General features: G+C 71.1%; 43 protein-coding genes. 22 read left to right on the top strand and 21 right to left on the bottom strand.

Annotated elements, in window-relative coordinates; genetic code table 11:
- Positions 1-46 precede the first annotated feature (46 nt).
- Positions 47-3,400, bottom strand: a complete 3,354-nt coding sequence (locus ACWGPE_RS04935) for a beta-N-acetylglucosaminidase domain-containing protein (RefSeq protein WP_231431860.1) — start codon at positions 3,398-3,400, stop codon at positions 47-49.
- Between the two features lie 331 nt (positions 3,401-3,731).
- Positions 3,732-5,657 carry a glycoside hydrolase family 5 protein gene (locus ACWGPE_RS04930; protein WP_231431859.1) on the bottom strand — a complete coding sequence of 642 codons (1,926 nt, stop codon included), beginning with the start codon at positions 5,655-5,657 and terminating at the stop codon, positions 3,732-3,734.
- 195 nt (positions 5,658-5,852) lie between these two features.
- On the opposite strand from ACWGPE_RS04930, the gene ACWGPE_RS04925 reads away from it, so the two are divergent.
- Complete coding sequence (locus ACWGPE_RS04925) at positions 5,853-6,476, top strand: VOC family protein (protein ID WP_231431858.1); 624 nt, start codon at positions 5,853-5,855, stop codon at positions 6,474-6,476.
- Positions 6,477-6,492: 16 nt separating this feature from the next.
- On the opposite strand, the gene ACWGPE_RS04920 is transcribed toward ACWGPE_RS04925, so the two are convergent.
- On the bottom strand, positions 6,493-6,783 hold the full coding sequence (locus ACWGPE_RS04920; RefSeq protein ID WP_231431857.1) for a DUF1905 domain-containing protein: 291 nt from the start codon (positions 6,781-6,783) through the stop codon (positions 6,493-6,495).
- A gap of 24 nt (positions 6,784-6,807) precedes the next feature.
- On the bottom strand, positions 6,808-7,734 hold the full coding sequence (sigJ, locus tag ACWGPE_RS04915; protein WP_275506414.1) for an RNA polymerase sigma factor SigJ: 927 nt from the start codon (positions 7,732-7,734) through the stop codon (positions 6,808-6,810).
- Between the two features lie 132 nt (positions 7,735-7,866).
- On the opposite strand from sigJ, the gene ACWGPE_RS04910 reads away from it, so the two are divergent.
- Complete coding sequence (locus ACWGPE_RS04910) at positions 7,867-8,607, top strand: SDR family oxidoreductase (protein WP_231431855.1); 741 nt, start codon at positions 7,867-7,869, stop codon at positions 8,605-8,607.
- A 9-nt stretch (positions 8,608-8,616) separates the two neighbouring features.
- Positions 8,617-9,543, top strand: coding sequence for an aldo/keto reductase (locus ACWGPE_RS04905; protein ID WP_275506415.1), 927 nt, complete (start codon positions 8,617-8,619; stop codon positions 9,541-9,543).
- 291 nt (positions 9,544-9,834) lie between these two features.
- On the opposite strand, the gene ACWGPE_RS04900 is transcribed toward ACWGPE_RS04905, so the two are convergent.
- The gene (locus ACWGPE_RS04900) at positions 9,835-10,731 is read right to left on the bottom strand and encodes a 3-methyladenine DNA glycosylase (protein ID WP_275506416.1); all 897 of its coding nucleotides are present in this window, start codon (positions 10,729-10,731) and stop codon (positions 9,835-9,837) included.
- Between the two features lie 144 nt (positions 10,732-10,875).
- Here ACWGPE_RS04900 and ACWGPE_RS04895 point away from each other — a divergent pair, with 144 nt between their 5' ends.
- Both ACWGPE_RS04895 and ACWGPE_RS04890 read left to right on the top strand, forming a co-directional pair.
- A complete protein-coding gene (locus ACWGPE_RS04895; protein WP_376930355.1) occupies positions 10,876-12,405 on the top strand; it encodes an ATP-dependent DNA ligase in 1,530 nt (509 codons plus the stop codon).
- Positions 12,406-12,436: 31 nt separating this feature from the next.
- A complete protein-coding gene (locus ACWGPE_RS04890) occupies positions 12,437-14,278 on the top strand; it encodes an SLC13 family permease (protein ID WP_376930356.1) in 1,842 nt (613 codons plus the stop codon).
- A 6-nt stretch (positions 14,279-14,284) separates the two neighbouring features.
- On the opposite strand, the gene ACWGPE_RS04885 is transcribed toward ACWGPE_RS04890, so the two are convergent.
- The 3 genes from ACWGPE_RS04885 to ACWGPE_RS04875 all read right to left on the bottom strand — a co-directional run bounded on the left by ACWGPE_RS04885 (position 14,285) and on the right by ACWGPE_RS04875 (position 16,523).
- Entirely contained in the window at positions 14,285-14,608 is a 324-nt protein-coding gene (locus ACWGPE_RS04885; RefSeq protein WP_231431851.1) for a TfoX/Sxy family protein, read from the bottom strand.
- Between the two features lie 25 nt (positions 14,609-14,633).
- Positions 14,634-15,239 (bottom strand): dihydrofolate reductase family protein, encoded by a 606-nt coding sequence (locus ACWGPE_RS04880; protein WP_452048263.1) that lies wholly within the window; start codon positions 15,237-15,239, stop codon positions 14,634-14,636.
- A 273-nt stretch (positions 15,240-15,512) separates the two neighbouring features.
- Positions 15,513-16,523: a GlxA family transcriptional regulator gene (locus tag ACWGPE_RS04875; RefSeq protein ID WP_452048262.1), complete on the bottom strand. Its 1,011-nt coding sequence runs from the start codon at positions 16,521-16,523 to the stop codon at positions 15,513-15,515.
- A 73-nt stretch (positions 16,524-16,596) separates the two neighbouring features.
- On the opposite strand from ACWGPE_RS04875, the gene ACWGPE_RS04870 reads away from it, so the two are divergent.
- On the top strand, positions 16,597-17,382 hold the full coding sequence (locus ACWGPE_RS04870; RefSeq protein WP_452048261.1) for an MBL fold metallo-hydrolase: 786 nt from the start codon (positions 16,597-16,599) through the stop codon (positions 17,380-17,382).
- Positions 17,383-17,451: 69 nt separating this feature from the next.
- Here the strand turns inward: ACWGPE_RS04870 and ACWGPE_RS04865 are convergent, their stop codons facing one another.
- Complete coding sequence (locus ACWGPE_RS04865) at positions 17,452-18,744, bottom strand: MFS transporter (protein ID WP_452048260.1); 1,293 nt, start codon at positions 18,742-18,744, stop codon at positions 17,452-17,454.
- A 66-nt stretch (positions 18,745-18,810) separates the two neighbouring features.
- Here ACWGPE_RS04865 and ACWGPE_RS04860 point away from each other — a divergent pair, with 66 nt between their 5' ends.
- Entirely contained in the window at positions 18,811-19,389 is a 579-nt protein-coding gene (locus tag ACWGPE_RS04860; protein WP_231431846.1) for a CGNR zinc finger domain-containing protein, read from the top strand.
- Between the two features lie 51 nt (positions 19,390-19,440).
- Positions 19,441-19,866, top strand: coding sequence for a VOC family protein (locus ACWGPE_RS04855; RefSeq protein ID WP_231431845.1), 426 nt, complete (start codon positions 19,441-19,443; stop codon positions 19,864-19,866).
- A gap of 3 nt (positions 19,867-19,869) precedes the next feature.
- Here the strand turns inward: ACWGPE_RS04855 and ACWGPE_RS04850 are convergent, their stop codons facing one another.
- Entirely contained in the window at positions 19,870-20,775 is a 906-nt protein-coding gene (locus ACWGPE_RS04850; protein WP_452048259.1) for an alpha/beta fold hydrolase, read from the bottom strand.
- Between the two features lie 12 nt (positions 20,776-20,787).
- Positions 20,788-21,714, bottom strand: a complete 927-nt coding sequence (locus tag ACWGPE_RS04845) for an alpha/beta fold hydrolase (RefSeq protein WP_452048258.1) — start codon at positions 21,712-21,714, stop codon at positions 20,788-20,790.
- A gap of 77 nt (positions 21,715-21,791) precedes the next feature.
- Here ACWGPE_RS04845 and ACWGPE_RS04840 point away from each other — a divergent pair, with 77 nt between their 5' ends.
- Positions 21,792-22,346, top strand: coding sequence for a TetR/AcrR family transcriptional regulator (locus tag ACWGPE_RS04840; protein ID WP_275506425.1), 555 nt, complete (start codon positions 21,792-21,794; stop codon positions 22,344-22,346).
- Positions 22,347-22,730: 384 nt separating this feature from the next.
- Here the strand turns inward: ACWGPE_RS04840 and ACWGPE_RS04835 are convergent, their stop codons facing one another.
- Positions 22,731-22,952, bottom strand: a complete 222-nt coding sequence (locus tag ACWGPE_RS04835; protein ID WP_452048257.1) for a hypothetical protein — start codon at positions 22,950-22,952, stop codon at positions 22,731-22,733.
- Positions 22,953-22,983: 31 nt separating this feature from the next.
- Complete coding sequence (locus tag ACWGPE_RS04830; protein WP_275506426.1) at positions 22,984-24,882, bottom strand: choice-of-anchor A family protein; 1,899 nt, start codon at positions 24,880-24,882, stop codon at positions 22,984-22,986.
- A gap of 225 nt (positions 24,883-25,107) precedes the next feature.
- On the opposite strand from ACWGPE_RS04830, the gene ACWGPE_RS04825 reads away from it, so the two are divergent.
- Both ACWGPE_RS04825 and ACWGPE_RS04820 read left to right on the top strand, forming a co-directional pair.
- Positions 25,108-25,899, top strand: coding sequence for a siderophore-interacting protein (locus ACWGPE_RS04825; protein WP_275506427.1), 792 nt, complete (start codon positions 25,108-25,110; stop codon positions 25,897-25,899).
- Between the two features lie 33 nt (positions 25,900-25,932).
- Complete coding sequence (locus ACWGPE_RS04820) at positions 25,933-26,460, top strand: hypothetical protein (RefSeq protein ID WP_231431838.1); 528 nt, start codon at positions 25,933-25,935, stop codon at positions 26,458-26,460.
- A gap of 24 nt (positions 26,461-26,484) precedes the next feature.
- Here the strand turns inward: ACWGPE_RS04820 and ACWGPE_RS04815 are convergent, their stop codons facing one another.
- Positions 26,485-27,438 (bottom strand): helix-turn-helix transcriptional regulator, encoded by a 954-nt coding sequence (locus ACWGPE_RS04815; RefSeq protein WP_231431837.1) that lies wholly within the window; start codon positions 27,436-27,438, stop codon positions 26,485-26,487.
- Positions 27,439-27,501: 63 nt separating this feature from the next.
- On the opposite strand from ACWGPE_RS04815, the gene ACWGPE_RS04810 reads away from it, so the two are divergent.
- The gene (locus tag ACWGPE_RS04810; protein ID WP_452048256.1) at positions 27,502-28,668 is read left to right on the top strand and encodes an epoxide hydrolase family protein; all 1,167 of its coding nucleotides are present in this window, start codon (positions 27,502-27,504) and stop codon (positions 28,666-28,668) included.
- 98 nt (positions 28,669-28,766) lie between these two features.
- On the opposite strand, the gene ACWGPE_RS04805 is transcribed toward ACWGPE_RS04810, so the two are convergent.
- Positions 28,767-29,615, bottom strand: a complete 849-nt coding sequence (locus ACWGPE_RS04805) for an alpha/beta hydrolase (RefSeq protein ID WP_275506429.1) — start codon at positions 29,613-29,615, stop codon at positions 28,767-28,769.
- Positions 29,616-29,764: 149 nt separating this feature from the next.
- Here ACWGPE_RS04805 and ACWGPE_RS04800 point away from each other — a divergent pair, with 149 nt between their 5' ends.
- Positions 29,765-30,346 (top strand): TetR/AcrR family transcriptional regulator, encoded by a 582-nt coding sequence (locus ACWGPE_RS04800; protein ID WP_231431833.1) that lies wholly within the window; start codon positions 29,765-29,767, stop codon positions 30,344-30,346.
- A gap of 67 nt (positions 30,347-30,413) precedes the next feature.
- Positions 30,414-31,016: a class I SAM-dependent methyltransferase gene (locus ACWGPE_RS04795; RefSeq protein WP_231431832.1), complete on the top strand. Its 603-nt coding sequence runs from the start codon at positions 30,414-30,416 to the stop codon at positions 31,014-31,016.
- On the opposite strand, the gene ACWGPE_RS04790 is transcribed toward ACWGPE_RS04795, so the two are convergent.
- Positions 30,976-31,743, bottom strand: a complete 768-nt coding sequence (locus ACWGPE_RS04790; RefSeq protein WP_376930369.1) for an EI24 domain-containing protein — start codon at positions 31,741-31,743, stop codon at positions 30,976-30,978. The two genes, ACWGPE_RS04795 and ACWGPE_RS04790, sit on opposite strands and share 41 nt — an antisense overlap.
- Positions 31,744-31,866: 123 nt before the next feature.
- Here ACWGPE_RS04790 and ACWGPE_RS04785 point away from each other — a divergent pair, with 123 nt between their 5' ends.
- Positions 31,867-32,295, top strand: a complete 429-nt coding sequence (locus ACWGPE_RS04785; RefSeq protein WP_452048255.1) for a hypothetical protein — start codon at positions 31,867-31,869, stop codon at positions 32,293-32,295.
- Between the two features lie 13 nt (positions 32,296-32,308).
- Positions 32,309-33,139, top strand: a complete 831-nt coding sequence (locus ACWGPE_RS04780; protein WP_275506432.1) for an alpha/beta fold hydrolase — start codon at positions 32,309-32,311, stop codon at positions 33,137-33,139.
- Here ACWGPE_RS04780 and ACWGPE_RS04775 read toward each other — a convergent pair.
- Positions 33,136-34,212, bottom strand: a complete 1,077-nt coding sequence (locus tag ACWGPE_RS04775; protein ID WP_452048254.1) for a trans-sulfuration enzyme family protein — start codon at positions 34,210-34,212, stop codon at positions 33,136-33,138. The two genes, ACWGPE_RS04780 and ACWGPE_RS04775, sit on opposite strands and share 4 nt — an antisense overlap.
- Positions 34,213-34,221: 9 nt before the next feature.
- Positions 34,222-35,118: a transposase gene (locus ACWGPE_RS04770; RefSeq protein WP_452048253.1), complete on the bottom strand. Its 897-nt coding sequence runs from the start codon at positions 35,116-35,118 to the stop codon at positions 34,222-34,224.
- Positions 35,119-35,173: 55 nt separating this feature from the next.
- Here ACWGPE_RS04770 and ACWGPE_RS04765 point away from each other — a divergent pair, with 55 nt between their 5' ends.
- Positions 35,174-35,869, top strand: a complete 696-nt coding sequence (locus ACWGPE_RS04765; protein WP_452048252.1) for an NAD-dependent deacylase — start codon at positions 35,174-35,176, stop codon at positions 35,867-35,869.
- Positions 35,870-35,932: 63 nt separating this feature from the next.
- Here the strand turns inward: ACWGPE_RS04765 and ACWGPE_RS04760 are convergent, their stop codons facing one another.
- Entirely contained in the window at positions 35,933-36,424 is a 492-nt protein-coding gene (locus ACWGPE_RS04760) for an NUDIX domain-containing protein (RefSeq protein WP_231431825.1), read from the bottom strand.
- A 66-nt stretch (positions 36,425-36,490) separates the two neighbouring features.
- Between ACWGPE_RS04760 and ACWGPE_RS04755 the strand changes: the two genes are divergently transcribed.
- From ACWGPE_RS04755 to ACWGPE_RS04735, 5 genes are all read left to right on the top strand, one after another.
- The gene (locus ACWGPE_RS04755; protein ID WP_231431824.1) at positions 36,491-37,129 is read left to right on the top strand and encodes an NAD(P)H-binding protein; all 639 of its coding nucleotides are present in this window, start codon (positions 36,491-36,493) and stop codon (positions 37,127-37,129) included.
- 226 nt (positions 37,130-37,355) lie between these two features.
- Positions 37,356-38,399, top strand: a complete 1,044-nt coding sequence (locus tag ACWGPE_RS04750) for a GNAT family N-acetyltransferase (RefSeq protein ID WP_275506434.1) — start codon at positions 37,356-37,358, stop codon at positions 38,397-38,399.
- Positions 38,400-38,466: 67 nt separating this feature from the next.
- Positions 38,467-38,697 (top strand): hypothetical protein, encoded by a 231-nt coding sequence (locus ACWGPE_RS04745; RefSeq protein WP_452048251.1) that lies wholly within the window; start codon positions 38,467-38,469, stop codon positions 38,695-38,697.
- A 161-nt stretch (positions 38,698-38,858) separates the two neighbouring features.
- Positions 38,859-39,161, top strand: coding sequence for a DUF1540 domain-containing protein (locus tag ACWGPE_RS04740; RefSeq protein WP_231431821.1), 303 nt, complete (start codon positions 38,859-38,861; stop codon positions 39,159-39,161).
- Between the two features lie 101 nt (positions 39,162-39,262).
- Positions 39,263-39,745 carry a helix-turn-helix domain-containing protein gene (locus ACWGPE_RS04735; protein WP_452048250.1) on the top strand — a complete coding sequence of 161 codons (483 nt, stop codon included), beginning with the start codon at positions 39,263-39,265 and terminating at the stop codon, positions 39,743-39,745.
- Here the strand turns inward: ACWGPE_RS04735 and ACWGPE_RS04730 are convergent.
- Together ACWGPE_RS04730 and ACWGPE_RS04725 are read right to left on the bottom strand one after the other, a co-directional pair.
- Positions 39,727-40,356 carry a ClpP family protease gene (locus ACWGPE_RS04730; protein WP_452048249.1) on the bottom strand — a complete coding sequence of 210 codons (630 nt, stop codon included), beginning with the start codon at positions 40,354-40,356 and terminating at the stop codon, positions 39,727-39,729. The genes ACWGPE_RS04735 and ACWGPE_RS04730 overlap by 19 nt on opposite strands.
- Positions 40,353-40,973, bottom strand: coding sequence for a ClpP family protease (locus tag ACWGPE_RS04725; RefSeq protein WP_452048248.1), 621 nt, complete (start codon positions 40,971-40,973; stop codon positions 40,353-40,355). Before ACWGPE_RS04725 ends, ACWGPE_RS04730 begins: the two co-directional genes overlap by 4 nt.
- Positions 40,974-41,256 lie beyond the last annotated feature (283 nt).

Below are 41,256 nucleotides of genomic sequence, written 5' to 3'. Positions count from 1 at the left end.
GAGCAGGGGCCGGGTCGCGATCGCGACCCGGCCCCTTTCGTCGTTCCTAGCCGAGCGTCCCGACGAACAACTCGTTCAGCCGCAGTCCCGAGCCCGAGGTCCATTGCAGCTTGAACTCGGAGATCTCCCCGAACCTGCTCAGATCGACATTGACATAACCGCCGGTCAGTGTCCCCGCATCGATCCACTCCTGACCGTCAGCCGGCTTGACCTTTAGGTCGACCTCCGATTCTTCGTCCTTGACCAGGATGAGGTTGGTCGCGTCGGGCGTGTTGACGTTGCTGTACGTCAATGCGCCGGCCGTGTCGCCCACGTCGACGGAGGTGAAGAGGTCGAGATCGAGCAGCCTCTCGAGGCCGCCCGGATCACCGGTGAGCACCGTGGTGTCTTCGTCGACAGTCGAATTGACCGCGACGTCCAGCACCTTGAGCCAGTTGCTCTGCACGCCGTCCGTCAGCTTCACGTAGCGAGCCGACTCGCCGCCGAGCTTCACGACGTTGTCGGCCCCGGCCTTGGCGAACGTGACCGGATCACGCCAGTTCGTCCCGTCAGAACTCAACTCGATGCGGCCCGAAGACACGAGGTCCTTCTCCGATCTGATCCACAGGTCGTAGACCGGGATTTCGCGTCCCAGATCGAAGACGAAGTGCCGGTCACCGCCCGCCCCTCGGAGCCAGAAGGACGTGACCGGGTCGCCGTCGACGATGTTCTCGACCTTTCCGGAGTAGACGCTCACGTTGTGCGCGCTCGCCGTGGGGCGGATGGAGCCGCCGAGTGCAACGGAGAGCTCCTGTAGCGCGATGTCCTGCGCGACCGTCGACGTGTTCACCACGCGAATGTACGTCGCTGCGTTGATGCGCGGATCCGACCAGTTCATCGCGGTCCATGCACGTCCGTCGGTCGAGAACTCGGCGCTCAGGAACCTCAGGTCATCGTCGATCCTCAGCGAATGCGCGTTCTTGAGCTTGTTGAAGCGGAAGCCGAAGTACTCTCCCGGCTCCACGGTGAGATCGCCGGAGCCTCGCAGCGCGACGGTCGATCCTTCGAAGGAGAGGGCACGACCCTGCAGACCGGCCACGTTCGTGAAGACCTCGGCAGGGTCTTCCACGTTCACGCGGAACTCCTTGACCGACAACCCGCGATTGGGCGAGCCGGTGACCTCATCCGTGAACTCGTCGGTGGCGCGGTAGCGCAGGAACTGTGCTTCGACGTCGAGTTGCCGAGCGGAGACCGAACTGCTGTCGAAACCGGCCACTTCGAACCAGGTGGCGTTGTCGATCGATGCCTCGAGCACGCCCTGCTTGTAGTAGTTCTTGGCGTCCATGCTGATGAGCACGTTGTCGATGCGCGTCGTTCTGCCGAGATTCACACCGAAGTACGCTCCACGGGACACGAATGCGCCCGATCCGGCCGCTGTGGACAGGTCGCCGTCCAGCATCTTCGGGTAGTCCAAGGTCGTGCTTCCGAAGCCATGCATCTTGGGCGGCAGCGAGAGCGCGTTCATGAGTCGAATCTCGACGAGCGAGAGGATCTCCTCGATGAAGGGAACGAGCTCCTTCTGCGCAATCACCTTCGGCGAAGACGAGACTGCGGCCTTGAGGCCGGCTCGCTGGTCCGAGATGAGGGTCATCGCAGCTCGGATCGACGCCGGATCATCCGGAGTGAGGTCGTCCAGGTCGAGGATTCCCTGAACCGTGGCCCTGCTCACTTGCGCGATCCGTTTGAGCTCGTCGAGCCAAGGCCCCACTTCTCCGGAGATGCCGTTCGATCCGTCGTACGCCTCGAGCGTGTCGATCGCGCTACTGATCTCGTCGAAGGATCGGATCAGGGTCGCGCCTGATTCGTCGACCTCACCGTCGGCAGCGAGCAGTTGTTTGAAGGAGGCCAGCTCCGGCAGCAGATAGGCGGACTCCGGGGTGTCGAACGGATTCAGGCCGGCTGAGGCATGGGCCGAGAAGATCCGCAACGCCCGGGCCGCCGTCGCATCGTCCGGGATGATGCGGGCGAACGAGGCCTGCCAACTCAGGTCTGCATTGTAATCGTCGGTGTTCCACGTGTAGTCCGCGACGCTGAAGAGGGAGACCTTCGATGCCTGGGCCTGATTCATCGGGTTCGCGGCGAAGCCGGAGACGTTCTCCACGCCCGCGTGCAGGCCCTTCGACGGTCCCATATGGACATATCCGGCGCGCCCGAGATCGTTGACCGGGTAGTTCCACCACATGTAGACGGGCCGGTCGATGTATTGCGTCACCCAGTCGATGGCGCTCTGCGAGACCGGCGACACCACGTTGTCGCCGGTCCACATGATCTCCACATCCTTCGGGAAACGGCTGATGCTCTTCAGGTAGTTGATCGTCGCTGGACTGCCGCCGTCTTTTCGGTAGTACTGCGGGCAGAAGATGATGGGGCGGACGTCGCCCTTGGGCTTGATGTACTCGCGATCGATGCGGGTGATGAAGTTCACCAACTGATCGTTGTTCGTCGCGGCGTCATCGAAGAAGATCGCGAACTGTCGGACTCCGATTTCGTAGAGCTGATCGAACTTGTCCTCGAGGGCTCGGACATCCGCATCGGAGCCGAGGTCGATCTTGCCGCCGACGTGTGCCGCCCAGACGAACTGCACGTTGGTTTCACGTCCCGTGTCGACCAACTCCTTCAGTTCAGCAAGCTTCTCGGCGGGATACGGCTCTCGCCAGCGGGCGGCGTGGTAGGGATCATTCTTCGGTCCGTAGAGGTAGGAGTTCATCTTGTGATCGCCACCGAAGACCATGAGGTCCTTCCGATTCTCGTGCGACCAGGGGGTTCCATAGAAGCCCTCGATGAATCCCCGGAACTTGACGTCCGCGTAGTCCTCGATCAGTGTGTCGCGGAGGACCACGCCCGCCTGGCTGAGGATCTGATCGAGGGTGGTCACGCCGTAGAACGCAGCGTCGTTGTCCCTGCCCTCGATGGCGACGACCCGATCGGCGGCATTGATCTCGAGTACGTAGCCGTCGTCGTTGGCAATTGAACGAGCCGGGTCGTACGTCCCGTCGAGGTAGGCGTCATCGGCGCCCTCGTCGTCGTCGATACCCACCAGAACGTCGATGTCGCGCCGCGATGAGTCCGGGCTCGCCGTCGTCACCGCGAAGCCACGCGTCTCGAACAGTGCCTCCGCTTTGGCGGCGGTGTTGGGGCCGACGCCATCGTCGACGACGAGATTGATCGTCGTCTGTTCCGGAATCGCCATGCTTCTCGGCCCAGAGGTGCAGCTGTGGACCTTGGGATACAGGTCGTACTTGCACGGCCGCGTTGCGGACGGCTCCGCGTTCGCAACCCAGGGGGAAAGCAATGACAGCGTCAACGCTGACATCAGCACCGTTCCGAGCATCATTTTGCGGCCTGCTATCGGGCGCATCATCCAGCCTCCTCGACCCAGGGTGTGGGTCGGTGTTGCCTCTGATCCGTCGCGGTGACTCGTCACCGGCGACGAATCCGAGGAGTGTGAAAGTTGTGAACGCGTCGCCGCTGGAGGGCTTCGCGCTGGTGACTTTGTTGACTTAGTAAACTAAGTTGGAGTCGAACCTAGGCGATCGCGAAGTCTCGCGTCAAGCGTCGGCGGCCGATTCGCTCTCGATGCCGGGAACGGCCCGCTGGTCTCACCGGGCACGCGTGGACGCCGGCCGAGCAGCCGGGGCGGAATGAAGGGGCCGGGTCGCGATCGCGACCCGGCCCCGTTCGTCGTCCGCCGATCAGGTCAGCGGCTTGCAGAGCAGCGCGTCGGGCACGCCGCCGTGGTTCCAGTTGTAGGTGAAGGCAACGCCCGCGATGTACTCGGTGTCCTTGCACTGGCCCTTGTAGTTGCCGGGCGCCCAGTCGCTGGCGGTCGAGCCGCCGCCCGCCGGGCGGTTGTCGCCCTGGTCGAACCAGATCAGGCGGCCCTGGCTCGCCGGCAGCGCCGTGGTGCTCGTCGCGCAGGCGAGCTTCCACATCGCGGCCTTCGTACCGGTGCCGGTGCCGAGGCTGTAGCCGACGGCGACCTCGCCCGGGTTGCACTGCAGCTTGCTGTACCCCGGGGCCCAGTCGTTCGTGATGTTGCCCTCGCCGCTCTGCACGCGCGGGTTCGAAGTGGCGATGCCGCCGATGTCGGTGCAGAGGCCCCGGTTGGTGCTCCGCGCGATGCCCTGCAGGCGCTGGCTGTCGGGGCAGGTGCCCTTCCACTGGCCCGGCGACCAGTCGCCCGCCTGCAGCATGCGCAGCGACGACTGACTGTCGACGAAGCTGCCGCTGCCGATCATGTTCCAGCGCGGCGCGGAGGCCACGGGGCCGGTCTTGCCGTTCGCGTTCACGAGCTTCACCCACTGCGGGTATCGCCAGTCGTCGGCGATGCTGAGCTTCGTGCCGTCGGGCTTGTAGGCGAGCAGCGAGTAGCCGTCGGCGAAGTTCCCGGCGGCATCGGCCTGCGTCACGAGCGGCCACGCCGCGAAGTCGCTGTCGTTCGCGATCAGGATGTCGGTGAAGTTCACCCACCAGGCCTTGTCGAGCGCGCCGGTGTCGGCGGCGTGGCCGATGCCGAACTCGCTGAACCACACGGGGGCGGTGTAATGCTGGCCCGCCGTATTGACGTACGCGGCGGCCCGGTTCACCTCGGCCACGAGCTCGCTCTGGGTGAGGTCGCGGTAGCGGGGGTCGTGGGTCTCGCCGAGCCCCGTCGCACCCGTGTGCTTCGGCCCCGTGTAGGCGTAGATGTGCGCCGCGTAGACGAGCTTGTCGGGGTAGGGGAGCGCGTTCGAGAGGTTCGCGACGGGCTTGAGGTGCGGCCGGTCGTGGAAGAAGCCGTCGAGCGGGATGCCCTGCCAGTTGATGCCCTCCATGATGACGAGCACGTCGGGGTTCGCCTGCTGGATGGCGACGCCGGCCTTCTGGAACGCCTGGTAGAGATCGTTGCCGTCGCCCATGCCCCAGTTCGGGTCGTTCCAGACGTCGCGGCGGACCTCGTTGCGGAGGTCCATGCCGACGACGCGCGGGTTGTCCTCGTAGCGCTCGGTCAGCATCACCCAGTCGCTGATCCACTTCTCCGTGGTCTGGCTGCTGTACCACTTCGAGTTGCCGTCGTCGGCGCCGCAGCACCAGCGCGACGTCGTGGTGTGGTTGTTGAGGATCACCGCGAAGCCGTCGGCCGTGAGGGCGTCGACCACCGCGTCGAAGACCTGCAGCGGGGTCTTGCCCTTCAGCGAGGGGTTCGCCGCCACGGCGACGTCGGGCACTGGGGTGGTCATTCCGAGCATCTCGTTCGAGTACGACAGCCGGATGCTGTTGAGCCCGAGTCCGTGGAAGTCGCTCATCAGCGTCGCCATCGGCACGCGGTCGAGCCCCATGGGGATGTCGTAGCTCATGCCGCTGTTGTGGTTGGCCGGGTCGTTCTTGTCACCGCTGCCGTTCCAATGGCCCTGTGCGCCGTCCCAGTTGGCGGACTCGAGCTTGAATCGGTCGCCGTCGGCGTCGACGATGTACCGGCCCCTCGTGCTCAGCGGCGGCGTCCACGACGCCGCGAGCTGCGGCCCGGTGACCTGTGCGATCGGCGTCGACTCGGTCGCCGCATGCGCGGGGACGATGGCCGAGACGGCGAGCGCCGCGGTGACCGCGGCCACTGCGAGTGTCGCGATGCGACGATGCATTCGAACCTCCCTGTTCGCTTCTCCGCGTCGTCACGCTGTCGGGCTGCACTCGCGGCGACGCCTGGCGGTCGCAATGCTATGGGGGTGCCAGCCGCAATGTCAACGTAAACATGTTTGCGTTGCCAGAGCACGTCGGCGCACATCGGTCAGGATTCGAGAAGCGTCGGGGCGGGCCTCGCTCGTAGCGTGATCGACATGTCAACCATCGAATCCATCACCCTCGACGTCGACGACCCCACCGCCGCCGACCGCTTCTACACCGACGCCCTCGGCCTCGACGGACGGGTGCGCACACGGCTCGCCACTGAGCCGTCGACGGGCTTCCGCGGCTACACGCTGTCGCTCGTCGTCGCGCAGCCCGGCAACGTGCAGGCCCTCTTCGACGCCGCCGTCGCCGCCGGCGCCACGGTGCTGAAGCCCGTCGCCAAGTCGCTCTGGGGCGTCGGCGCATCGGTGCAGGCGCCCGACGGCGCGATCTGGAAGTTCGCGACCTCGGCGAAGAAGGACACGGTTCCCGTCGGCCGCGACTTCGATCGGCTCGTCCTGCTGCTCGGCGTCGACGACGTCCCGGCGAGCAAGCGCTTCTACGCCGAGCACGGCTTCGCCGTCGGCAAGAGCTTCGGCAGCTACGTCGACTTCGACACGCCCCGCAGCCCGATCGGCCTCGGCCTCTACAAGCGCCGCGCGCTCGCGAAGGACGCGGGCGTGCCCGAGGAGGGCTCTGGCTCGCACCGCCTCGTGATCGCGAGCGGCGACGGCGCGTACACCGACCCCGACGGCTTCGCCTGGGCGCCGGTCACGGCCCCCGCCGACGCGTGAGTCGTCGCGGTGCGGCTCAGGGCGTTCCGACCCTGAGTCGCACGTCGACGACGTCGCCCACCTCGAGCGACTCGGCGCTGCGCACCCACGCCTTCACGGGCACGATGTAGCCGCCGTCCTTCGGCCACAGCGCGGTCGGCCACTCGCTGTCGCCGATGCGCACGGTCGCCGGCACCATGCCCCAGCCGTAGCTCACGAACGGCGCGATCGCCGCGAGGTCGTCGCACGCTGCGTCGGGCACCGTCACGAAGTGCCACGGGGCGGGACCGCGCCAGAACCACAGCGCACCGCTGAAGTCGAGCTCCATCGGCTCAGGATACGGGTGGCGTGTTCACGCCGGCGCGTTCCACCGCCCGAGCTTCTCGGGGTTGCGCATGACCCAGGCGTTGGTGATCGCGTCGCCGCGCACCTCGATGACGGCGACGGTATCGACGATCCCGTCCTCGCCGAAGGCGAGCGTGAGCCCGTCGGCCGTCTCGTGCAGCGACCACTCGAGCGCCGGACCGCGCTGGGTGAGGGTGCCGGCGATGAATCGGGCCACGCGGTCGGGGCCGAGCACGGGGCGTCGCGTCGCCGAGACGAATCCGCCCCCGTCGGAGTGGAGCACGACGTCGGGGTCGAGCAGCGACAGCAGCGACTCGAGCCGCCCCGTGCCCGCTGCGGCGACGAACGCGCGCACGACCTCGTCGTGGCGCTCGCGGCTGACGACGCCCGCTCGTCGCTCGCGCACGTGCCGGCGGGCGGAGGCGGCGAGCTGCCGGCAGGCCGCGGACGTGCGTCCGACGACCTCCGCGATCTCGGCGAACGGCATCGCGAACACCTCGTGCAGCACGAACGCGACCCGCTCGGCGGGGGTGAGCGACTCGAGCACGACGAGCAGCGCCGTCGAGACCGACTCGTCGAGCATCGCGCGATCGAGCGGGTCGTCGGCGGCCCGCACCGCGAACCGTGCGGCGTCGGCGGTCGGCAACGGCTCCGGGAGCCACTCGCCGACGTAGTGCTCGTGTCGCCGACGTGCCGAGCCGAGCTGGTCGAGGCAGATGCGGCCCACCGTGCGCATCAGCCACGCGCCGGGCCGGTCGACCGAGTCGCGGTCTGCGGGAGGCATCCGGTACCAGCGGGCGAAGCCCTCCTGCACCGCGTCCTCGGCGTCGGCCACCGTGCCGAGCATGCGGTAGGCGAGGCCGACGAGGGCGGGCCGCTCGGCGTCGAGCGCCTCGTCGCGCGCGTCGGTGGGAGCGATGGGCGCATCGGGCATGCCCCCAGCCTCGCACGCGGCGACGCGCCCGGCACCTTGCATTCCGGCGGGCTGCGTCGTCGAGATGGTGAAGGGGCGAACGGATGCCCCGCCCGCCGCCGCATCCGCGGCCCGAATGCAGAGGAGCCCATCATGAAGATCGCCGTTGCCGGGGGAACCGGAACCGTCGGACGCCACGTCGTCGACGTCGCCCGCGAACGCGGGCACGAGGTCGTGGTGCTCACCCGCTCGGCCGGGGTCGACGTGATCTCGGGCGAGGGACTCGCCCGGGCGCTGCAGGGCGTCGACGCGGTCGTCGACACGAGCAACGTGACGACGCTCGACGCGAAGAAGGCCGAGGCGTTCTTCACGACGGGGTCGCGGAACCTGCTCGCCGCAGAGGCCGCGGCCGGCGTGCCCCACCACGTGCTGCTCTCGATCGTTGGCATCGACCGTGCGCCGTACGGGTACTACGCGGCGAAGCTCGCCCAGGAGCGCGTCGTCGAGCAGGGCGACGTGCCCTGGACCATCCAGCGCGCGATGCAGTTCCACGAGTTCGCCGGGCAGATGCTCGAGGGCATGTCGTTCGCGGGCGTCCACCTGGCGCCGAAGGTGCGCACCGCGCCGGTCGCGGCGCGCGAGGTCGGCGAGCGACTCGTCGCGCTCGCTGAGGCCGGCCCCGCCGGGCACGTCGCCGACCTCGCCGGCCCGCGCGAGGAGCGGCTCGAGGAGATGATCCGCAAGCTCGCCAGAGCCCAGGGCCTGAAGGGACCGGTGCTGGCCGTGTCACTGCCCGGCAAGCAGTTCGCCGCGATGCGATCCGGCGTCACGTTGCCCGGTCCGGGCGCCGTGCGTGCGACCCGGACGTTCGACGAGTGGGTGGCCGACCGATAGCCTGCACCAGTGAAGACCATCGATCTCGCCGGCATCGCGGCTCCCAACGTCGTGCTCGGACTCATGCGCATCGAGCAGCTCGGCGACGACGAGGTGCGCACCCTCATCGGCACGGCCCGCGACGCGGGCATCGACTTCTTCGACCATGCCGACATCTACGGCGAGACGCTGCACGCCTGCGAGCGCCGCTTCGCCGAGGCGATGCAGCTGACGCCCGCCGAGCGCGAGCAGGTCACCCTGCAGACGAAGTGCGGCATCGTGAAGGACGGCCCGTACTTCGACTTCTCGTACGAGCACATCATCGAGTCGGTCGAGGGGTCGCTCGAGGCGCTGCAGACCGACTACCTCGACATCCTGCTGCTGCACCGCCCCGACGCCCTGGTCGAGCCCGACGAGGTCGCCCGGGCGTTCGACGAGCTCGAGGCGTCAGGGAAGGTGCGCGCCTTCGGGGTCTCGAACCACACGCCGAGCCAGCTCGAACTGCTGCGCCGCTCGGTGCGGCAGCCGATCGTCGCCAACCAGCTGCAGCTGTCGATCACGCACGCGCCGATCATCGCGCAGGGCATCTCGGCGAACATGCAGGGGTTCTGGCAGTCGACGATGCTCGACGGCGGCATCGTCGACTACTGCCGGATGAACGGCATCACGATCCAGGCGTGGTCTCCACTGCAGGCGGGGTTCTTCAGCGGCGTGTTCCTCGGGTCGGCCGACTACCCCGAGCTCAACTCGGCCATCGACCGGCTCGCCGAGAAGTACGACGTGGCGCCGATCGCGATCGCGACCGCGTGGATCACCCGGCACCCCGCGAACATGCAGGTCGTGCTCGGCACGACCAACCCGTCGCGCGTCGCCGACGCGGCGGCGGGCTCGGCCGTGCCGCTCACGCGCCCTGAGTGGTACGAGCTCTTCCGCGCCGCCGGCTACCAGGTGCCCTGAGCGCTCTCAGGCCGGTCGCCACCGAGGCCGTCCGTACCGACGCCTCGCGATCTGGTGGGCCGTCGCGCTCGCGCGCATCGTCGCGACGGCGCACCGCTCGCCGCGCTCAGCGGATCCGGCGGGGAATCGCGCCGGCGGCTGTGTGGATTTGTGGATGTGCGGACGCCTCGGGCGTGGATTTGTGGATTCATGGACGCCTCGGGTGTGGATTTGTGGACTTGTGGACGCCTCCACGGAAGTGGATCTCCCGCCCAGCCAGATTCAGCCCGATTCAGCCCGATTCAGCCCGATTCAGCGCGATCTCGTCGACGTGCCGGCCGTCGCCGGCGTCGACCTTGCGAACGCGGCATCGAGGATGCTGCGCCGGAGCCCGTTCGCCCGCTCGGCGAACCCGCGCTGCCGACGCACGTACTCGGCCTTGCCGTCGGGCGTCTCGATGCGCACGGGCTCGCCGCCCCACGGCTCCATGTCGTAGGGCGACGCCTGCATGTCGAGATAGCGGATGTCCCTGGCCAGCTCGAACGCGTCGAGCAGCAGCTCGCCGGGCACGAGCGGACCGAGCTTCACGGCCCACTTGTAGACGTCCATGTTGGCGTGCAGGCAGCCGGGCTGTTCGAGCCTCGGCTGCGTCTCGCGGGTCGGCTCGAAGCGGTTGCGCGGCACCGCGTCGGCCGTGAAGAACCGGTAGGCGTCGATGTGGGTGCAGCGCAGCTCGTGCGCTTCGACGACCTCGTCGGTCGCGGCCTGGCCGAGCCGCAGCGGCACGGGGTGGCGGTGCTCGCGCTGGCGGTACACCATCGCCCACTCGTGCAGCCCGAAGCATCCGAACGCGCCCTGGCGTGACGCCGTGAGCCGCAGCATGCGCTCGACGGTCGCGAGCATCGGTCCCTTCTCCGCCTGCATCGCGTCACGGTCGACGACGAGCGATCCGGGGGAGCGGCCGGCGCCGTACCAGCGCCACTCGGCGCGAGGCGTGCCTGCGGCGCCGTCGAGCTCGAGGCCGGGGCCGGGATGCCAGCGGCGCAGCAGGCTCGGCGAGTACGAGTAGTACGTGAAGAGGAAGTCCTCGATGGGGTGCTTCTCGCGCGCCGCCGCGCGGGCGCGATGACCGGTCGTGAGGGCGTCGGCCCGCTCGGCGTGCGCCCCGGCGCGGGCACGCCAGTCGTCGGCGGCGAGCACGGTGGTCATGCTCCAAGGGTACGTTCCCGGCCGGTCGAGGAGCGCGAAGCGCGTATCGAGGCCACCGTCGGCGAGGGCTCGTGGTCTCGATACGCCCCTGCGCGCCCACTCGACCACGGATCGCATGTCGGCGGCGGGTGCGAGACTGGGCGCGTGCTGCTCCAAGAGCTCGTCACCACCGCCGACGCCGTCGCGTCGACCCGGTCGCGCCTCGCGAAGGTCGACGCGCTCGCCGAACTGCTGCGCCGACTCGAACCCGACGAGATCGCGCCCGCCGTGGGCTTCCTCGTCGGCAAGCCGCGACAGGGTCGGGTCGGCGTCGGCTGGCGCGGGCTCGCCGCCGCGGTCGATGCCACGCAGGCGGCAGTCGAGCCGTCGCTCACGGTCGACGAGCTCGACGAGACGCTCGACCGGCTCGCCGCGGCGGGCGGTGCCGGCTCGTCGGGCGACCGTGCTCGCGAACTGGCCGACCTGCTCGGGCGCGCGACCGACCGCGAGCAGCACTTCCTCGGCGGCGTGCTGCTCGGCGAGATGCGCACGGGGGCGCTCGAGGGCGTGCTCACCGATGCGATCGCACGCGCGGCCGACCGGCCGGGCGACGTCGTGCGCCGTGCGGCCATGCTCTCGGGCGACCTCGGCGAGACCGCGCGGCTCGCGCTCACCGGTACGGTCGAACAGCTCGAGGCGGTCGGGCTCGTCGTGGGTCGGCCCGTGCTGCCGATGCTCGCCGCGACCGCATCGACGCCGACCGCCGCGATCGAGCTCACGGGTGAGGCATCCGTCGAGTACAAGCTCGACGGCGCGCGCATCCAGGTGCATCGCGAGGGCGACGACGTGCGGGTCTTCACGCGCAATCTCGCCGACGTCACGCACCGGCTGCCCGAGGTCGTCGAGGTGGTGCGTTCGCTGCCCGTGCGCGACGTGATCCTCGACGGCGAGACGCTCTCGCTCGACGAAGAGGGGGCGCCGCGCCCCTTCCAAGAGACGATGTCGCGGTTCGGCGCCGAGCGCGCCCGCGAGACGGTGCTGCATCCCTGGTTCTTCGACGTGCTGCATGTCGACGGACGCGACCTGCTCGACGAGCCGCTCGCGACGCGGCTCGCCGAGCTCGAGCGCATCGCGCCCGCGCACCGCATCCCCGGAGAGGTGACCGCCGACGCCGAGACGGCCGAGCGGGTCTCGGCCGAGGCGCTCGCAGCGGGGCAGGAGGGGGTCGTCGTCAAGGCGATCGGCTCGACGTATGCCGCCGGGCGGCGCGGGTCGAGCTGGGTCAAGGTCAAGCCGGTGCACACGTACGACCTCGTCGTGCTCGCGTGCGAGTGGGGTTCGGGGCGCCGCACGGGCTGGCTCTCCAACCTGCACCTCGGCGCACTCGATCCCGATGGCGAGTTCGGCGAGCCCGGCGGCTACGTCATGGTCGGCAAGACGTTCAAGGGCCTCACCGACGAGCTGCTGCGTTGGCAGACCGAGCGCTTCCAAGAGATCGAGGTGCGGCGCACCCCGCACACGGTCTGGGTCGAGCCGGTCACCGTCGTCGAGATCGCGATCGACGGCGTGCAGCGGTCGAGCCGCTACCCCGGCGGCATCGCCCTGCGCTTCGCGCGCGTCAAGGGCTATCGCGACGACAAGCGGCCGGCCGATGCCGACACGATCCAGACCCTGCGGGGGCTGCTGCGCGGGTGACGGCCGGTCGCCCGGCCGATACTGTGGCAGCGTGAACTGGCAACTGCTGGTTGTGCTCACCCTGCTCGTCGCGTCGATCGTGATGTTCGCGATCAACCGTCCGCGCATGGACGTCGTCGCGGTGGGTCTCCTCGTCGCCCTTCCGCTCACCGGGGTGCTGACGGTCCCTGAGACGCTGTCTGGGTTCTCCGACCCCAACGTCGTGCTCATCGCCGCGCTCTTCGTGATCGGCGAAGGGCTCTCGCGCACCGGGCTCACCTACCGGCTGGGCGACTGGCTCTCGGCGAGGGCCGGAACGAGCAGTACCCGGCTCATCGTGCTGCTCATGCTGAGCGTCGCGCTGCTGGGCGCCTTCATGAGCTCGACCGGGGTCGTGGCGATCTTCATCCCGGTCGTGCTGAGCATCGCCACGCGACTGCGCATCTCGCCGCGCCAGCTCATGATGCCGCTGAGCTTCGCCGCGCTCATCAGCGGCATGCTGACCCTCATCGCCACCGCGCCGAACCTCGTGATCGACGCCGAGCTCGTGCGTGCGGGCGAAGCGGGGTTCGGGTTCTTCTCGGTCACCCCGTTCGGGCTCGTGGTGCTCGCGCTCGGCATCGGCTACCTGCTGATCGCCCGCCGGTTCCTCGGCGCCGACACGGCCGACGACTCGGCAGCGGACGACCGCACGTACGGTCACCTCATGCGCGACTACCGGCTCGCCGACCGCGATCGGCGAGTGCAGGTCGGGCGCGGGTCGCCGCTCATCGGGCGGAGTCCCACCGAGATCGACCTGCACCGGCACGGCATGCGCGTCATCGCCGTGGAGCGCCGTCGGTGGCTGCAGCGCACGCTCCGCGTCACGGCGACCGGACTGTCGTCACCGGTCGTCAGGGGCGACGTGCTGCTCGTCGACGTCTTCGCACCTCGCGACGACCTCGCCGAGGACCTGCGCCGCCTGCACCTGCGCGTCCTCCCGGTCGACGAGGGGTTCCTCGCCGAGCGATCCCGCGAAGTGGGCCTCGGCGAGGTGATGCCGCCGCCGAATTCGGCCGCGCTGGGCCGGACCGTCGGCGAACTGCGCACCCGCGAGCTGTACCGGATCGACGTGATCGGCCTGCGTCGCGGCACCGAGGCGTTGCCGGGCTCGCTCGCCGCCGAACGCGTACGACTGGGCGACACCCTGCTCGTCGTCGGGGCCTGGGACGACGTCAAGCGGCTCACCGCCCGCAGCACGGACTTCGTCGCACTCGAGCTTCCCGCCGAGGTGCGCGAGCAGTCGCCCGCGGCGAACCGCGCGCCGTACGCGCTGCTCAGCGTCGTCGTCATGGTCGTGCTCATGGTCACGGGCATCGTGCCGAACGTGATCGCCGCGCTCATCGCGTGCCTCATGATGGGCGCGTTCGGCTGCATCGACATGCCGAGCGCCTACCGGTCGATCCACTGGCCGACGCTGTTGCTGATCGTGGGCATGCTGCCCTTCGCGCTCGCCCTCGAACGCACGGGCGGCATCGACCTCGCGGTCGACGCCCTGACCGGCCTCCTCGGCGAGGGGAGTCCCGTCGTGCTGCTCGCGGGCCTGTTCGCCACGACCGCGGTGATCGGGCTGTTCGTGTCGAACACCGCCACGGCGGTGCTCATGGGGCCCGTGGCGATCGCCACCGCCGAGAAGCTCGGGGCCTCGCCGTACCCGTTCGCGATGGTCGTCATGCTGGCAGCCTCGGCCGCGTTCATGACGCCCGTGTCGTCGCCCGTGAACACGCTCGTGCTCGGACCGGGCCGCTATCGGTTCGCGGACTTCATGCGGATCGGCTCGCCGTTCGCCCTCGTCGTGATGATCGTGGCGATCACCATGGTTCCCTGGCTGCTGCCGCTGTACCCGAACGGTTGAGCCGTCTCAGCGCGGCGTGATCGAGTCGACGAACTCGTACGCCTCACGCGCGACCTCGCGCCACCGATCGACGCCCTCGCCGACGGGCACGACCGCCCACTCCCGCATCGGTCGCCCGCGCATCACCATGTTGTCGAGGCCGGACTCCTCGATGCGGTCGGCATCGAGCTTCACGACGAGGTCGCCCTGCGACGACACGAACGCGAAGAACTTGCCGCGCACCGACAGGCCCTCCGAGCCGAACATGCGGCCGAAGCCCACGTCGGGCTCGGCGAGCAATGCCGGCGCGAGCTCTTCGAGGAGTGCGAAGCCCTCGTCGCGCGTCGCCACGTCGTCGGTCCTCCCGCTCAGACGTTCACCCGTCGACCCTGATCCCCGTCACCGGGACTCCGGCCCGGTCGTACGCGAGGCCGATCGCGCCGCTGCGGTACGTGCGCGCGGGCTCGGCGAGGGTGAACGCCGCCGGCTTCACCCCGTCGCGGAAGACCCGCTTGCCGGTGCCGAACGCGACCGGGTAGACGAACAGGTTCAACCGGTCGACGAGGTCCTCGTCGAGGAGGGTCTGCAGCAGGTCGCCGCTGCCGATCGTGTGGATCTCCGTGAACCGCTCCTTCACGGCGGGCAGGTCGCGTGCGGCGTCGCCGAGCACGGTCGTGCCCTCCCACTCCGGGTCGCGGAGCGTGCGCGAGACGACGAACTTCGGCACCGCGTCGAACTTCTCGGCGATCGGACCCGTCTGGTGCGGCCAGTACGCCGCGAAGATGTCGTAGGTCTTGCGTCCGAGCAGCAGCGCGTCGAGCCGGTCGATGCCGGCCATGATGTCGGCACCGTTCTCGTCGTCGAGGTACGGCGCCTGCCATCCGCCGTACGGAAACCCGTGCTCCTCGTCTTCGTCGGGGCCGCCCGGGGCCTGGTACACCCCGTCGAGCGTGACGAACAGGTCGGCGGCGATGATGCCCATGATTCGCTCCTTCGCATGCCGGGCGGTACGGCCGCCTCGGCTCGTCGTCGGTGCGGTTCGCGGGCGTGCTCCGCACCGCTCCCCATCATTCGCGCCTTCGGCCGGGGATGGAACCCCCGGGCGGGATGCCGCAACGGCAGCGTCACCGGGCCGCCGCCCGGGCCGGGGCATCCCGGTCACGGATGCCTCGGCCTCCGCCGGCCGAGCTGTAGGAACTCGCGCGCGGCACGCCCGTGCCGGGTCCCGGATGATCGGCGTGCCGCGCGAGAGTTCCTACAGCTCCGCCGGGGATGCCGCCGCCGACGTCGGCCGAGAAGCTGTCGTCCGCCCTCGGAAGAGCGCGCGATGCGCCGCGGGGCTCACGCCGAGCCGGCGCTGGAAGTGGTGACGCAGCGTGACGGCGCTGCCGAAGCCCGATCTCGCGGCGACGAGCTCGACCGGGACGTCGTCGCTCTCGAGCATCGACCTCGCATGGTCGATGCGCTGCTCGAGCAGCCACTGCTGCGGACTCGTCGCCGTTCGATCGCGGAACCGCCTGGTGAAGGTGCGCCGGGAGAGGTGCACCGCCCTGGCCCACGAGTCGAGGTCGATCGGGTCGGCCACGCGCGCCCTGGCCCATGCCATCGCCACCTCGATGGGATCGTCGCCCGCGGGATCGGCGATCGGCACCGGGATGTACTGCGCCTGTGAGCCGCTGCGATGCGGTGCGAGCACGAGCGACCGGGCGTACCGGGTGGCCGCGGCGCTGCCGTGGTCGGCGCGAACGAGGTGCAGGCAGCAGTCGAGCGCGGCGGCGACGCCCGCGGAGGTGACGACGTCGCCGAGGTCCGACCAGAGGATGTCGCGGCGGACGACGACGCCGGGATGCTCGTCGGCGAGGCGGTCGGCGAGCGCCCAGTGCGTCGTGACCTCACGGCCGTCGGCGATGCCGGAGGCGGCGACGACGAACGCGCCGAGGCAGAGTCCGACGATGCGCACGCCGCGAGCGTGGGCCGTGCGGATCGACTCGAGCAGCCGCCCGGACGGCTCGCGATCGACGGACCAGCTCGGGATCACGATCGTATCCGCGTCGTCGAACGCCTCGAGCCCCGCGTCGACCGCGATCGAGAAGCCGGCTCCGGTCGTGAGCGAACCGGGCCGCTCGGCGCAGACCGTCACCCGGTAGAGCGCTTCGGCGCCGTCGAGGCCCGCCGCCCCGAGCACGAGCGTGGGCACCGAGAGGTGGAACGGGCTCATTCCGTCGAACGCGAGCACGACCACGCGGGGCAGGGGCGAGGCATCCATGTTGGCCCGATCTTATCGCAGCATCGCCTGCGGGCCACTGGCTCGACAGTGTTCGAGCCGCGAGCATCGGAACATGACCGAAACCTCCACGTCCACGACCACCGCCGCCACCGCCCTGTCCGTCCGTCTGGTCGGCGGCCCGACGCTCGCGTTCGAGTACGCGGGCCTGACCTTCCTCACCGACCCCACCTTCGACGAGCCGGGCGTGTACCCGGGCCGCGTCGACCTGCACAAGCTCACCGGTCCGGCGCTCTCGCCCGACGAGCTCGGCCGCATCGATGTCGTGCTGCTCTCGCACGACGAGCACGCCGACAACCTCGACCACGCCGGGCGCGACCTGCTCGCCCGGGTGCCGAAGGTGTTCTCGACGCCCGGCGCGGCCGAGCGCATCCCAGGCGTGACGGGGCTCGAGAACTGGCAGACCGTGCAGGTCGGCGACGTCGAGGTGACCGGTGTTCCGGCGCTGCACGGCCCGGAGGGCGCCGAGGCCGTGACGGGCGTCGTGACCGGGTTCGTGCTGCGGGCTCCGGGCGAGCCGGTCGTGTACGTCTCGGGCGACAACGCCTCGGTCGACGTGGTGCGCGAGGTCGCCGAGCGGGTCGGGCCGATCGAGGTCGCGATCCTGTTCGCGGGCGGGGCGAACGTCGGCGCGTTCGGCGACGTCGACATCACGCTCAACTCGGGCACGGCGATCGCGGCGGCGATCGCGCTCGGCGATGCGCTGATCGTGCCCGTGCACGCCGAGGGCTGGGGTCACTTCACCGAGGGCGTCGACGAGCTCGCGCGTGCGTTCGCACGAGCGGGGCTCGCCGATCGCCTCCGCGTGCCCGTCCGGGGCGAGAGCGTCTCCGTCGGCTGATCGGCCCGCCCCCGACCGGGTGCCCGCCGTGCCGCGACGGCGGGCACCCGCACCGCGCACGACCGGCGCTCAGTGCTGCTCGCCCACCGGCCCGGGCGCCCCGGCCAGACGACGTCGCCAGACGACGACGTAGCCGGCCGCGGCCACGACCGCGACGACGGTCGCGGCCGTGAAGACCGACTCGACGCCGAACGAGGCCGCGCCGAGGCCGGCGATCGCCGAGCCGAGGGGCAGCGCGCCCCAGCTGATGACGCGCGACGCGGCGTACACCCGGCCGATGAGCCCGGCGGGCGTCGTCCGCTGCCGGATGACCGAGACGACGATGCGCCAGATGCTCGAGCCCGCCCCTGCGACGACGACGCCGGCGGCGACGGCCCACAACGGCGCGCCGAACGCCGACGGGGCGACGAGGGCGATCGTGCCGAGGCAGTCGACGAAGAGCAGCACGCCACTGCCGAACGTGCGTTGCAGCGCGCTCGTCACGAGCGACGCGCCGATGCCGCCCGCGGCCATCGCCGTGAGCAGCCAGCCGTACGCGGCGGGGGAGAGGCCGAGCGGCCCTGGTGCGACGGCGTGCACGACGAAGAGCGCGAGCCACATGCCCCACACGAGGTTCATCGCCGCGGTGAGCAGCGTCAGCGAGCGCTGCAGCGGATGCCGCCACAGGAAGAGGATGCCGTCGCGCACCCGGCCGGCCCGGGCGGAAGGTGCGCCGCCGCCCGCCGTCGTCGCGACACCGGACCGTGACCGACGCCATCCCGCGGCGAGCCCGACGGCGGCGAGGCCCGCGAGCGCGTACAGGCCGCTGCCCGTCGCGGCGGACAGCGCCGACGAGATGCCGACGAGCCATCCCGCGAGCGGTGGGCCGACGAGCTGGTTCGCGACGTTCACGGTCGCCTCGAGGCGGGCGTTCGCGCTCGTCAGGGCGCTGCCGGGCACGGTCGCCGGCACGGCGGCGACGAGCGACGTGTCGACGAGGGTCTCGGCGACACCGTAGACGAACGCGGCACCGAGCACGGCCGCGATGACGGGCCCGTCGAGCACGACGACGACGGCGAGCCCCGCGAAGGCGATCACGCGGATCGCGTTGACGGTCGCAAGCAGGCGCGGTGCCGGGACCCGGTCGACGATCCACCCCGCGTGCAGCCCGAAGAGCGGCCACGCGATCGTCGCGATCGTCGCGACGAGCGCGATCTCACCCGGCGACGCGCCGGCGGTGAGCGCGATGAGGGGCAGGGCGGTGAGCATGACCCCGTCGCCGAGGTTGGCGGCGCCCGCGCCGGCCCACAGCCAGCCGAACGGCCCGGGCTTCGTCGCCTCGTCGGTCGCCTCGTCGATCACCTCACCAGTAAAATGCTCCATAGCGGTGAGGCTACGCTTGGAGTGTGTAACCTGTCAATCCCATCGAACAGGTGAGAGAATGGGTCAGTGGAATTCGAACACGTCGCGAACTCCCTCGCGCTCGAACTCGTGAACTCGGTGACCGGCCGCGACCAGAAGACCGACTGGCTCGCCGACCCCGCGGTCGCCGCAGCGTGGGCCGACTCGCTCGGGCTGCCGCTCGAGGCGACGATCGACGAGCAGGGCCATCGGCGGCTCGCCCGGCTCCGCACCGCGATCACGGAGGTGTTCGCCGCGATCGCCGCGGGCGAGACCGGCGATCCCGCGGCGGTGCGCGTCATCGCGACCGCCCACGCCCGCGGCCTCGAGGCCCACGGATTCGTCGTCGACGGAGCATCCGTCTCGCGCGACTGGCCCGAGCGCTGGGGCGTCGAGGCCCTCGTCGCCCGCTTCGCCGAGTCGGCGGTCGACGAGCTCACGGGCGACCGGCTCGCGCGCGTGAAGGAGTGCCCGAGCTGCGGTTGGCTGTTCGTCGACACGAGCCGCAACCACGCGCGCCGCTGGTGCTCGATGGAGATGTGCGGCAATCGCGACAAGGCCTACCGGCACTACCATCGCCGTCGCACCGCGATCGACCCGGTGGAGGATGTCGCGGGCCCGGCGTAGCCTGTGCCGCGTGACGGCCGCGACCGCCGGCCGCTCGAGGAGGGACGGACGATGGCCAACCTGGTCGTGCACTTCGAGATCCACGCGAGCGAGCCGCAGCGGCTCGTCGACTTCTACTCCCAGCTGCTCGGGTGGAGCTTCACGCAGTTCGGCGACACGCCCTACTGGGTGATCGACACCGGTGAGGGCGCCATCGGCAACGTCGAGGGCAAGCCGGGCAACGGCATCAACGGCGGGCTCACGCAGCGACAGGGTCCTGCGCCCGAACCCGGTGCCGCGGTCAACGGCTGCAACATCGTGGTCGGCGTCGATGACGTCGATGCCCTCTTCGCGCGAGGCATCGAACTCGGCGGGACCGAGGCGCTGCCGCCCGAGGACATGGAGGGCGTCGGCCGCGGCGCCTACCTCCACGACCCCGACGGCAACCTGTTCGGGCTCATCACGCCGGTGATGAGCGACGGCACGACGGCCATGTAGTGCTCACCCCGCGCGCTCGAACCAGTCGAGTGCGAGCGCCGAGACGGCGTCGGAGGCGTCGTCGGTGATGAAGTGCGCGGCGCCGTCGACGAAGGCGAACTCGAGGCGGTCGGCGAACCGGGCCGGATCGCCCGAGATCCGCCGCACGAGGTCTTCGGTGAACGGCTCGTCGTGGCGGCCGAACACGATCAGCGTCGGGGCATGCAGGCGCTGCTTCTTGTAGGCCCCGCGGAAGATCCGGCCCGCCTCGGGCAGGATCATGCCGCGGTACAGCCTGCCGATCGCGCCGTCGATCTCGGGTCGGCGCGTCGGTGAGAGGTACGACTCCACCGTCTCGGGCGCGAAGCCCTGCGCCGCGTACTCGTCGGTGAAGAGCCAGGCGAGCGAGCGGCCGCGTCGGTGCAGGCTGAGCGGCGGCAGGTGATCGAGCCCGCTCATCAGCTTCGGGCTGAACGACATGAACGTCGGCGGCACCGAGAGCATCACCATCGAGGCGACGCGCTCGGGGTGGGCATAGGCGAACTGCGCTCCCGTGATCGCACCCATGTCGTGGCAGACGAGCCGCACCCGGTCGAGCTCGAGCACGTCGAGCAGGGCGACGAGGTCGTGCAGTCGCGTCTCGCGCCGGATGCGCGGGTCGTCGGCCGCCGTCCAACCCGCGCCGCGGAGGTCGGGGCAGATCGCCCGGTACCCGTGCTCGGCGAGCCGCGGTGCGATCTCGCGCCACTGCCACCAGTGCTGCGGGAATCCGTGCAGCAGCACGACCGGCTCGCCCTCGCCGATCGCGGCGACATGGCTGCGCAGGCCGGGCGTCTCGACGACGAAGTGGTCGAAGCCGGTCGCCGCAGGCAACGGCGGCGACCAGGTCGACGCGTCGGCGGGGACGGTGCGGGGAACGGATGCGTCCATGATGACCTCCGGCTACTCGGTGCGTGGGGACGGCTCGGTCGTGCGCCCGAAGTGGTCGAGCGCGAGCTCGGCGACCGCGTCGGGCGCATCGTCGACGATGAAGTGCGCGGCGTCGTCGACGAACGCGAGCCCGAAGTCGTCGGCGTACCGGTCGGCGTCGCGGCACAGTCGCCTGATGAGCGACTCGTCCCAGGGGTGGTCGAGGCGGCCGAACACGACGAGCGTCGGGGGGTGCAGCCGCTGTCGGCGGTACTCGCCGCGTGCGAACCGCAGCGACATCGGTATCGCCATGCCGCCGAAGATCCGGCGGACGGCGCCGTCGACCTCGGGGCGCGACGCGGGCGCCAGGTGCGCCGCGACCGTCGCAGCCGACGGCGGGTGCGCGATGTGGCCCTCGTCGTAGAGCCAGTCGAGCGAGCGGCCCGGGCGGTGCGCGAGGAGCCGCGGCATGTGCCGGAACCCCGGCGCGAGCTTCGGGCTGAACCCCATGAAGAACGGCGGCACCGAGAGCTGCACGAGGGAGCGAACGCGCTCGGGATGCCGGTACGCGAGCTGAGCGGCCGGGATCGCGCCCATGTCGTGGGCGAGGAACCGCGATCGTTCGAGGGCGAGCGCGTCGAGGAGGGCGATCAGGTCGTCGAGGTACGTCTCGGGCCCGATGCGCGGGTCGACCGCCTCGGTCCAGCCCGTGCCGCGCAGGTCGGGGCAGACGGCCCGAAAGCCGGCGGTGGCGAGCCGTGGCGCGACCTCCCGCCACATCCACCAGTGTTCGGGGAATCCGTGCAGCAGCACGACGGGTTCGCCCTCGCCGATCGTCGCCACGTGGCTGCGCAGTCCGGGCGTCTCGACGACCAGATGCTCGAAGCCGGGCGCGTCGGGCAGCGGCGGCGACCAGGTGGGTGCTCGGGCCTCGAGCGTGTGGCGTGCGTGCTCGTCCATGACGACTCCTTCGTCGCGGCGCTACTACGTTCGTAGTAGGACTATGTTCATAGTAGACCCGAACGAGCGAGGTGTACATGCCCACGACCCGAGATCGTGCCCTCGATGCGGCGATCGAGCTGCTCGGCACCGAGGGGGTGCGCGCGCTCACCCACGCCAGGGTCGATGCGGCCGCCGGGCTGCCCGCCGGCAGCACCTCGAACTGGTTCCGCACCCGCAGGTCGCTCCTCGCCGGCTGCGTCGACCACCTCGCCGAGCAGGAGCGCGCCGACTTCGACTCCTCCGGCGCGCCGGCCCCCCGCAGCCCCGACGAGTTCGTCGAGGGGCTCTGCCAGATCTTCGACCTGCAGACCGGACCGCTCGCCGCGAGAACCCGAGCGCGGTACTCGCTGTGGCTCGAGCTCGGCAGCGACCCTGAGCTCGGCGCCCCGCTGCGCCGGCAGCGACTCGAGTTCGAACGCTGGACGGAAGCCTTCCTGGTCGGCTTCGGCATGCCGCACCCGGCGACCGCGACGAAGACCGTCATGGCGCTCGGCGACGGACTGGTCCTGCACCGGCTCACCGTCGACCCGGTGCTCGACGCGCGACCCCTCCTCGAGCGGGCGGTGCGCGCACTCATGGCAGAGGCGTAGCGGTCGCACAGCCCGAGGCGAGGCATCCGGGCAATGCTCGCTGCCGACGTGAGGAGCCAGCCATGACCGACCGAACCGACGCCCGATCGACGAACACCGCCCGCGAGGCCGACCGCCGCTGGGTCGACGCCGACGGCAACGAGATCGACGAGGACCACCGGGGCCTCGTCCACGACATCCGCACCCTCGTCGATCGCCGTCGCGCACTCGGCATCTTCGGCGGCATCGGGCTCACGACGCTGCCCTCGTCGGAGCCGGCGTCTGCCTCTGGCGCTGCGATCGCGCCGGGAACTACTCGTTGTGCTCCCCGGGCGTCGAGCACGAGAACTACCCGCGCGGCGTGCAGGCGACCGACGAGACGGGTACCGTGCGGTCCACCTCCATCTACCCCGCCTGCAATTCGGGGCGCTGGCCGCACATCCACTTCGAGATCTGCTCCGACGTCGACAACGCGGTCGCCTCGGGGCCGATCGTGAAGACCTCGCAGATCGCGCTGCCCGAAGAGGTCGACTTGCTCGTCTGCGCGACGAGCGGCGATGAGCAGAGCGTGCGCGGCGCCACCCCGAGAACGAGGATGCCTCGTGCCGCAGGTGCGGCACGAGGCATCCTCGTTCGATCAGGGCCGGAACCCCGTTGCTCAGGCCTTCCGGCGGCGGGCGGCTACGAACAGTGCGGCACCGACCAGCAGGGCGAGCCCGCCGGCGATCATCGGCGCGAGGCCGTCGAAGCCCGTCTCGGCGAGGTCGCCGTCACCCGGAGTCGCCGGGCTGGACGGCGACGGGCTCGGCGACGGGCCGGGCCCGGGCGACGGCGTCGGCGTCACCGCGGCGGCGGTGTTCGTCACCGTGACCTCGACGTTCTCGCCGTCGGCGATCGTGACGGTCGAAGCGCTGAGCTCGGGCGTGCCCCACTCGATGCCGTCGATCGCGGGCAGGTCGACCTCTTCGAACGTGACGACCGTGCCGGCGGGCAGGTCCTGCGGTCCGTCCACGACCGTGCCGTCGGCCGGCAGCGAGAGTGCTCCGTCGACGGTCTCGCCGCCGAGGTCGTACGAGTACGCGAGCGTGAAGGTCGTGCCGGCGGGAACATCGCCCGCCGCGTCGCCCTCGATCTCCTTCGAGGCCGAGAAGCCGCCGGCCGTCGTGACGACGTCGGCTCCGGCGCGGTTCGTGACGCTCACGAGCGTGTTCGCGCCCTCGGCGATCGTGACCTGTTCGGGACTGATCGTCGGGGTGCCCCATTCGACACCGGGGACGGCGGGCAGGTCGACCTCCTCGAAGTCGACGATCGTGCCGACCGGCAGGTCCTGCGGGCCGTCGACGACCGTGCCGTCGGCGAGGAGGGTGAGCTGGTCGGTGACGGTCTCGCCGTCGAGGTCGTACGAGTACGCGAGCGTGAACTCGGTCTCGGCGGGCACGTCGCCGGCTTCGGGGCCGGACACGGTCTTCGCGGCCGAGAAGCCGCCGACCTTCTGGCAGCCGAGCGGGCCGCCGCCGGTCCAGGGGTAGTTGTGCAGCTCGTTGCCCGCGCCGCGGGTGGTGAGGTCGCCGCCGACGTGCACGCGACCGTTGGTCGAGGCTGTGATCTCGGCGTCGGCGTTCGGCGCGAGGATCGAGCCCATGACCTGGCTCGTGCCGCCGACGAGCAGCGTCGTCGTGTCGGTGAAGTTCCAGAGGATGCGCGATGCGGCGTTGCCGAACTCGGCGCTCGTGAGGTCGTCGACGCGCACGCCGTCGATCGCGAAGTAGTTCGGCGCGAACGCCACGTCGTCGCCGCCGGTGACGTTGATGACGATCGGCGCATCCGTGGGCACCGAGGTGAACGTGATCTCGGTGATCGCCGAGATCGCACCGGTGTCGAGCGTGAAGACCTGCGGGTCGTCGCCGGGCGTGCCGACGAACTCGACCTGGTTGCCCGAGACGAGCGTGGTGCCGGTGGCAGGGTGGCCCGCGAGATCGGCCGAGGCGTCGGCGACGACGGTGTGGAAGTCGGCGTTCGGGTCCATCGCGGCGGCCTGGCCGAGGCCGGTCTGGGCTCCGCCGCCGTTCGTGACGACGGTGCCGGTCGAGGTGCCGCCGACCTTCACGGCGCCGCCACCGGTGATGTTCGCGCCGACGTCGAGCGTCGTCGTCGCGCCGACGACGAGGTCGCCGCCGACCGCGAGCATGGTCTCGCCGCCCGCCGGCACGATGCCCGAGCCCGCGCCGACCACGCCGACGTTGAACACGCCGCCGCTCGTCTTGTCGAAGGTCGCGTTGCCGCGCACGAGCAGGAGCCCCTCGGATTCGGCCGCGCTCGAGGTCGCGTGGAAGTCGCCTCCGGCGTAGACCGCGACATTCGAGTCGGTGTACGTGGGCACCGAGCCGATCGGCGGGGCTTCGCCGTCGGGCGGGCAGAGCGGCAGCGGTTCGGCGGCGTTGGCAGGCGCGGCGGGCGCCGCGGTGGCGAGTGCCACGGCGCCGATCAGGGCCAGGCTTCCGGCGGCGGCGATGGTCGCGCCCGTGCGGAGGGCGCGTCGGATTCGTTGGGGCTTCACGTCTCGGGCTCTCTGTGTTGCAGACGGGGGGATGAGTCGGCGTCGTGCGGGCGCACGATGATCCCACTCGAACAGAGAGACGGTGACGGCGGCGAATCATGACGCAGGTCGCGCGAGTTTTTCAGGTTTCCTTTCGAAGGGCCGGCCGTCGGGGCGTGTCGAGCGGGATGCGCGATCGGTTCGCATCAGTTAGGTTAGGTTTACCTAAGTAGCATGGAGGGCCCTGTGGCAGTCAGCAACATCGCGATCACGCACGCATCGAGCGGCGTCGTCGAGGCCGAGGTCACGAGGGCGGCGCGAATCTCGCCGCACTTCGTGCGCCTGACCGTCGCGGGCGACGGGATCGCCGACTGGCGCCACCTCGGATTCGACCAGTGGTTCCGGCTCGCGGTGCCGACCGCCGGCGACACTCGCTTCGACAACCTCGCCGAGACGTACGACATGGCCGGCTATCTCCGCTACCTGACGCTGCCGAAGGCGACGCGACCCGTCATCCGCAACTACACCGTGCGCGAGTTCCGCGCCGAGACGGGGGAGATCGACATCGACTTCGTCGTGCACGGCGAGGCCGGTGTGGCCGGGCCCTGGGCGAACGACCTGCCGGTCGGTGCGCGGGTCGCGCTCATCGACCAGGGTTGCGGCTTCCAGCCGGTCGAGTCCGACTGGACGCTGCTCGTCGGCGACGAGAGCGCCCTGCCCGCGGTGCTCGGCATCCTGCGCGACCTTCCGCACGACACCCGGGGTCACGCCATCGTCGAGATCCCCGACGCCGACGACTTCCAGCACGTCGATGCGCCGGCCGGCTTCGATGTGCACTGGGTCATCCGCCGGCCCGAAGCGCCCGCCGGGCGCACCGCCCTCGAGCACCTGCGCGAGCTGCCGTTCCCCGACGGCAGGGTCTACGCGTTCGCCGCAGGCGAGTCGAAGCTGGCGACCGGCGCCCGCCGTCACCTCGTGAACGAGCGCGGCGTGCCGAAGCGGAACGTGTCGTTCTGCGGGTACTGGCGCGCCCGCTGAGCGGCCGGGTCGCCGCGGTCGTAGACTGCGAAGATGGAGGCTCCGTCCAGCACCACGCTGGTCGTCGTCGGAGATGAGACGGCGAGTGCCATCCACGCGCTCGAGAGGTTCGCGAACGTGCGGGCCGCATCGCTGCCCGATGCCTCCGACGCCGAGGTCGCCCGTTGGTCGTCGGGTTCCGATGCCCCGTACGTCGTGCACGACCACGACCCGCTCGCGCACGTCGCCGCGGCCTGGGTGGAGTTCTTCGACGACCTCTCGACCTACGGCGTGCTCGAGCTCGAGATCGCCCGGGCGCTCGAGGCGGCAGGGCGGCACGATCTCAGCGTGCCCGACTACTACGTCGTGATCCACCCCGAGAACCTGCCGGTCACGTGGAAGCACTGGTGGCTCGGCGTGCTCGCGAGCGCGTCGCCCAGTCGCGTCATCCCGTGGCCCGATGCCGACGCCTCGCTCGCGCAGCTGCTGCGCCGGTTGCCCGCCGCGCGGGCGTGGCCGGAGGTCGGCACCTGGCTGCCCACGGTCGCCGCCGCGGTGCCCGACCGCGTCGGACTCGGGTGAGCACGAGCCCGATGCCCCGGCGATTCAACCGGAAGCGGCTCGGGCGTACCGCTCGGAGTAGGTGCGCAGCACCGAACGGAGTTCGGCGGGCGACTCGACCGTGAAGTCCATGCCGAGCATGCCGATGTACGCCGCGATGGTCTCGAGGCTGTCGGCACCCGTCATCAGGACCGAGGTGCCGTCGTCGACCGGTTCGACGGCGCCGACCGCGGGATTGATGCGATCGAGCACGGCCTCGGCGGACGCGGCGATGTGCAGGCGGGCGTGCACGTTCCAGCCCGTCGTCGCGATCGTGCGCATCGCGAAGGCCGTCGGGTCGCCGCCCGGCACCGGCTGCGGATCGAATCGCCGCCGGGTCGGCATGCGGGGCTCGATCCAGTCGACCCGGTAGGTGCCCCACACGCTGCTGCGCGGGTCGCGCGCGATCAGGTGCCAGCGTCGCTGCCAGCTCAGCAGCCGATAGGGCTCGACGAGCACGGGTTCGCCCTTGAAGTCGAAGCGGAGCCACTCGACGTCGCGGATCGCGGCGGCGACGGCCTGCAGCACTGCGGGGTCGACCTCGGGGTCGGGGGCGTCGGTCCCCGTGTTCTCGGGGGCGCGATCGACCGTTCCGTGCAGGGCGGCGACGGTCGGCCGCAGCCTGGCGGGCAGCACCTGCTCGAGCTTCGCGAGCGCCCGCCCGCTCGATTCCTCGATGCCGGCGACGCCGGTGGCGGCGCGCAGGCCGACCGCGACCGCGATCGCCTCCTCGTCGTCGAGCAGCAGCGGCGGCAGCTTGCCGCCGGCGCCGAGCCGGTAGCCGCCGGCCGCGCCGCGGGTCGCGTCGACGGGGTAGCCGAGCTCGCGGAGGCGATCGATGTCGTTGCGGATGGTGCGCGGCGTGACGTCGAGGCGCCGGGCGAGCTCGGACCCGCTCCAGTCGGGGCGAGACTGCAGCAGCGAGAGCAGGGCGAGGAGGCGCGCGGCGGTGTCGGTCATCGCGTCGATCTTCCTTCCGAATTAGGAACGAATCATGCCTATATCGAACGTACCGTCGAAGACATGAACACGACCAGCGCTTCCACCGCCATCCGCCCCTTCCGCATCGAGGTCGCCGAGGCCGAACTCGACGACCTGCGCGAGCGCCTCGCGCGCACCCGGCTGCCCCAGCCCGCCCCGGTCGACGACTGGGATGCCGGCACGCCGAACTCCTATCTCCGCGAGGCCGTGGACCGCTGGCGCGAACTCGACTGGCGCGCCGTCGAGGCCCGCATCAACGCGGTGCCGCACTTCATCACCGAGGTCGACGAGCAGCCGATCCACTTCATCCACGTGCGCTCGCCGCACCCGGGCGCGACGCCGCTGCTGCTCGCGCACACCTACCCCGGCTCGTCGGTCGACTACCTCGACCTCATCGGTCCGCTCGTCGACCCGGTCGCGCACGGCGGCCGCGCCGAGGACGCGTTCGACGTCGTGGTGCCCGACGCCCCGGGCTTCGGCTCCTCGAACCCGGTCGGGGCCGGTTGGACCACTGCCCGCGTGGCCCGCGCCTACGACGAGCTCATGCGCCGGCTCGGGTACGACGAGTACGGCATCCACGGCTCCGACAACGGCGCGCTCGTCGCCCGCGAGCTCGGCCTGCTGAACCCAGACGGCTTCCTCGGGCTCCACGTGCTGCAGCTCTTCTCGTTCCCCTCGGGCGACCCCGCCGAGTTCGAACGGCTCGAGCCGCAGGACTACGCGGGCCTCGAGCACATGCAGTGGTTCCAGTCGGTCGGCGGCTACAACACCATGAATGCGAGCCGTCCGCAGACCGTCGCGGTCGGGCTCAGCGACTCGCCGGTCGGGCTGCTCGCCTACAGCGAGCTCTTCAACTCCTTCGGCAACGGCACGTCGCTCGTGCCGCTCGACGCGATCCTCACCGAGGTCAGCGTCAACTGGTTCGCGAACGCCGCAGCGGGAATGAGCCGCATGTACCTCGAGGACGCCCGTGCGGCTGCGGCGGCGGCCGCGGCGGGGGAGACCCCCGCCGTGAACGCGGCGCCCACCGGGGTCGCCGTGTTCGCCGACGACTTCCAGACGATCAGGGTCTTCGCCGAGCGCGACAACTCGAACATCGTGCACTGGAGTCGCTTCGACCGCGGCGGGCACTTCGCGGCGCTCGAGGTGCCCGAGCTCGTCGTCGGAGACATCCGGAAGTTCTTCGCGGGGCTGCGCTCCGCGGCCTGAACACGTTGCAGGCACCGTCGGTGCGAGCGTCGTCGAACACGGCGAAGGCGCGGACCCATGCGGGTCCGCGCCTTCCGCGCGACGTGCGGGCTGTTCGGTCAGGCGACCTGCCCCTGCGTCGCCTGCGCGTGCTCGGTCGCCCAGTTCAGCGCGAACTCGGCGACCTCCTCCCAGCCGTCCTGGCTGACGATGCGGTGCGTGCGGCCCGCGAACTCGCGGTACTCCACGACCGACGGGCTGCCGGTCTGCGTGTACTTCTTGACGATCGCCCGGCCGATCGCCGGCGGCACGACGTGGTCGATCTCGCCGGTGATGACGAGCAGCGGGGCGCGGTCGGGCTTCGCGTAGTCGACGTGGGTCACGCCGCCCTTCTCGTTGATCGTCGAGGCGACGCCCTCGAAGAAGACGCGGTTGTACGAGTTCACCGCGAACTCCTCCCACAGGCGGTCGGATGCCTCGCGGGCGAGGTCGTTGCCGAAGGTGAAGTGGAAGTGGGCCTTCGAGAGGGGCTTCGCGCCGTTGCGGTCGAACGGGTTCGCGAGGATCGGGAAGCCGGTGCGGAGGGTCGATGCCGGCAGCGTCGTGATGCCGGCGGCCTGCCCGGGCTCGACGCCCACGTAGGCGGCGCCGAGGCCGCGGTCGGCGAGCATCTGGGTGATCACGCCGCCGAAGGAGTGGCCCATGATGATCGGCTTCTCGGGGAGGGCGCGGATGATGCGCTCGTAGTGGTCGGCGATCTGCTTCAGGCCGATGCCCTTCAGCGCCTCGGGGTTCGAGCGGATGTCGGCGACGTCGCGGTCGTCGATGCCGGGCCACCCCGGGACGATGACCTCGTGGCCGCGGGCCCGGAAGTACTCGGCCCAGGTGTCCCAGCTCTTCGGGGTCATCCAGAGTCCGTGGACGAGGACGATGGTGGCCTTGCTGTCGTTCGCGCCGGTGGTGTTCATGGTTCCTGCTCCTTCTGGTGGGCGATCGGTGACCGCTTCGCGATCTGTGAAGTAGAACGATCGTTCTATCTCTTTGTATTCCCAGAATGTACGCCCACGGCGGAATGGATGTCAAGCAAAAAGAGAAAGATCGTTCTATCATTTTTGATATGGCCGCACGAACCACTTCCACGGGCGCCTCCGCAGCGCGCGAACGACTGCTGCAGACCGCGTCGGAGCTCTTCTACCGCGAGGGCATCCACGCGGTCGGCGTCGACCGCATCATCGCCGAGGCGGGCGTCACCCGCGCGACGTTCTACCGTCACTTCCCGAGCAAGGAGGATCTCGTCGAGGCCTACCTCGGCGTCGAGGACGCGAACATCCGAGGAGCGTTCGACGCGGCGGAGGCGTCGGGAGCCGAGCCGGGGCAGCTCGTCGGACTCGTGATCGAGGGGCTCGCCGACGACGTCGCACGGCATCACACGCGCGGTTGCCCGTTCATCAACGCCGCGGCCGAGTACCCCGACCCCGAGAGCGGCGTGCGGCGCGCCGTCGCCGAGCACCGCGAGTGGTTCCGGTCCGAACTCGAGAAGGTGCTCGGCGCCGCCGAGGCCGACGACCCAGGGGCGACGGCCGGTCAACTCGTGCTGCTGCGCGACGCGGCGATGGTCGGCGGCTACCTCGACGGGTGGGAGCGAGTCCGTCCCTCGTTCATCGCCGCGGCGACGCGCACCGCCGGTCTCGATCGCTGACTCCCCGAGGCATCCCCCGCTTCGCGAGGTCGATGACAGCGTCGCCGAAGCGCGGTAGCGTGCCGGAATGACCTCAGCCCGACCGGTCGATCGCGACGCGATCGACGACCTCGAGCGCGAACTGCTCGGCCGCGTGCGCGGGCGCGTGCTCGAGATCGGTGCGGGCGAGGGCGAGAACTTCGGGGCGTTCGACCTCGATGTCGAGTGGATCGGCTTGGAGCCCGACGCCGACCGTCGCGCGGAGCTCGCGACGCGGGCGCGCGAGTGGCGTCACACCGCCGAGCCGCTCGGCGCGGTCGCCGAGGCGATTCCGCTGCCCGACCACTCGGTCGACGCCGTCGTCGGCACCTACGTGCTCTGCTCGGTGGCCGATCAGGCCGCCGCGCTCGCCGAGGTGCGACGGGTGCTCGTGCCCGGCGGCCTGGTGGTCTTCGTCGACCACGTCGCCGCGCCGCCCCGAACGCTGAAGCGGGCGGTGCAGCGCGTCGCGACGCCGATCTCCAAGCGGTGGTGCCACGGCTGCCATTGGGATCGCGAGACCGAGCGAGCGCTCCTCGACGCGGGGTTCATCGGCACCGACGTGCGACGGATGCGCGCGAAGTCGCTGCCGTTCGGCCCCGTGCCGATCCTCATGTTCGAGGGGCGTGCGCCGGATCGAACGACGACGTAACCCCGTCGAGCGCCGCCCGCGCGAGCATCGTCGACCCGGCCACCGCGGCCGGCATCGTGAACACCGCCCCGAGCGGCACCATGAAGCAGAGCTGGGTCGCGACGCCGAAGCCGAACATGGCCCCGCGATGCCCGCGCAGCAGCCTGCGGCGGTCGGCCCCGTGCAGGTCCCGCGCCGCGAAGGCGCGCGACACGAGCTCGGCGGCGAGCAGCCGTCCGGAGAGCACGACGCCCAGCACCGGGCCGACGACCGCGCCGACGAGCGGCACGAAGCCCACGAGCCCGACGCCGATCGCGATGAGCGCGCCGAACCCGATGAGCGCGAGGGAGTCGCCGACCGCGCGCCAGAACCCCGCGCCCTGCTCGGGAACGGGGCCGCCGAGGTCGGTCTCGACCGCGCGCCAGATGCGTTCGTAGAACGGGTCGCCGACCGCGAGCGTGACGGCCGTGAACGTGACCGCGGCCAGCACCACGGCTGCCGCGAAGACGACCGTGCCGAGCACGCCCCGCACGATGCCCGGCCAGGGGTCGACCCAGTCGTCGGCGAACGGCGTGAGCCAGTCGGTGATGGACGGCAGTCCGAATCCGAGGCCGACGAGCCCGGCGACGACCACGACGAACACGATCGCGGCGGGAATCAGACCGAGGAACATGATGCCCGGCCGCTTCGACCAGAACGCGAAGCCGCGCGCGAGCATCCGCACGCCCGAGAGGAATCCGCCGATCACCCGCCCAGCCTAGGCGTGCGCCTCGGCCCCTCCCGAGCCATTGCGCACGCCGTCGGATCCTGCAAGACTCGCGCGACAGGTGCCGGCGAGTCGAAGCGAGGTCGCATGTCCCATCCGTGGCGGGTGCGTACGCGAGATGCCGCCCGCCGATGCGCCGGGGCGGCCGCGGTGCTGTCGGCGCTCGCGGTGCTCGCCGGATGCACGCCCTCGGTGAACGACCTGCCCGTGTTCGACCGCGAACAGCGGTCGAGCGACCTGCCGCCCGCGTTCGTGGACTTCCAGGACACGATCGATCGCGAAACGGTCCGTCGGGTCGGGGAAGACTCCATCGGCACCGTCTACTACGCTGCCGAGGATTCGCAGGATCGGACCACGTGCCTGATCATCCTGAGCGAGACCGACTGGTCGTCCGGGTGCGGGGGACTGCCCGTGAAGGTCAGCATCTCGTCGGGCCTCACCGCCACCCTCGAACCCGCCGCGGTCGCCGGCGACGAGCAGGTCGGCGACGTCGTCTCCGTCGAACTGCCTCCGGTGCGGGCCGACGGTCGTTGACGACATGACGCGCATGGTCACCGAACACGAGGTCGGGCTCGACGACGGGCGCGTCCTGCATGCCTACGACTCGGGGGCGGATGCCTCGGCGAGACTCACCCTCATGTGGCACCACGGCTCGCCCCAGACCGGGGCGCCGCTCGGCGCGGTGCTCGCAGCGGCGACGGCGCGAGGCATCCGGCTCATCTCGTACGGACGGCCGGGCTACGGGGGCTCTACGCCCAACCCGGGGCGCGACGTCGCATCGGCCGCAACCGACGCGGTCGCGGTCGCCGACGCGCTCGGCGTCGAGGGCTTCGCTGCCATGGGCGCCTCGGGTGGCGGCCCGCACGCCCTCGCCGGGGCTGCGCTCGCACCCGATCGCGTGATCGGCGTCGTCACGCTCGCCGGCGTCGCGCCCTACACCGAGGCCTTCGACTGGTTCGGCGGCATGCGGGCGCCCGGGGCGCTCCGCGCCGCCCGCGCGGGCCGGGCCGCCCGGGCGGCGTTCGCCGAGACCGACGAGTTCGACCCCGACGTCTTCCTGCCGGTCGACCTCGCCGCGCTCGAGGGGACGTGGGCCGATCTCGGTTCCGATTCGGCTCGAGCCGGGCGCGACGGCCCCGACGGGCTCGTCGACGACGATGTCGCCTTCGCGAAGCCGTGGGGTTTCGAACTCGAGCGGGTGGCGGCGCCCGTGCTGCTCGTGCAGGGCGAGGGCGATCGCATCGTGCCGCGCACGCATGCGGCGTGGATGCTCGGCCGCCTGCCGAACGCCTCGCTGTGGATGCGCCTTGACGACGGGCACGTCTCCGTGCTCGACACGGTGCCCGACGCGATGGACTGGCTGCTCGAGCGGCTCTAGGCGATCGCGTCGAGCGCGCCCGCGAGGTCGCGCCAGAGGTCGTCGACCTGCTCGATGCCGACCGACAGCCGCACGAGCCCGTCGGGAATGGTGGGCTGCTCGGCCGGCCAGCGCCGGCGACGCTCGAACGTCGACTCGACCCCGCCGAGGCTCGTCGCGTGCACCCACAGTCTCGTGCGCCCGACGAGCGCATCGGCCGGCGCGGCGCCGCCGCGCACGACGATCGAGACGACCGCGCCGAAACCCGGGTAGCGCACCTCCTCGAGCGCGGCGTGGCCGTCGAGGCGACGCACGAGCTCCTGCGCGTTCGCCTGCGCGCGCTCGAGTCGCACGGCGAGCGTCCGCATCCCGCGCAGCGCGAGGTATGCCTCGAGCGGCGCGGGGACGGCCCCGGCGAGCGTGCGCCGCTGCAGGATCGAGTCGGCGCGCTCGTCGGACGCGGTCACCACGGCCCCCATCAGCACGTCGCTGTGGCCCGAGAGGTACTTCGTCGCCGAGTGCACCACGAGGTCGGCGCCGAGCGCGAGCGGACGCTGGAGCAGGGGCGTCGCGAACGTGTTGTCGACGGCGACGAGCGCCCCGTGCAGGTGCGCGGCGGCCGAGATCGCGGCGATGTCCGCGACCTCGAGGGCCGGGTTCGTCGGCGTCTCGAACCACACGAGCGCCGACCCCTCGCTCGCCGCGGCCACCGCAGCCGTGTCGGCGATGTCGACGAACTCGACACGCAGGCGCCCCTGGCCCGCGCGTTCCTCGAGCAGGGCGACCGTGCCCGTGTACGAGTGCCGCGGCGCCACGACGAGTCCTCCCGGCTCGACGAGGTCGAGCACGGCCGAGATCGCGGCCATGCCGGAGGAGAACGACACGCACCGCCCGCCCTCGAGCGCGCCGAGGACGTCCTCGAACGCCGTCCAGCTCGGGTTGCCGTAGCGCCCGTACTCGAGGTCGCCGCCGGCGACGTACGTCGAGGTCAGGTGCACCGGCACGTTCATCGGCGCGTCAGGCGCATGCGCGGGGCGACCGGCGACGACGGCGAGGGTGTCGGGATGGAGTTCTGAGTGGGCGGCCTCGTGCATGCCGAAAGGCTAGTCGAGCGCGTCGCGCGCCGCGGCGGCCTCGTCACGTGCCGACTCGGCGACCCGCGCCGCCCGGTCGCGATCGCGCGCGAGCCTCCGCCGCTCACGACCGCCCTCGGCGAGACGCTCCTCGAGACCGCGCAGCTCCTCGTCGAGCTCGTCGCGCCGGGCGGTGTCGGCGTCGATGCGCTCGTCGAGCGCCGCGAGTTCGCTCTCGAGGTCGTCGAGGGCGGCGGATGCCTCGGCGGCGTGCTCCTCGGCGGCTGATGCCGCGCGCTCGCGTTCCCGGCGCTCCTGCTGCTCGCGTTCCTCCTGCTCACGGGCGGCGTCGGCGGCGTCGGCCTCGGTGCGCCCGGCCGCCTTCGAGCGTGCGGACCGCTTCGCCGGCCTCGCCCCGTCCGGTCCGCCCGCCACAGCGCCGTCGAGGTCCACGTCGACGCCCACCGCTTCGAGGCTGCGCACGAGCCGACCGCTGCGGACGGCGTCGGCGGCCGAGGCATCCGCCATGCCGGCTTGCAGCGTCTGGGCGAGTTCGTCGAGCACGGGCTGGCGCACCGGGGCGCCGAGCTCCTCGGCGAGTCCGCCCGCCTCCTGCGCGAGGGCCGAGACGAGTCGGCGCCGTTCCTTCGCGAAGCGGGCGAGCGCCGCCGCGTCGAACCCGTCCTGCGCCTCGCGCAGCTCGTCGCCGAGCTCGAACAGCGCCTCGACCTCGTCGGCGCGGTGTCGCACGAGCTGGTTCGCGAGCCAGGCCGTGGGGGAGGGGCGCCGCAGCGCCGCCACGGCGTCGGCGAGCTCGCGATCGTCGTCGCGCAGCTCGCGAGCGCGGGCGTTGCGGGCGGCCGTGAACTCCTCGGGGCGGAGCGCGTACAGCGCTCCCGCCTCGTCGATGAGCGCATCGGCCGGCATACGGCCATCCTGCAAGATCGTGCGCGATTCCGACAGCCCGTGGTCTCATGGAGGCATGCGGGTCGTCGTGCTGACCGGGGCCGGCATCTCGGCCGAGAGCGGGGTGCCCACCTTCCGCGATGCCGGCGGCCTGTGGGAGGGGCACCGGGTCGAGGACGTCGCGACGCCCGAGGCCTTCGAGCGCGACCCCGAGACCGTGCAGCGCTTCTACGACGCGAGGCGGCACGCGGTCGCGCTCGCCGAGCCGAACCCGGCGCACCGGGCGCTCGCCCGCCTCGAGGAGGCGCTCGGCGACGACCTGCTCGTGGTCACCCAGAACATCGACGACCTGCACGAGCAGGCGGGCTCGCAGCGGGTGCTGCACATGCACGGCGAGCTGGCGCTCGCGCGTTGCACCGGATGCGGGACACGGTCGCCGGTGCCCGGCGACCTCGTCGGCCGGCCGGCCTGCCCGTCGTGCGGCGAGCGGATGCTTCGCCCCGACGTCGTCTGGTTCGGCGAGATGCCCTACGGCCTCGACGAGATCGAGGCGGCGCTCGCCGCGTGCCGCGTGTTCGCCGCGATCGGAACATCGGGCGCCGTGTACCCGGCGGCCGGCTTCGTCGTCACCGCGGCCGAGCACGGTGCGCAGACGGTCGAGCTCAATCTCGCGTCGAGCGAGATCACCCCGCTGTTCGACGCCGTACGGCACGGGCCCGCGAGCGAAGTCGTGCCCGAGTGGTGCGACGAGGTGCACCGGTCGGTCGGGTAGTACGACGCGCGTCTCGCGACACCCGCCCCGAAGCGTCCACGGTCTCGAGACGACGCCGCGCGCCTACTCGACCGACCGGGGCGGCGACGCCGCGAGCCGCGTCTCGAGCGCGGCGAGCACCTGCACCTGCCCTTTGGTCACGAGCGTCCGTGCCTCGTCGATCGCCACCCAGCGCGCGTCATCGACCTCGGGGAACGCCTGCACGCGGCCCGAGCGGGGCGGCCACTCGAGCTCGAACGTGTTGCTCGCGACGACGGCGACGTCGAAGTCGGGAGCCTCGCCCGTGAACACGCGGATCAGCTTGCCCGATGCGTAGCGGAACTCGCCGAGGTCGGCGTAGTCGAGCTCGGGTGGCGCGACGCCGATCTCCTCGCCGAACTCGCGCCGGGCGGCGAGCAGCGGGTGCTCGGCCACGGCCTCGTACTCGCCCTTCGGCACCGTCCACGCGCCTTCGTGCTTGCGCGCCCAGAACGGGCCGCCCATGTGCGCGATGAAGACCTCGACACCCGCACCGAGGTCGCGATGCAGCAGCAGCCCCGCACTCGTCACCGGCATGATCGCGCACCTTGCACGGTCGTACCCGACGGGTAGCGTGGATCGGGACACGCGAAGGAGTCGCCCATGGCACGCATCGTACTCATCGGCGGTCACGGCAGGGTCGCCCTGCACCTCGAACGCCTGCTCGCCGAGCGCGGCGACGAGGTCGACGCCGTCATCCGCAACCCGGAGCACGCCGACGACGTCGCAGCGACCGGCGCGACGCCCGTCGTGGCCGACATCGAGACCCTCGACGTCGACGGCCTGACCGCGCTGCTGCGCGGGCACGACGCCGTCGTCTGGTCGGCGGGTGCGGGCGGCGGCGATCCGCGGCGCACGTACGCGGTCGATCGCGACGCCGCGCTGCGCTCGATGGCCGCGGCCGACGCCGCCGGTGTGCGCAGGTACGTGATGGTCTCGTACTTCCGGTCGCCCGATCACTCGGTGCCCGCGGGCGACTCCTTCCACGCCTACGCGGAGGCGAAGGCCGCGGCCGACGAGCACCTCGCGACGACGACGCTCGACTGGACCATTCTCGGGCCGAGCCGGCTCACCGACGGCGACGGCACGGGCGGCATCGACGCCGAGGCGTCCGAGAGCCTGACCGTCGACCGGGCCGACGTCGCAGCGGTCGCGGCCGCCGTGCTCCTCGAGCCCGCGACGATTCGTCGCACGATCCGCTTCAATGCCGGCGCGACGCCGATCGCCGAAGCCGTCCGCTGAGCGCGGCGCCGGTGACGACCGCGCGACTACTGCTGGCGCGGTCGGCGCACGAGCGCCCAGAGCGCGGCGAGCAACCCGATTCCGCCGACCACCGCAATCGCTCCGAGCACCGACCACAGCATCTGTTCGACCGACATCGCCCACCTCCGAGTCCAGTGGCACCCATTCTGCTCCCGCAGGCGACCGGAACTCCAGCGTCGGCCGCGGTTCGTGCGAGGATCTGGGCATGTCCGCCTCTGAGCTTCCGCTGTCGCGTCGTGTCGGCCCCTCGCCCGAGCCGCAACGGCCGGCTCACCCCGACATCGACACCTGGCGCCCCGCAACGGTGGGCGACGTCGACGAACTGCTCGCGTTCCACGCCGACGTCGCGAGGGCCGACCACCCCGAGTGGATCGAGACGCGCGACGAGGTGATGGAGGCGTTCGAGGTCTCGCACATCGACCCTGCTCGCGACACCATGCTCGGTATCGACCGTGGCGGGCGCATCCTCGCCTCGGGCTCCGTCGTCGTGCCGACCGGACGAGAGACGCTCATCCGCGCGATCGCGTTCGGCGCCGTGCGCCCGGAGGCGCGCGCCCGCGGGATCGGCCGGGCGCTGCTCGGCTGGCAGCTCGAGCGGGCGCGCGAACGACTCGCAGCGTTCGACGACGCGCTGCCGGGTTGGATCATCGCCTACGCCGAGCAACGGGCACCCGATGCGGGCGCGCTGCTCGAACGGGCCGGCTTGCCGCAGCGCCGTCACTTCTTCACGCTCGGCCGCGACGTCTCGCTTCCGATCGAGTCGATCGCGCCGCGTACCGACGACGTCGATCTCGTGCCGTGGGCGGCCGAGTGGACCGAGTCGACCCGCCTCGCCCGCAACGAGGCCTTCGCCGACCACTGGGGCAGCCAGTCGACCGCACCGGAGACGTGGAGCCGTATCGTCGGCGGCGAGCAGTTCGCGCCGTCGCTCTCGTTCGTCGCCGTCGAGCACGGCGCGGCCGGCGACCGCGTCGTCGGGTTCGTGCTCGCGCTCCGCAACGAGGGAGACTGGGCGGGCCAGGGCTTCAGCTCGTCGTACGTGCAGCTCGTCGGGGTGGTCCGCGAGCGGCGCGGGCGCGGCATCGCGCAGGGACTGCTGGCCCGGCATCTCGAAGCATGCCGCGACGAGGGGCTCGACCAGTCCATCCTCGACGTCGACGCCGAGAGCCCGACCGGGGCGCTCGGGCTCTACGAGGGGCTCGGCTACGTGGTCGCCAACACGCACCACAGCCACGTGCTCGAGTACTGAACCCGCGCGGTGCATCCGTCAAGCCGTTGACGGATGCCTCGCAGCCGCGCAGGCTCGAATCGACGACGTGAACTCGACGAGCGGAGGCGGCATCATGACCGACGAGCGACGACCGGGGCCGACCCCGCGCGACCCCGACGACACGACCGGCGCAGAAGAGCGGCTCGATCGCGAGGGCGAACCCGCCGAGGCGCCCGACGGACCCGAGCGCGGCACCCACGCCAACGACGTCGAGGCAGACAACCCGGTCGAGGAGGACACGATCGAGACGATCGATCCCGACAACGCGCCCGCCTGAACATCGCCGGATCGCCGCCCGTTCGGAGCTGATAGGTAAGGCAATCCTCAGAAGAAAGTCCGACTGATCTGCGGAAAATCGGCCCGCAGGTGCTGCGGTCGAGCGGGTGGCGGGGCTACCATCCGAACACAGCAGAGTCGCAACCGCCTCAGGAGGTCACCATGAGCATGACGCTCGACGAGATGCCCGCGGTCGCCGAGTGTTCGGTGGCCGGTTGCTCCTACAACGACCACTCGCACTGCCACGCGGCAGCCGTCACGATCGCCGGCTCGCCCGGCGACGCCGAGTGCGTCACCTTCATCCCGCTCGGCTCCAAGGGCGGGCTCGACAAGGTGCTCACGCACGTCGGAGCATGCCAGCGCTCGGAGTGCATCCACAACTCGAAGCTCGAATGCACCGCAGCCGCGGTGCGCATCGGCGCCGGCCACGACGACGCCGACTGCCTCACCTACGAAGTCGCCTGAGACCACCTGCCGAACGGGCCGTTCCGCGCATGCGGAGCGGCCCGTTCTGCTGTGAGCGGATCGCCCTGTCGTCGCGTACCGGCCGCGGTTAGCCTCGGGGCATGGGCAAGGTCGTCGAGTTCCCAACGGTCCCGCGCAGGTCGAAGCCGCTCTGGCGCGACGTGCTCGGCGAGGTGCTGCGAGGCGAGCGGCTCGCCCAGGAGCGGATCCTCACCGAGGTGGCGGCCTCGGCCGGCGTCTCACCGCAGTATCTCTCCGAGATCGAGCGCGGCCGCAAAGAGCCGTCGAGCGAGGTGCTCGGCGCCGTCGCCGAGGCGCTCGGGCTCGAGCTCTTCGAGGTCGCGCACCGGGTGGGCGAGGTGCTCGGCGCCCGCCACGAGGCCGAACGGCTGGAGGCCGAGCGGCGCGAGCGCCTCGACCACGAGCGCGCGCTCGCGTTCCGCGCCGACGCGCCGGCGAGGCATCCCGCCGTCGACATCGGCACCGTGCTGGTGCTCGACCTCGACGAGGCCTCGGGCGCGATCGCCGACGGCGGCGCGACCGTCGCCGCGCCGCGCGGCGGCGTCTACCTGCTCGCCGCGTAGGCGGCCGCGCCGGCGCCGACCGGCACCCGTGCCGTCAGCACGTGGTCGGCGAGCCCGTACTCGACGGCCGCCGCCGCGGGCAGGATGAGGTCGCGGTCGGTGTCGTGCCGCAGGGTCGCCACGTCGTGCCCGGTGTCGACGGCGAGGGCCGCCTCGAGCTCGGCGCGCACTCGCACGACCTCGTCGGCGTGGATGATGAGGTCGGGGATCGTGCCGCGGCCCTGCGTCGAGGGCTGGTGCAGCACGACCCGGCCGTGCGGCAGGATCGCACGCTGCCCCTTCGCCCCGCCGGCGAGCAGTACCGCCGCCGGCCCGCCCGCCTGGCCGACGCACGTCGTCGCGACATCCGGCCGGATGTGCTGCATCGTGTCGTAGACCGCGAGCGCCGCGCCGGGCGAACCGCCGGGGGAGTTGAGGTAGAGGCTGATCGGGGTGTCGTTCGACTCCGACGCGAGGTGCAGGAACTGCGCGATGAGCACGTTCGCGACGCCGTCGTCGATCTCGGTACCGAGGTAGACGATGCGCTCAGAGAGCAGGCGGCTGTAGACGTCGAGCGAGCGCTCGCTGTTGCCCCGACGTTCGACGACGTAGGGGATCGTGTAGCTGGTCATGCGGGTACTCGCAATCCGGTCTGGGGCCGCACAGCCCTCGGGAACATCTCGTCGAAGCCGTCGACGACGCGGTCGATGAAGCCGTAGTCGACCGCCTCGTCGGCCGTGTACCAGCGGTCGCGCAGCGAGTCCTCGGCGATCTTCGCGATGGGCTGGCCGGTGTTCTCCGCGGTGATGCCGAGCACGGTGTCCCGGGTGTAACGAAGGTCGTCGGCCTGCAGCTCGACGTCGACCGCCGTGCCGCCGATGCCGGCCGAGCCCTGGTGCATGAGGATGCGCGCATGCGGCAGGGCGAAGCGCTTGCCCGGGGTACCGGCGCTCAGCAGGAACTGGCCGGCGCTCGCCGCGATGCCGTACGCGATCGTCGCGACGTCGTTCGGGATCGAGCGCATGAGGTCGGAGATCGCCAGCATGGCCGACACCGAGCCCCCGGGCGAGTTGATCCAGAACCGGATGTCGCGGCGGGGGTCGTCGCCGGCGAGGGTGACGAGCTGCGCGCAGAGGCGGTTGCCGCCCTGCTGGTCGAGCTCGTCGCCGAGCACGATGATGCGTTCATGGAAGAGCCGGGCGGTGAGCTCGGCGTCGATCGGCTGGATCGCCGGGGTCTGTTCGCTCATGAACCCAGCCTGCGCGGCGTCGGCGCACGGTGGGGCGGATGCTGCCGAGAGCAGTGCTGCTCTCGGCGGAGAGAATCCACTTGCTCCTCGGCTCTCGAGCTCAGGAGAGCTCTCGAGCTCAGGAGCGAGGCGCGGCGCGCTCCTCGCGACACGCTCCTCACTCCGCGCTCCTCGTTCCTCGTTCCTCGTTCCTCGTTCCTCGTTCCTCGTTCCTCGTTCCTCGCTGGCCCGCCAGGTGGCGGGGCCTCATTGGGAAGACGTGTGGAGTTGTGGACTTGTGTCC

Source organism: Agromyces sp. NPDC055658 (assembly GCF_053618155.1).
The sequence above is the reverse complement of the archived record's forward strand: the minus strand, read 5'-3'. Positions and strand labels throughout refer to the sequence as shown.

Coding starts and splice junctions, on each gene's coding strand:
- ACWGPE_RS04935 (WP_231431860.1), bottom strand. CDS start 3,400: ATGATGCGCCCGATAGCAGGCCGCAAAATGATGCTCGGAACGGTGCTG.
- ACWGPE_RS04930 (WP_231431859.1), bottom strand. CDS start 5,657: ATGCATCGTCGCATCGCGACACTCGCAGTGGCCGCGGTCACCGCGGCG.
- ACWGPE_RS04925 (WP_231431858.1), top strand. CDS start 5,853: ATGTCAACCATCGAATCCATCACCCTCGACGTCGACGACCCCACCGCC.
- ACWGPE_RS04920 (WP_231431857.1), bottom strand. CDS start 6,783: ATGGAGCTCGACTTCAGCGGTGCGCTGTGGTTCTGGCGCGGTCCCGCC.
- sigJ (WP_275506414.1), bottom strand. CDS start 7,734: ATGCCCGATGCGCCCATCGCTCCCACCGACGCGCGCGACGAGGCGCTC.
- ACWGPE_RS04910 (WP_231431855.1), top strand. CDS start 7,867: ATGAAGATCGCCGTTGCCGGGGGAACCGGAACCGTCGGACGCCACGTC.
- ACWGPE_RS04900 (WP_275506416.1), bottom strand. CDS start 10,731: ATGACCACCGTGCTCGCCGCCGACGACTGGCGTGCCCGCGCCGGGGCG.
- ACWGPE_RS04880 (WP_452048263.1), bottom strand. CDS start 15,239: ATGGGCATCATCGCCGCCGACCTGTTCGTCACGCTCGACGGGGTGTAC.
- ACWGPE_RS04875 (WP_452048262.1), bottom strand. CDS start 16,523: ATGGATGCCTCGCCCCTGCCCCGCGTGGTCGTGCTCGCGTTCGACGGA.
- ACWGPE_RS04870 (WP_452048261.1), top strand. CDS start 16,597: ATGACCGAAACCTCCACGTCCACGACCACCGCCGCCACCGCCCTGTCC.
- ACWGPE_RS04865 (WP_452048260.1), bottom strand. CDS start 18,744: ATGGAGCATTTTACTGGTGAGGTGATCGACGAGGCGACCGACGAGGCG.
- ACWGPE_RS04855 (WP_231431845.1), top strand. CDS start 19,441: ATGGCCAACCTGGTCGTGCACTTCGAGATCCACGCGAGCGAGCCGCAG.
- ACWGPE_RS04850 (WP_452048259.1), bottom strand. CDS start 20,775: ATGGACGCATCCGTTCCCCGCACCGTCCCCGCCGACGCGTCGACCTGG.
- ACWGPE_RS04845 (WP_452048258.1), bottom strand. CDS start 21,714: ATGGACGAGCACGCACGCCACACGCTCGAGGCCCGAGCACCCACCTGG.
- ACWGPE_RS04840 (WP_275506425.1), top strand. CDS start 21,792: ATGCCCACGACCCGAGATCGTGCCCTCGATGCGGCGATCGAGCTGCTC.
- ACWGPE_RS04835 (WP_452048257.1), bottom strand. CDS start 22,952: ATGCCTCGTGCCGCACCTGCGGCACGAGGCATCCTCGTTCTCGGGGTG.
- ACWGPE_RS04820 (WP_231431838.1), top strand. CDS start 25,933: ATGGAGGCTCCGTCCAGCACCACGCTGGTCGTCGTCGGAGATGAGACG.
- ACWGPE_RS04815 (WP_231431837.1), bottom strand. CDS start 27,438: ATGACCGACACCGCCGCGCGCCTCCTCGCCCTGCTCTCGCTGCTGCAG.
- ACWGPE_RS04810 (WP_452048256.1), top strand. CDS start 27,502: ATGAACACGACCAGCGCTTCCACCGCCATCCGCCCCTTCCGCATCGAG.
- ACWGPE_RS04805 (WP_275506429.1), bottom strand. CDS start 29,615: ATGAACACCACCGGCGCGAACGACAGCAAGGCCACCATCGTCCTCGTC.
- ACWGPE_RS04800 (WP_231431833.1), top strand. CDS start 29,765: ATGGCCGCACGAACCACTTCCACGGGCGCCTCCGCAGCGCGCGAACGA.
- ACWGPE_RS04795 (WP_231431832.1), top strand. CDS start 30,414: ATGACCTCAGCCCGACCGGTCGATCGCGACGCGATCGACGACCTCGAG.
- ACWGPE_RS04780 (WP_275506432.1), top strand. CDS start 32,309: ATGGTCACCGAACACGAGGTCGGGCTCGACGACGGGCGCGTCCTGCAT.
- ACWGPE_RS04775 (WP_452048254.1), bottom strand. CDS start 34,212: ATGCACGAGGCCGCCCACTCAGAACTCCATCCCGACACCCTCGCCGTC.
- ACWGPE_RS04770 (WP_452048253.1), bottom strand. CDS start 35,118: ATGCCGGCCGATGCGCTCATCGACGAGGCGGGAGCGCTGTACGCGCTC.
- ACWGPE_RS04765 (WP_452048252.1), top strand. CDS start 35,174: ATGCGGGTCGTCGTGCTGACCGGGGCCGGCATCTCGGCCGAGAGCGGG.
- ACWGPE_RS04760 (WP_231431825.1), bottom strand. CDS start 36,424: ATGCCGGTGACGAGTGCGGGGCTGCTGCTGCATCGCGACCTCGGTGCG.
- ACWGPE_RS04755 (WP_231431824.1), top strand. CDS start 36,491: ATGGCACGCATCGTACTCATCGGCGGTCACGGCAGGGTCGCCCTGCAC.
- ACWGPE_RS04750 (WP_275506434.1), top strand. CDS start 37,356: ATGTCCGCCTCTGAGCTTCCGCTGTCGCGTCGTGTCGGCCCCTCGCCC.
- ACWGPE_RS04740 (WP_231431821.1), top strand. CDS start 38,859: ATGAGCATGACGCTCGACGAGATGCCCGCGGTCGCCGAGTGTTCGGTG.
- ACWGPE_RS04735 (WP_452048250.1), top strand. CDS start 39,263: ATGGGCAAGGTCGTCGAGTTCCCAACGGTCCCGCGCAGGTCGAAGCCG.
- ACWGPE_RS04730 (WP_452048249.1), bottom strand. CDS start 40,356: ATGACCAGCTACACGATCCCCTACGTCGTCGAACGTCGGGGCAACAGC.
- ACWGPE_RS04725 (WP_452048248.1), bottom strand. CDS start 40,973: ATGAGCGAACAGACCCCGGCGATCCAGCCGATCGACGCCGAGCTCACC.